General features: G+C 50.7%; 57 protein-coding genes (1 of these 57 cut by a window edge). 10 read left to right on the top strand and 47 right to left on the bottom strand.

Annotated features, from left to right (window positions below):
• From DEP07_RS03460 to DEP07_RS03450, 3 genes are all read right to left on the bottom strand, one after another.
• On the bottom strand, window positions 1-222 hold the beginning of the coding sequence (locus DEP07_RS03460) for an IucA/IucC family C-terminal-domain containing protein (protein ID WP_287102110.1). The gene continues 564 nt to the left of window position 1, outside the view; 222 of the gene's 786 nt are visible here — the first part of the coding sequence; the start codon lies at window positions 220-222; the stop codon falls past the left edge of the window.
• Between the two features lie 91 nt (window positions 223-313).
• Window positions 314-2,062 (bottom strand): ABC transporter ATP-binding protein, encoded by a 1,749-nt coding sequence (locus tag DEP07_RS03455; RefSeq protein ID WP_122963410.1) that lies wholly within the window; start codon window positions 2,060-2,062, stop codon window positions 314-316.
• 197 nt (window positions 2,063-2,259) lie between these two features.
• Window positions 2,260-3,009, bottom strand: a complete 750-nt coding sequence (locus DEP07_RS03450) for a YheC/YheD family protein (RefSeq protein WP_122963411.1) — start codon at window positions 3,007-3,009, stop codon at window positions 2,260-2,262.
• A gap of 414 nt (window positions 3,010-3,423) precedes the next feature.
• Here DEP07_RS03450 and DEP07_RS03445 point away from each other — a divergent pair, with 414 nt between their 5' ends.
• Window positions 3,424-4,878 carry a SulP family inorganic anion transporter gene (locus tag DEP07_RS03445; RefSeq protein WP_287102109.1) on the top strand — a complete coding sequence of 485 codons (1,455 nt, stop codon included), beginning with the start codon at window positions 3,424-3,426 and terminating at the stop codon, window positions 4,876-4,878.
• 227 nt (window positions 4,879-5,105) lie between these two features.
• Window positions 5,106-6,335 carry an MFS transporter gene (locus DEP07_RS03440; protein WP_122963413.1) on the top strand — a complete coding sequence of 410 codons (1,230 nt, stop codon included), beginning with the start codon at window positions 5,106-5,108 and terminating at the stop codon, window positions 6,333-6,335.
• A gap of 153 nt (window positions 6,336-6,488) precedes the next feature.
• On the opposite strand, the gene DEP07_RS03435 is transcribed toward DEP07_RS03440, so the two are convergent.
• From DEP07_RS03435 to DEP07_RS03385, 11 genes are all read right to left on the bottom strand, one after another.
• Complete coding sequence (locus DEP07_RS03435) at window positions 6,489-7,115, bottom strand: LysE family translocator (protein ID WP_122963414.1); 627 nt, start codon at window positions 7,113-7,115, stop codon at window positions 6,489-6,491.
• 96 nt (window positions 7,116-7,211) lie between these two features.
• Window positions 7,212-8,549 (bottom strand): sensor histidine kinase, encoded by a 1,338-nt coding sequence (locus DEP07_RS03430; protein ID WP_173598727.1) that lies wholly within the window; start codon window positions 8,547-8,549, stop codon window positions 7,212-7,214.
• 7 nt (window positions 8,550-8,556) lie between these two features.
• Entirely contained in the window at window positions 8,557-9,246 is a 690-nt protein-coding gene (locus tag DEP07_RS03425; RefSeq protein ID WP_122963416.1) for a response regulator transcription factor, read from the bottom strand.
• A gap of 23 nt (window positions 9,247-9,269) precedes the next feature.
• Complete coding sequence (locus tag DEP07_RS03420) at window positions 9,270-9,872, bottom strand: TVP38/TMEM64 family protein (RefSeq protein ID WP_173595887.1); 603 nt, start codon at window positions 9,870-9,872, stop codon at window positions 9,270-9,272.
• A 131-nt stretch (window positions 9,873-10,003) separates the two neighbouring features.
• Entirely contained in the window at window positions 10,004-10,495 is a 492-nt protein-coding gene (locus DEP07_RS03415) for a GyrI-like domain-containing protein (RefSeq protein WP_173595886.1), read from the bottom strand.
• 74 nt (window positions 10,496-10,569) lie between these two features.
• Complete coding sequence (locus DEP07_RS03410) at window positions 10,570-11,514, bottom strand: helix-turn-helix transcriptional regulator (RefSeq protein ID WP_173595885.1); 945 nt, start codon at window positions 11,512-11,514, stop codon at window positions 10,570-10,572.
• Window positions 11,515-11,626: 112 nt separating this feature from the next.
• Window positions 11,627-11,836, bottom strand: coding sequence for a hypothetical protein (locus tag DEP07_RS03405; protein WP_122963420.1), 210 nt, complete (start codon window positions 11,834-11,836; stop codon window positions 11,627-11,629).
• Between the two features lie 76 nt (window positions 11,837-11,912).
• Entirely contained in the window at window positions 11,913-12,746 is an 834-nt protein-coding gene (eutC, locus tag DEP07_RS03400; RefSeq protein ID WP_173598725.1) for an ethanolamine ammonia-lyase subunit EutC, read from the bottom strand.
• Between the two features lie 22 nt (window positions 12,747-12,768).
• A complete protein-coding gene (locus DEP07_RS03395) occupies window positions 12,769-14,130 on the bottom strand; it encodes an ethanolamine ammonia-lyase subunit EutB (RefSeq protein ID WP_122963422.1) in 1,362 nt (453 codons plus the stop codon).
• A 298-nt stretch (window positions 14,131-14,428) separates the two neighbouring features.
• Window positions 14,429-14,818, bottom strand: coding sequence for a response regulator (locus DEP07_RS03390; RefSeq protein WP_122963423.1), 390 nt, complete (start codon window positions 14,816-14,818; stop codon window positions 14,429-14,431).
• 265 nt (window positions 14,819-15,083) lie between these two features.
• On the bottom strand, window positions 15,084-15,524 hold the full coding sequence (locus DEP07_RS03385; protein WP_274875263.1) for an Rrf2 family transcriptional regulator: 441 nt from the start codon (window positions 15,522-15,524) through the stop codon (window positions 15,084-15,086).
• Window positions 15,525-15,679: 155 nt separating this feature from the next.
• Here DEP07_RS03385 and DEP07_RS03380 point away from each other — a divergent pair, with 155 nt between their 5' ends.
• Entirely contained in the window at window positions 15,680-16,966 is a 1,287-nt protein-coding gene (locus DEP07_RS03380) for an acyl-CoA thioesterase/bile acid-CoA:amino acid N-acyltransferase family protein (RefSeq protein WP_287102108.1), read from the top strand.
• A 433-nt stretch (window positions 16,967-17,399) separates the two neighbouring features.
• Entirely contained in the window at window positions 17,400-17,738 is a 339-nt protein-coding gene (locus DEP07_RS03375; RefSeq protein ID WP_287102107.1) for a histidine triad nucleotide-binding protein, read from the top strand.
• A gap of 17 nt (window positions 17,739-17,755) precedes the next feature.
• Here DEP07_RS03375 and DEP07_RS03370 read toward each other — a convergent pair whose 3' ends face one another.
• Window positions 17,756-18,733, bottom strand: coding sequence for a YpdA family putative bacillithiol disulfide reductase (locus DEP07_RS03370; protein WP_122963427.1), 978 nt, complete (start codon window positions 18,731-18,733; stop codon window positions 17,756-17,758).
• A 151-nt stretch (window positions 18,734-18,884) separates the two neighbouring features.
• Here DEP07_RS03370 and DEP07_RS03365 point away from each other — a divergent pair, with 151 nt between their 5' ends.
• Entirely contained in the window at window positions 18,885-20,489 is a 1,605-nt protein-coding gene (locus DEP07_RS03365; protein ID WP_229049905.1) for an S-layer homology domain-containing protein, read from the top strand.
• 105 nt (window positions 20,490-20,594) lie between these two features.
• Here the strand turns inward: DEP07_RS03365 and DEP07_RS03360 are convergent, their stop codons facing one another.
• The 5 genes from DEP07_RS03360 to DEP07_RS03340 form a co-directional block, all read right to left on the bottom strand.
• Window positions 20,595-21,068: a GNAT family N-acetyltransferase gene (locus DEP07_RS03360; protein WP_287102106.1), complete on the bottom strand. Its 474-nt coding sequence runs from the start codon at window positions 21,066-21,068 to the stop codon at window positions 20,595-20,597.
• A gap of 57 nt (window positions 21,069-21,125) precedes the next feature.
• Entirely contained in the window at window positions 21,126-21,932 is an 807-nt protein-coding gene (locus DEP07_RS03355; protein WP_287102105.1) for a TrmB family transcriptional regulator, read from the bottom strand.
• 153 nt (window positions 21,933-22,085) lie between these two features.
• A complete protein-coding gene (locus DEP07_RS03350) occupies window positions 22,086-23,048 on the bottom strand; it encodes an L-threonine 3-dehydrogenase (RefSeq protein ID WP_122963430.1) in 963 nt (320 codons plus the stop codon).
• Entirely contained in the window at window positions 23,045-24,238 is a 1,194-nt protein-coding gene (locus DEP07_RS03345) for a glycine C-acetyltransferase (protein ID WP_173595882.1), read from the bottom strand. The genes DEP07_RS03350 and DEP07_RS03345 overlap by 4 nt, the downstream gene beginning before the upstream one ends.
• A 311-nt stretch (window positions 24,239-24,549) precedes the next feature.
• The gene (locus DEP07_RS03340) at window positions 24,550-24,927 is read right to left on the bottom strand and encodes a (2Fe-2S) ferredoxin domain-containing protein (protein WP_122963431.1); all 378 of its coding nucleotides are present in this window, start codon (window positions 24,925-24,927) and stop codon (window positions 24,550-24,552) included.
• A gap of 173 nt (window positions 24,928-25,100) precedes the next feature.
• On the opposite strand from DEP07_RS03340, the gene xerS reads away from it, so the two are divergent.
• Window positions 25,101-26,213: a tyrosine recombinase XerS gene (gene xerS / locus DEP07_RS03335; RefSeq protein WP_287102104.1), complete on the top strand. Its 1,113-nt coding sequence runs from the start codon at window positions 25,101-25,103 to the stop codon at window positions 26,211-26,213.
• A gap of 100 nt (window positions 26,214-26,313) precedes the next feature.
• Here the strand turns inward: xerS and DEP07_RS03330 are convergent, their stop codons facing one another.
• The 16 genes from DEP07_RS03330 to DEP07_RS03255 all read right to left on the bottom strand — a co-directional run bounded on the left by DEP07_RS03330 (window position 26,314) and on the right by DEP07_RS03255 (window position 41,595).
• A complete protein-coding gene (locus DEP07_RS03330; RefSeq protein ID WP_063227078.1) occupies window positions 26,314-27,207 on the bottom strand; it encodes a manganese catalase family protein in 894 nt (297 codons plus the stop codon).
• Between the two features lie 68 nt (window positions 27,208-27,275).
• On the bottom strand, window positions 27,276-27,524 hold the full coding sequence (locus tag DEP07_RS03325; protein WP_122963433.1) for a YuzF family protein: 249 nt from the start codon (window positions 27,522-27,524) through the stop codon (window positions 27,276-27,278).
• Window positions 27,525-27,832: 308 nt separating this feature from the next.
• The gene (locus tag DEP07_RS03320) at window positions 27,833-28,666 is read right to left on the bottom strand and encodes a transglycosylase domain-containing protein (protein ID WP_287102102.1); all 834 of its coding nucleotides are present in this window, start codon (window positions 28,664-28,666) and stop codon (window positions 27,833-27,835) included.
• A gap of 109 nt (window positions 28,667-28,775) precedes the next feature.
• Entirely contained in the window at window positions 28,776-30,356 is a 1,581-nt protein-coding gene (locus DEP07_RS03315) for an acyl-CoA synthetase (RefSeq protein WP_122963435.1), read from the bottom strand.
• A gap of 222 nt (window positions 30,357-30,578) precedes the next feature.
• Window positions 30,579-31,484, bottom strand: a complete 906-nt coding sequence (locus tag DEP07_RS03310; protein ID WP_122963436.1) for a C40 family peptidase — start codon at window positions 31,482-31,484, stop codon at window positions 30,579-30,581.
• A 280-nt stretch (window positions 31,485-31,764) separates the two neighbouring features.
• Window positions 31,765-32,394 (bottom strand): fumarylacetoacetate hydrolase family protein, encoded by a 630-nt coding sequence (locus DEP07_RS03305; RefSeq protein WP_122963437.1) that lies wholly within the window; start codon window positions 32,392-32,394, stop codon window positions 31,765-31,767.
• Window positions 32,395-32,466: 72 nt separating this feature from the next.
• Window positions 32,467-33,000 carry a hypothetical protein gene (locus tag DEP07_RS03300; protein ID WP_122963438.1) on the bottom strand — a complete coding sequence of 178 codons (534 nt, stop codon included), beginning with the start codon at window positions 32,998-33,000 and terminating at the stop codon, window positions 32,467-32,469.
• A gap of 157 nt (window positions 33,001-33,157) precedes the next feature.
• Window positions 33,158-33,769 (bottom strand): VanW family protein, encoded by a 612-nt coding sequence (locus tag DEP07_RS03295; protein WP_122963439.1) that lies wholly within the window; start codon window positions 33,767-33,769, stop codon window positions 33,158-33,160.
• A 216-nt stretch (window positions 33,770-33,985) separates the two neighbouring features.
• Window positions 33,986-34,297: an ABC transporter substrate-binding protein gene (locus tag DEP07_RS03290; RefSeq protein ID WP_141254141.1), complete on the bottom strand. Its 312-nt coding sequence runs from the start codon at window positions 34,295-34,297 to the stop codon at window positions 33,986-33,988.
• Window positions 34,287-34,757, bottom strand: a complete 471-nt coding sequence (locus DEP07_RS03285) for a helix-turn-helix domain-containing protein (RefSeq protein ID WP_287102101.1) — start codon at window positions 34,755-34,757, stop codon at window positions 34,287-34,289. Before DEP07_RS03285 ends, DEP07_RS03290 begins: the two co-directional genes overlap by 11 nt.
• Window positions 34,758-34,989: 232 nt before the next feature.
• Complete coding sequence (locus tag DEP07_RS03280; protein ID WP_287102100.1) at window positions 34,990-35,340, bottom strand: hypothetical protein; 351 nt, start codon at window positions 35,338-35,340, stop codon at window positions 34,990-34,992.
• Between the two features lie 235 nt (window positions 35,341-35,575).
• Entirely contained in the window at window positions 35,576-36,508 is a 933-nt protein-coding gene (locus DEP07_RS03275; protein ID WP_287102099.1) for a VanZ family protein, read from the bottom strand.
• A gap of 28 nt (window positions 36,509-36,536) precedes the next feature.
• Window positions 36,537-39,128, bottom strand: a complete 2,592-nt coding sequence (locus DEP07_RS03270) for an ABC transporter permease (protein WP_287102098.1) — start codon at window positions 39,126-39,128, stop codon at window positions 36,537-36,539.
• A complete protein-coding gene (locus tag DEP07_RS03265; protein WP_122963445.1) occupies window positions 39,125-39,808 on the bottom strand; it encodes an ABC transporter ATP-binding protein in 684 nt (227 codons plus the stop codon). Before DEP07_RS03265 ends, DEP07_RS03270 begins: the two co-directional genes overlap by 4 nt.
• Before the next feature lie 101 nt (window positions 39,809-39,909).
• A complete protein-coding gene (locus DEP07_RS03260; protein WP_122963446.1) occupies window positions 39,910-40,911 on the bottom strand; it encodes a sensor histidine kinase in 1,002 nt (333 codons plus the stop codon).
• The gene (locus tag DEP07_RS03255; protein ID WP_217021801.1) at window positions 40,912-41,595 is read right to left on the bottom strand and encodes a response regulator transcription factor; all 684 of its coding nucleotides are present in this window, start codon (window positions 41,593-41,595) and stop codon (window positions 40,912-40,914) included.
• 259 nt (window positions 41,596-41,854) lie between these two features.
• Between DEP07_RS03255 and DEP07_RS03250 the strand changes: the two genes are divergently transcribed.
• Window positions 41,855-43,174, top strand: a complete 1,320-nt coding sequence (locus tag DEP07_RS03250; protein WP_122963448.1) for a serine hydrolase domain-containing protein — start codon at window positions 41,855-41,857, stop codon at window positions 43,172-43,174.
• A gap of 132 nt (window positions 43,175-43,306) precedes the next feature.
• Here DEP07_RS03250 and DEP07_RS03245 read toward each other — a convergent pair whose 3' ends face one another.
• Both DEP07_RS03245 and DEP07_RS03240 read right to left on the bottom strand, forming a co-directional pair.
• Window positions 43,307-44,143 (bottom strand): hypothetical protein, encoded by an 837-nt coding sequence (locus DEP07_RS03245; RefSeq protein ID WP_063227064.1) that lies wholly within the window; start codon window positions 44,141-44,143, stop codon window positions 43,307-43,309.
• A 422-nt stretch (window positions 44,144-44,565) separates the two neighbouring features.
• The gene (locus DEP07_RS03240) at window positions 44,566-45,732 is read right to left on the bottom strand and encodes an SMP-30/gluconolactonase/LRE family protein (RefSeq protein ID WP_063227063.1); all 1,167 of its coding nucleotides are present in this window, start codon (window positions 45,730-45,732) and stop codon (window positions 44,566-44,568) included.
• Window positions 45,733-46,275: 543 nt separating this feature from the next.
• Here DEP07_RS03240 and DEP07_RS03235 point away from each other — a divergent pair.
• Window positions 46,276-46,932, top strand: coding sequence for a TetR/AcrR family transcriptional regulator (locus DEP07_RS03235; RefSeq protein ID WP_429827534.1), 657 nt, complete (start codon window positions 46,276-46,278; stop codon window positions 46,930-46,932).
• A 481-nt stretch (window positions 46,933-47,413) separates the two neighbouring features.
• On the opposite strand, the gene DEP07_RS03230 is transcribed toward DEP07_RS03235, so the two are convergent.
• From DEP07_RS03230 to DEP07_RS03200, 7 genes are all read right to left on the bottom strand, one after another.
• Window positions 47,414-47,917 carry a DinB family protein gene (locus DEP07_RS03230; protein WP_063227062.1) on the bottom strand — a complete coding sequence of 168 codons (504 nt, stop codon included), beginning with the start codon at window positions 47,915-47,917 and terminating at the stop codon, window positions 47,414-47,416.
• Between the two features lie 181 nt (window positions 47,918-48,098).
• Window positions 48,099-48,521 carry a hypothetical protein gene (locus DEP07_RS03225; protein WP_063227061.1) on the bottom strand — a complete coding sequence of 141 codons (423 nt, stop codon included), beginning with the start codon at window positions 48,519-48,521 and terminating at the stop codon, window positions 48,099-48,101.
• 43 nt (window positions 48,522-48,564) lie between these two features.
• The gene (locus DEP07_RS03220; RefSeq protein WP_122963449.1) at window positions 48,565-49,626 is read right to left on the bottom strand and encodes a methyl-accepting chemotaxis protein; all 1,062 of its coding nucleotides are present in this window, start codon (window positions 49,624-49,626) and stop codon (window positions 48,565-48,567) included.
• A 602-nt stretch (window positions 49,627-50,228) separates the two neighbouring features.
• Window positions 50,229-52,052 carry a glycerophosphoryl diester phosphodiesterase membrane domain-containing protein gene (locus DEP07_RS03215; protein WP_173595874.1) on the bottom strand — a complete coding sequence of 608 codons (1,824 nt, stop codon included), beginning with the start codon at window positions 52,050-52,052 and terminating at the stop codon, window positions 50,229-50,231.
• 260 nt (window positions 52,053-52,312) lie between these two features.
• Window positions 52,313-53,695, bottom strand: a complete 1,383-nt coding sequence (locus tag DEP07_RS03210) for an MATE family efflux transporter (RefSeq protein WP_063227058.1) — start codon at window positions 53,693-53,695, stop codon at window positions 52,313-52,315.
• Window positions 53,696-53,733: 38 nt separating this feature from the next.
• Window positions 53,734-54,321: a TetR/AcrR family transcriptional regulator gene (locus tag DEP07_RS03205; protein WP_167470251.1), complete on the bottom strand. Its 588-nt coding sequence runs from the start codon at window positions 54,319-54,321 to the stop codon at window positions 53,734-53,736.
• Between the two features lie 219 nt (window positions 54,322-54,540).
• A complete protein-coding gene (locus DEP07_RS03200) occupies window positions 54,541-54,996 on the bottom strand; it encodes a hypothetical protein (RefSeq protein ID WP_287102095.1) in 456 nt (151 codons plus the stop codon).
• Between the two features lie 218 nt (window positions 54,997-55,214).
• Here DEP07_RS03200 and DEP07_RS03195 point away from each other — a divergent pair, with 218 nt between their 5' ends.
• A complete protein-coding gene (locus DEP07_RS03195) occupies window positions 55,215-55,877 on the top strand; it encodes a hypothetical protein (protein ID WP_122963460.1) in 663 nt (220 codons plus the stop codon).
• A gap of 160 nt (window positions 55,878-56,037) precedes the next feature.
• Window positions 56,038-56,538, top strand: coding sequence for a hypothetical protein (locus DEP07_RS03190; RefSeq protein WP_173598825.1), 501 nt, complete (start codon window positions 56,038-56,040; stop codon window positions 56,536-56,538).
• A gap of 396 nt (window positions 56,539-56,934) precedes the next feature.
• Here DEP07_RS03190 and DEP07_RS03185 read toward each other — a convergent pair whose 3' ends face one another.
• Window positions 56,935-57,300: an imm11 family protein gene (locus tag DEP07_RS03185; protein WP_287102094.1), complete on the bottom strand. Its 366-nt coding sequence runs from the start codon at window positions 57,298-57,300 to the stop codon at window positions 56,935-56,937.
• 13 nt (window positions 57,301-57,313) lie between these two features.
• Window positions 57,314-57,454, bottom strand: a complete 141-nt coding sequence (locus tag DEP07_RS03180) for a hypothetical protein (protein WP_173595868.1) — start codon at window positions 57,452-57,454, stop codon at window positions 57,314-57,316.
• Between the last annotated feature and the right edge of the window lie 217 nt (window positions 57,455-57,671).

Genomic DNA, 57,671 nt, shown 5'->3' with positions numbered 1-57,671 from the left:
GTACTGCAATCCGAGCGCCACGCCGCCCAGCCAGCCCCCGATGTACGTGCCGACAGGTTTGCTGTCGTTGGCCTTGATGAGCGGAGCGTACAGGCTAACCAGCTGATCCATGTTTTCCGGCTTCACCAGGTCGCTCGCTTTCATGGAAAGCAACGTATCCGCTCTCAGCTCTGACGTCAGGCGAAAATGCTCTGCTAAAAAATATTCGTTCCAGCTTAACAAGCATGATCTTCCTTTCTTTTTTCGGTTGGGGAAAACGGCAGGGGCGACACCCATGAAGGTGCCCCCTTCACCGCAGTACACGAAAAATGGCTTATCTGGAAAAAGCGCTCTGCGTCTGCTCCAGGTACGAACCGAACTGCGCGTGGTACAACCGGCTGTAAATGCCGTCCTGGGCCAGCAGCTGCTCATGGTTCCCCTGCTCTGTGATGCCTTGCTCTGTCACGACAACGATGCGATCGGCATTTTTGATCGTCGCCAAGCGGTGGGCAATCACCAGTGTCGTCCGGCCTTGCGACAATTCCGCAAGCGATTGCTGGATCGCTGCTTCCGTCTCCGTGTCCAGCGCCGAGGTCGCTTCGTCCAGGATGAGAATCGGCGGGTTTTTCAAGAACATGCGGGCAATCGCGAGCCGTTGTTTTTGCCCCCCGGACAGCTTCACGCCGCGCTCGCCGATAACAGTATCCAGGCCAGTCGGCTGCGAGCGGATAAAATCTTCCAGCTTGGCTCGCCGTGCTGCCTGCCAAATCTCTTCTTCCGATGCCTGCTGCTTGCCGTAGGCGATATTTTCCCGGATCGTGCCAGAGAACAAGAACACGTCCTGCTGTACGATCCCGATCTGGCTGCGCAGCGAAGCCAGTGTCATTTTGCGGATATCCAGCCCGTCGATCGTAATGCTGCCATCCTGCACCTCGTAAAAGCGTGGCAGCAAGCTGCACAATGTCGTCTTCCCAGCGCCAGACGGGCCGACAAAAGCTACCGTTTCCCCTGCGCGAATCTGCAAATCGATCTTTTGCAACACATTCGCTTCGTGCTCGTAACCGAACGAAACACCCTTGTATTCGATATCGCCCGCAAGTGCCTCGACCTTGACGGCATCGGGAGCATCGGCAATATCAGGCGCCGTATCCATGATTTCTATGTAACGCTTGAAACCGGCAATGCCTTTCGGGTAACTTTCGATGATCGCGTTGATTTTCTCCAACGGGCGGAAAAAGACGTTCGTCAACAGCAAAAACGCGACAAACTCCCCGTAGGAGAGCGAACCTTCGATGACGAACCAGCTTCCGCAAATCAGCACGAACAAAATGACCAGACGCATCAAAATGTAGCTGACCGAAGCGTTTTGCGCCATGATTTTGTAGGACAACAGCTTGGTCAGGCGAAAGCGCAGGTTGTTTTCCGCAAAGCGCTCCTTTTCAAAGCTTTCGTTGGCGAATGCCTGAATCACGCGCATACCGCCCACATTGTCTTCGACGCGGGCATTGAAATCAGCCATGTCGCCATACAAGCGGTGGAAAGCTTTCGTCATTTTGCGGTTGAAGTACACGACAAAAAACGTCATGATGGGGATCACCACAAACGTAAGCAACGCCATTTCTTCATTGATGCTGAACATCAAAATAAAGGCTCCAACCAGCGTCATGATTGCAATGAACAAGTCCTCCGGCCCGTGGTGGGCAACCTCGCCAATTTCCATCAAGTCATTGGTCAGGCGAGACAACAGATGTCCTGTCTTCGTATTGTCGAAAAAGCGGAAGGACAGCTTCTGGATATGGTCATACAACTGTTTGCGCATATCCGTCTCGATGTTTATGCCTAGCATGTGCCCCCAATACGTCACGACGTAGTTCATCCCGGCATTGATTGCGTACAGGACGAGCAGCCCGAGACAGGCCCACATGATCAGCTCCCAGTCTTTGCTTGGCAAAAGCTGATCGACAACCATGTTCACAGCAAGCGGAAATCCCAGCTCCAGAAGAGCGACGAAAATCGCGCACGTAAAATCGAGCACAAACAATCCGCGATAAGGCCGGTAATAAGAAAAAAATCTGCGAAGCATCGCAGCCACTCCTCTCTCGTTGACAAGCTACATAAACACAGCTCCCCAATGTTTTTGAAAATCATTTTCATTATAGCTGGATTTCTTTTGAAGATCGATCAGGAATTTGCCAGTGATTTGCTGAAAGTGCAGTTTGCCAGGTGGGCTTGTCTGCTTTGGAAAAGCAAAAGACCGGACGGCCTTTTGCGCTCGCTGTCTCATTTCTTCCTGTTTCGATAGGCGCGTGCCAATCGTCTTATATTGCGATAAGGCGCTTTGTCCTTCAAGCGCAAAAACAGGACATGCGAAGGAACCTCATGATTCACTTCGATCAAATAAATTCGCCCTGAACGATCCACGGCGAAGTCGATGCCCAGCTCAGAGCGGCGCTTGAACTGGTTAAAATGTGCGCTGATCTCGTATCCAAGCTGGATCAGCCGCTTCGTGACACGCTCGATTTGTGCCTTGGACAGTGTCGGAGCCAAAGCCGTGCTGACTTTCAGCGCATAACCGCCCCCGCGGCGCACATTCGTAATGATGCTGTCCTTCCCTGCCACTTTTGCCAGCATCGCGGCAAATTCCCACTTCCCGGCGGCATTGCGCATCATCATGACCCGGATATCAAACCGCCTGCCGTGCACTTTGGCGAGCGGAATGGTTTTTTGGATAATATGCCGGGTGCTGCCGCTTTTTTGGCGAACCTTTTTGTACAGTTGATCAATCGAGCTGGCGTGCTTTTGGGAACCCTTTTCTTTCACGAATGTGTAGCGGCCCTTTTCCTTCCACGCCTTGATTACGCCCCTGCCCATGTGCTCGTTGTCCGGCTTGATGAATACGGAGGAATAACGGGACATGTAATCGCGCAGCGTTTTGCGGCTGAATATCGCAGTGGGCGGCAAATACCTTCTCAAACTTGCGGAACGGGAGTAATAGTTGTGCAATGCCCACTTGGAGGAGTGAAACGGCATAAGCGTTAATCCCCTTTCCTGTACAAAGTAGCCTTGCCAGTGTCTCTTTTGCCAATATATCTTTCCGGCGGCAAAGCGGCACGGCACTTCGCCAAAGACGGGACGATCGCCCCTATCCAAAGAAAGCCCGAAAAAGCATCCGCTTCGAACAAGAAGAAACGGCCAGCCATTTCGAGCCGTTTCGTTTCTGGCCATTGTACGCTTTCCCGGTTGGACGCGAGCTTCCTTCTGCTAGGCGCGACAGATCGCGATAAGCAGGAACCCCTCCGGCTGCTTCTGCTGCCCTTGTCTGCACCTGAACAAAAAAGGCTGGATATCGTGAGGGGTTTTTCTTATAATAGTGACTTGTGAAAAACGGCCCCGACTTTTCTGAAAGGGGAAAGTCACCATACTGAACAGAAAAGAGGTACCGTTTTGAATCTTACCCAATGGAAACTGGACTGGTTTGCAAACGTCCGCGCTGACGTGCTGGCCGGCGTTACCGTCGCGCTCGCTTTGATTCCCGAAGCGATTGCCTTCTCGATTATTGCCGGGGTCAATCCGATGGTCGGCTTGTACGCGTCTTTTTGCATTGCCGTGACGATTGCGTTTGTCGGCGGGCGTCCCGGGATGATCTCGGCTGCGACGGGTGCCATGGCCCTGCTGATGATTACGCTCGTCAAGGAACACGGGATCGAGTATTTGTTTGCAGCCACTATCCTGACCGGACTTTTGCAAATCGTATTCGGCGCCTGTAAAATCGGTCGCCTGATGACTTTTGTCCCGCACACCGTTGTGATCGGGTTTGTCAACGCGCTTGCGATTCTCATTTTCATGGCGCAACTGCCGCATTTTGTCGGGGCATCATGGACGATGTACGCCATGCTGGCAGGGACGCTCGCGATTATTTATTTGTTGCCGCGCCTGACCAAAGCAGTACCGTCTGCTCTCGTCGCGATTGTCTTCATGACTGCCCTGACCATCCTCTGTGGACTGGATATGCGCACAGTCGGCGACATGGGCGAGATCACGCGCCAGCTCCCGCTGTTTCACGCCCCTGTGGTGCCGCTCGACATGGAAACGCTTTTGATCATTTTGCCGTACTCGCTTCCGCTCGCACTGGTCGGGATTTTGGAATCGCTCATGACTGCGGCGATTCTCGATGAGATGACGGATACGCGCAGCGATAAAAACAAGGAAGTCAAAGGGCAAGGAATCGCCAACATTGTCACCGGATTTTTCGGCGGGATGGCGGGTTGTGCCATGATCGGCCAGTCTGTGATCAACGTCAAATCTGGCGGGCGAGGCCGCTTGTCCACATTGGTAGCCGGCGTGTTTCTGCTGTTTTTGATTCTCGTCTTGGGCGATGTCGTGAAACAAATCCCGATGGCCGCGCTCGTCGGCGTCATGGTGATGGTTTCCATCGGCACTTTCAACTGGAAGTCTGTGCTCGACCTGCGAAAAATGCCGCTCGGCGATGCTGTCGTCATGGTCGCAACGGTTCTCGTCGTCGTAGCCACACACGATTTGGCAAAAGGCGTCCTCTCTGGCGTCGTGCTCAGCGCCCTGATTTTTGGCTGGAAAATGGCCCGGCTGCATTCCACTTCGTACAAGAGTGAGCTGGGCGAAAAAGTGTACGTCATTTCCGGACAATTGTTCTTCGGTACGATGACGCATTTTATCGAGCAATTTGATTTTCAGGATGATCCAGGGCAAATTGTCATCGATTTTTCCCGCTCGCATGTCTGGGATATGTCAGCTGTAACCGCTATCTCCAAGGTCGTCGCCAAATACCGCGAGCTGGATAAATTCGTCGTGATCACAGGTTTGAACGATGAAAGCAAACAGCTCGTGGATCAGCTCGGAATCAGCGTTCCGGCTGGACATTAACTACGAACAGCTCCCCTCTTTTTGCAGGAAAAAGCGCACAGCTCGCTTGCGAAAAGAGGGGCTTTTTATGCGACTTTTTCATGCTTGTCGAACGTCAAGGTTTTTTGCTTATTTCAATTTTGCAATAGTCCGATCACAATTCTTGATTGGTCAGTACGGAAAACCAGTGCTAGAATGATCAATATTAAATTCCCCTGCTTCTATGCGGCAAAGGTTGTGACAGAAAGATGGAATTTTCATGGAAGCGCAATTTGTTTGTACTATGGGTCGGCGTCTTTTTTTGCAGCACGGCCTACTCGATCTCCATACCATTCTTGCCCATCTTCCTCCATACATCTTTGGGTGTTCACGAGCATTTGGAAGCCTGGTCTGGTATCTCGTTCGGCATTACGTTTTTGGCCAGCGCCCTGATCTCGCCGTACTGGGGCTCGCTGGCAGACAAATACGGGCGAAAACCGATGTTGATCCGCTCCGGTTTTAGCCTGGCTTTGCTGTATTTCCTGACTTACTTTATTACAGATCCTTACCTTTTCCTGGTACTGCGTGTGTTTCAGGGCCTTCTGGCTGGATATGTTCCGGCAGCAATTGCCCTTGTAGCCACCAATACTCCGGAAAAAAACGTCGGCTACGCGCTCGGCGTCATGGCTACCTCCGGCGCAACAGGCGGGATTGTCGGGCCGCTGGTCGGCGGAGTCGTCAGCCATGCGTGGGGCAATGCGGAAGCGTTCCTTTTCTCCGGCTGCGTGGTGCTCGTAGCGGCGCTCATCGCTACCTTCCTCGTCAAGGAGACGAATATGAACCGCTCAGGCAGCCGTTCCAATGTGCGGGAAGATTTGCGCTCGGCCATCGCCAACCGCTCGCTGATGACGATTCTCGGGCTTAGCCTGATGGTGACGATCTCCGTCATGCTGCTGGAGCCGCTGTTGACGGTGTACGTCTTGCAGCTTGGCGCATCGCAGCAGGAAGCATCGCTCAGCGCCGGAATCATTTTCGCCGCGGTCGGAATCGCTACCGTCATTGCTGCGCCGCAGTGGGGTAAGCTCGGCGGCAAAGTCGGCTACACGAAAATTTTGTTCATCGGCTTGCTTGGCGGCGCGGTCGGCAACCTGCTGCAGTTTTTCTTCACCAGTCTGTCCGGCTTCGGGATTTTGCGCTTCGCGTACGGCTTGTTTTTTGCCGCGGTGTACCCTTCGATCAACGCGATGATTGTCAAGGTGACCGACCCTGAGTTCCGCGGCAGAGCGTTCAGTTTGAACCAATCCGTCAACCAGCTGGCGACCATGCTCGGCCCTGTGCTGGGCGGCGTGCTCGGCGGAATCATCCCGATCCGCTACGTGTTCATCATCAACGGGGTCGCTTTGCTCGCTACGGCTATCGTCATTCGCACGAAAAGGCCGGGCCAGCTCGGAAAGCAAGCGTCACCACAATCCTCCGACCCGCAGCTTGCAGCCAAATAGCGCAAAAAACTCCCTTCCGCTTTCGTCCGGCGAGATTGTCCGGTGTCAGCAGGAGGGAGTTTTTCGTGCTTTTTCGTGCTGTCGCACTGTGCAGTTGCCTTGCCAGCGGCTGTGATGGCTCTAGCGACCGCGAACATGCGGCTGCGGCCAACCTCACTTTTGTTGCAGAGCTACTTTCAAGCCAAGCAAAATGTAGACGGAGCCGATGATTTTTCCGCTCCAACGGCCGAGCCAGGAGATGCGCTTGACCAAGTGCCCCAGCGGACGAACCGACAGAGCGATCAGCGTCGTGTAAAAAAATCCGAGAATCGCAAAAATCAGTCCCAGGATCAAAAACTGCACCACAGATGCTCCCCGCTCGGGATGGACGAACTGCGGCAAAAACGCGAGGAAAAACAGGGCTGTCTTCGGATTCAACAGCTCAGCCACGATTGCTTGCATATACGCCTTGCCCGGCGGCAAAGGCGACACTTTCGGCAGCTGCGGATCGCTCGGCTTTTCCATGATCGCCTTGATGCCCAAATAGACGAGGTACACAGCCCCGGCGATTTTCACGATGTTGAACGCCCATGCCGATGTCATCAAGATCGCCGACAAACCAACCGCGGCAAAAATCGTGTGAATGAAATCGCCCGTCGCGATCCCGAGTCCCGCCATGATGCCCGCCCGACGGCCGCCCTGAACAGTCCGTGTAGCCGTCAGCAGCACCGCAGGGCCGGGAATTAAAAAAAGGCCGATCACGACCGCCAAAAACGTGCTCATTGTCGCCAGATCAAACAAACAGCTCCCCTCCTCTTTCTCTCTCGTTGTCTATGGATGCTCTCATTATATCGCGCTGCGAGATTCGTGGCGACAGGATCATGTGCTTACAACCGCCTAGCGCACCGGAAACAGCAGCGTAAACACAGTTCCTGCACCGAGGTTGCTTTCCAGCGTAATCGTCCCGCCGTGCGCCTCCATGATCCCTTTGGCAATCGTCAGCCCCAGACCGGCTCCTCCCCGCTCTCGCGCACGCGAGCGATCTCCCCGGTAAAACCGTTCAAAGACGTGCGGCAGATCAGCCGGAGCGATTCCAGAGCCGTTGTCCCGTACGTCCAGCCTGACGGAATCCGCTGATTTTGCAATCGTCACGGCTATGCGGCCGTTCGGCGCTGTATGCTTGCAAGCGTTCGTCAACAGGTTGGTGATGACTTGCGCGATTCGTTGCCTGTCGCCCGTAATCCACGCGTCCTGTCCGCCTTCCAGTTGAAACTGAATCGCGGAACGGGCAAAAGCGACATGCATCGCTTCGCTGACCTCCTCCACGATGGCCCGCAGCAAGACTGGTTCGCGGCGGATCGGCAACGCTCCCGCTTCTACCTGGATCACCTGATCCAAATCGTTCACCAGCCGAATCAACCGCAAAACTTCCGCGCGCGTACGCTCCAGATGCTTCGGGCTCGCTTCCCAGATTCCGTCGATCATCCCTTCCGTTTGCGCAAGCAGCGTATTGAGCGGAGTGCGCAGCTCGTGGGCGATGTCCGAAGTAAGCCTTTTGCGCAGCTCTTCCTGCTCGTTCAGACTCGCCACCAAATGGTTGAACGCCAGCACGAGGGAAGCCATCTCGTCTTTTTGTTCAGGCGCAGGCACGCGAACCTGCAAGTTCCCTCTCGCTACTTGCTGCGCGGCCGCGCTCACCTGCTCAACCGGACGGACCATGGAGCGAGCCAGCGGGATACAGAGCAGCACAACGAGCACAAGCAAGACTGCCGTCGTCCAAATCGCCGTATTTTTATGAGCCCATTGGAAATGTCCTTCCAGCGCCTTGTACGCATTTTGATCTTTGTGGCTGATGCCGATGCGCCCCACAACTGTCTGCTTGTCATCGTACAGCGTAATCGATTCGGTCGCACGATCGAAGTCCGCTCCGGCACCCGTAACTTGCCCCCATTCCCCCAGCTTGCTTCCCTGCGGATCGTACAGGACGAGATGCAAACCCAGCACAGATGAGATCGCTTCCAGCTGCCAAAAGGCTTGCCTGTCCCAGCCTTTGCTGTCCCGGTAGGCTGTCAAAGCTGCCTGGACAATCTCCTCGCTCTGTTGGCTCTTTACTTCATCCGTGTACATCAAAAAATGATCGTCCATCTCTTTGACGGCAAGCAGCGTCGTGATCAGGACGGCCCCCACGCCTACTGCCATGAAGGCGAGTGCCAGCTTCAGCCAAATCCGTTTCATCCGAACCTCATTTCTTCACCGGAACGTCAAACCGATAGCCCAGCCCGTATATCGTTTTAATGTAGACAGGCTGCTTCGGGTCGTCCTCGATTTTTTGCCGCAAATTTTTCACATGCGTGTCAATCGTGCGATCGTACCCTTCAAAATCGTAGCCAAGCACCTCGCGCACAAGCTCGTCCCTGCTCCACGTACGCCCAGGATGGCGAGCCAGCGTCGTGAGCAAGCGATACTCGTTCGGAGTGACATCCAGCGCGATGTTGTTTTTGCGAATCGTTTTGTCGCGAATGGAAATGATGAGCTGCCCTGCCGCAAACTCATCGCTCAGGGCTGAATAATCACCCGCTCGCCGCATGACAGCACGCACACGAGCAACCAGCTCGCGCGGACTGAACGGCTTAATCAAGTAGTCGTCCGCACCGATCTCCAAGCCATGAATCCGGTCTGCCTCCTGACTTTTTGCGGTCAGCATCAAAATCGGGACGCGGGAATGCTTGCGAATCCGCCGACAAACCTCTTCCCCGCTGACATCGGGAAGCATCAAATCGAGAATGATGCAATCGACCGCAGCCGAATCGGCGATCTGAATCGCGGTTTCGCCTGTCATCGCGGTCAACACGTGGTAGCCGTCTTTTTGCAAATACGATGTTAAAATTTCCAGGATTTGCGTCTCGTCATCGACCAGCAAAATGGTTGACATGCCCTGTCCTCCTTTCCTCTCTTTTACGGCTGCTCAGATTGCCCGGTTTGCTCGGATTGCGCTGGTTTTCGCCGCCAGAAAAGCAGCAGGACAAGGGCGCCCGCCACGAGAGCAAGCAAAAGCCGCAGCTTGTTTTCCCCAAAGTAGATGAGATCGTGTCCGACGAACGTCTCAAACACCATCGAAGGCACTTTTCCGAGCAATGTCGCCAGAAGAAAGTCAGCGAACGACATATTCGTCATGGCTGCGCCGAGATTGATCACACCCGAGGGGATCAGCGGATTGAGCCGCAACAAAACGACAGCGAGTGTCTTCTTGCCTCTCGTCGCGCCGTTGATAGCCGACACCCATTGGAATGACGCCAGTTTCTGTTTTTTGTCAGCTTTTTTGATCACATAGCGGTAGAAGAAAAAGGCGATCCCCGCGCCCAGCACCTCCCCAGTCAAAGAGATGAAAAAACCGCCGTACAGGCCGAAGACAACCGCATTTGCCCCGGACAAAAAAATCGATGGCAGCACGCCTGCCACGCTGATCACGATATTCAGCGCGACGCTGCCGACGATCGCAAGCACGCCCCAGGAGCGAATCCATTCGGCCAAGCCTTCTATATTCATCAACCAATCCATCTACGCATACAGACTCCTCTCACATCCTGTTCCTATAAGCGTATACGAAACTTGTGAAGAAATCATGGAAAAAAACAAACAATCGCTTCCGACGGGGGAAGCGACTGAGCGAAGAAACCATGTGCAAAAAACTACTCGTCGGCGATGCCGATGTAAATATCGATCTGCGCCTGATTCATGTCCGCGCAGCGCACGCCATCGTACAGCTCAAAATCAGCGGCAAACGTCCGTGTTACACCCGGCTGCTGGGACCATTCCCATATATGCTTCCACGCTTCCGTGATCACTTCCACCGTCGGGCCGACTCTTGTCGTAAAGACGGCATACGTGGAAGCAGGAATCTCCTTCACAGTCAGTTCAGCAGGCAACGGCGCTTCTGCCTCGACTTCTTTTCCGACGAGCAGGGAGTAAGCCCCGTTCTCGTCGCTCTCGTAGTCAGCGTAGACGCCAAGCACGACAGCAGAGTCCTTTTGTCCTGGCGTACTCGCCGGATAGCCTTCCTGGTAATAGCGATTCCATAGCGCTCCAATTTTCGCGTTTGGCCCGCACTCCGCTTCATTGGTTGTCCGTATTTGCAATCCTGCTACACGCATGTGGCCCAGTTTGACGATTTTGGGGTTCATATTGTTGCACGCTCCTGTCCGGAAAAAGTAGCTTACATCGTCCAGTATAACTGCCCTACCTTGACAACTGTTTGTCAACGTTCCGGCTCATCCCCATAAAATGCCGCTATTTTTTTGGCGCTATCCGCGATTCTTTGCCGGATGTGAGCTGGCTCCAGCACCTTCAGACTATCCCCGTAGCTGAGCAGCATGCCTGCCAGCCATTCATCGTCTGTCATCGTCGTGCGAACCGTCATTTCCCCATCAGGAGCCGTCTCGATCGATTGCGGATCAAACATGTCTCTTACCCGGACGTGAGCGCGCGGGGCAAATTGCAGAACCAGCGCGATTCGTTCCCCGCAATTCCACTGCTCTTCCCATTGCAGCTTTTCCAGCTGGCAATCACGGGCGGCAAACTCCTCCGGCAAAAGCGCCAGATCAGCGATGCGCGACAGCCGAAACAGCCGAAACTCTTGCTTGCTTTGGCAAAAGGCGTACACGTACCAGACGTAGCCTTTGATGATCAGCCTCACTGGCTCGATGACCCGTTCGCTCGACTCGCCCTGCATTTTCGTATAGACGATTTTGACTCGCTTGCGGCACAGGATCGCCTCGCGCAAGCTGCTCACTTTTTGCTCGATGGCCGGAGTGCTGCCCCACGGATTGAAGTCGTACACCACCGGATGCTCCCCGCCCTGAAAGGCAGACGGAGCCGTTGCGAGCAATGCCTTGATTTTTTCCAGCAGTTGACCGATTTGCTTGTCGTCTGTGGAAGAATGCACGCCTTTCAAAGCGGCAATCACGGCAACCAGCTCGTCGGCCGAAAGGTATTGCCGATCGATCGTAAAGTTTTCCATGATTTCGTAGCCTCCGCTTGTGCCCGGATAGGCAACAATCGGGATGCCCGCCGCATTGATCGTCTCCAAATCACGGTATACGGTGCGCAGCGACACTTCAAAATGGTCGGCAAGCTCGCGAGCGCTCATTCGCCTTTTGTTCAGGAGCATCATGACGATCGCCAGCAATCGTTCTACTTTCAAATCTCGTTCCACCTTTTTTCGCTTCCAGAGGAGCCTATTTAAAAAGGAGAACCCGCAGCAAATTGCCCTGCTGCAAATTCTCCTTTGTTCGTTCTTTCGTTTGGAGGAAAAACTAGACACCCATACGTCTGCGCTGATTGTTTGGCTTCTTGGTCAGCTGGCTTTTCATCGATTGGTTTTTCGCTTTTTGGTTCACAGGACTGTTTGCTTGCGCCTGTGCCTGTTTCTTTTCCGCCAATTTGCGTTTCATCGCTTCCTGGAGACTGATTTTTCCCGGTTTTTCTTCTTTCGTTTCCAGTTCGTTTTGGTTTGGCTCGGTCATGCGTAGCAACTCCTCATAGAAATTGGTTATCTTCTATGTATTCTAGTGCAAGACCGGAGGATTCGCCAGTAGTAATCTAGCCGTTTTTGGCGCGAAGCTGCATATATTTTACGCCGCTCGCCTGATACTTCAAAATTTCCTCCAAAAGCTCTGCAAGATAAGCTCCTGCTTCAATCGGCAGAGTCCCGCCCCGGTGAATATTAGAAATAACCGTACGATCCGATTCTACCGTATTCGCATCCGGTTTGTAAATCATGTAAGCGCTGAGACTTTCTGCCGTCGCGAGTCCCGGTCTTTCCCCGATCAGGGAGATGACGACTTTGCAGCCGACGATTTTGGCGACCTGATCCTGAATCCAGACGCGGCCTTTGTTGATGAAGATCGGCTTGCCCACGCTGATGTTGCGCATCGCCAAGCCTTGTTGCAGAGCGGGCAGCAAATCGGGAATGGTCGCTTCGCAGGCAGACGTGCTAAGCCCGTCGGAAATGACGATCTGCACGTCTTTTCCTTTGTCGCCATGCTGTTCCAGCCACTTCGCCGATTCATCGGACAGCATTCGCCCCGAATCGAGGTTCATCAGGTACTCCTGCATGCTTGTCGCCCTGGAATGCAGCTCAGGAAGTTGCAGACGCGCAAGCCATTCCGGGCTGATTGCTTTCATCACCGCGTCATGTGCTGCCGCCTGGTCGATGCGGAACTGCAAGTAGCTGGTCGTTTTCATCCGCGTGCCTGTCCGGCCGATCCCGATCCGCGCCGGAGTTCTGTTCATCGCCCGCTCCAGCGCTTCCGGATTGTGCGGATTGTCTACCCCGCGCACTTTTTGCTCCGGGAAGTGAATGACTTCCTGCGTCTTTTTGGAAAGCTCATCCATGACCCGCTGGACAAGGTCATCCATGTTGATCTGTCTCATCGTGTTTGCCCTCCCCCAATCGTTAGTCGAACACCGATAGATCGCCCGCACGCTCTGTCAGCCGCCCGTTTTCCATCAGTCCCATTTTTTCCATCCATTTTTCAAACTCGCGCAACGGACGCAAGCCCAAAAGCTCGCGGTAGCTGGCATCGTCGTGATAGCTCGTATCCTGATAGCTCAGCATGACGTCGTCTCCGCCCGGCACACCCATGTAAAAATTCGCTCCGCCAAGCGTGGTGAGCATTCCGGCGATCTCCTGGTCGTTTTGGTCCGCGTACATGTGGTTGGTATAGGTAGGGGCAATTCCCATCGGCAGGCCGTGCAGCTTGCCCATGAACAAATCTTCCAGATCGGCGCGAATCATTTGTCTGCCGTCGTACAGCGTTTCCGGCCCGATGAAGCCCGAGACGTTGTTGACCATGAACGGCTTCCAGTGACGGCAAAAACCGTATGTGCGCGCCTCCAGCGTCTGCATGTCCACTCCTTCGTGCGAGTCCAGCGACACTTCCGAGCCTTGCCCGGTTTCAAAATACATCACGTTCGGTCCCGACGCCGTACCTTTGCGCAGCATCAATTCCATTGCTTCATCCAGCAAATCTTTGGAGACGCCAAATGCGTCATTCGCCCGCTGCGAGCCAGCCAGACTCTGGAACATCAAAGAGATAGGAGCGCCGCCGCGCAGCGCCTGCATCTGGGTCGTGATGTGGGCGAGCACGCAGTTTTGCGTCGGGATCTCCCATTTTTGCATAAAATCGTGGGACATTTTCAGCAGCTTGATAACGCTTTCAACGGAATCGTTATTCGGATTGATTCCGATAACAGCATCCCCGGAGCCGTAAGACAAGCCCTCTTTCATCGAGGCGAGAATGCCTTCCGGATCGTCAATCGGGTGGTTGGGCTGACAACGGAACGCCAGTCTGCCCGGCTCGCCGATCAGCGTGTTGCAATACGCCTGGTGCTTCATTTTTTGCGAAGCCATCACCAGGTCAATGCTGGACATCAGCTTGGCTGTAGCAGCAATCATCTCGCTCGTCAGACCGCGACTGATGCGGGTAAGCTCCGGCATGCCCGTCGAGAAGGACAAAACGTACTCGCGCAGCTCGCCCACTGTCCAGTTTTTAATTTCCTCGTAGATCGACAAGTTCAAATCGTCGTAAATAATCCGGGTGACCTCATCCTTTTCGTACGGAATCACCGGATTTTCGTAAATGTCCTTGAGTTGGAGCTCGCTCAGTACGACTTTGGCTGCCATCCGCTCCAGTGCGGAATTTGCAGCAAGTTTGCTCATGTGGTCGCCTGACTTCTCCTCGCTCGCTTTGGCCAATACATCGCGAACGGATGTGAACTGGTAATGTTCTTTACGGATGACGCATGCCAATTTCATCTCGCTTCACTCGCTTTCTTTGGTGGAACTTTTTGTCCGCCCGACATTCTTTGAGTGAAAACGGCCATCCTGCATACTTTCGCGTTTCTCCCCGGAAAAATTCGTGTGAGACCAGCTCATCATTGAGCAACCGCGTTCGTGCGGATGATATTACCCAAAATATGCCTGGCGGGGATATGCTTGCTGCTTTTCGAGCGCGTCGTTGCGCTTGTTTCTTTCGTCCATATACGTCAAAAAGACGCCTGGAAAAGGAGACGGTCATCCGTCTTCATTCAAGCGCCATTGCTTTTGTTGCGATTCACTTTTCAAGCGTATGCTGTTTTTCCAAAAGGAGCGTTTCCACCGCCGGGAGAAATTCCTCCTCCATGACCGGCTTGACCAAAAACGCGCAAACTCCTTTTGTTTTCGCTTTTGCTACCACGTCTTTGTGACTGTATGCCGTTAACAGGAGGATGGATGCATCCGATTGTCCTCTGATGATCCCTGTTGCCGTCAATCCATCCATAACAGGCATTTTTACATCCATGATGATGAGGTGCGGGTCCCACAGTTGCGTCAGAGCAACGGCTTCCTCGCCGTTCTTCCCGTCAGCCACAACGTTGTAGCCTTGTTCCTGCAACATCTCGACCAGGTCCATTCGCGTGATGGGGTCGTCGTCTATGATTATGATTCGGTAACGCTGACGCAATACTCCACCTCCCGCTAAGAGAATGGACGTGCCAACTGCTCATCATACGGTCAAACCTGCAACCGACGCCGTTGTCGGGTTTTTTTGCAGCTTTTTGAATACTCTCATTATATCTTATTACCGTTGGCTATTTCTACCCTTAATCCCGTCCTTTGCCGCCTGCTGTCCCGTTTTTTCAAAGCGGCTTGCTGACTTTCTATCGATCCTCGCGACCGCAGAAACGATCTGGGCATTCCTTCCGTTCACCGTCGCACTAGCAGACTTTCTACCTGGCCTGCTCCGTAATCTTTTGCCGCAAATCCGAGACTAGCTCCTGCATCGTCACGCTTTGCAAAATCGCTTCCATCGCATGCTCGGCACGAAGCAGGATCAATTCCAGGACGAACTGGATGTTCGCCCCCACCGGACAGGCTGGATTCGGCTGGTCATGAATGTGAAAAAGCTGGCCTTCTTCCACGACCTCAACCGCCCGGTAAATGTCGAGCAAGGTAATGCTCGCAAGCTCTTTGGCGAGTGATGCGCCGCCTGCTCCGGCCCGGACGTTCACCAAGCCCGCCTTTTTCAATTGGCCGAGTACCCGGCGGATAATGACCGGATTCGTATTCACGCTTCCGGCGATCCACTCGGACGTATGATGGGAGTTTGCATCGATAGAGAGAAGTGATAGTATATGAACCGCAATGGAAAAACGGCTGCTGATTTTCATGTCGGTCACCCTTTCGTTGTAATGATTATAGTTACACCTTCATTTGGAAGTCAAGTTAACCGTTCCGTCACATTTGCTGCTGTGGCGCATTTGTGAATTCTACTATAATTACGGTGTCATAAAATCCCATATTGTTGATGAGGAGTGTTGACTGTATGATGCATCCACAGATCGATGTTTCACCAGCAACGGCCTTGCTCGATGTTCCTGTCCATATTACACTAAGCGGTTTTCAGCCGCATCAGTTAATCACGCTCAACGCTACCCTGACGAACGGATTGCCAGGAGGAGAACTGACAGCGTCTTCCCATGCGATTTTTCAGGCGGACGAGAACGGCTCTGTTGATCTCGTCTCCCAGGCTCCCTTGTTCGGAACGTACGAAGGAATCGATCCGATGGGGCTTTTCTGGTCGATGAACGTGCAAACACTGCGCTTTTACAGTGCCTATTCACTCGATGACTTCCAGTTTACTCCCCGCTCTACCGAGATTCACCTGACGGCAGAAGTCAATCAAAAACCAGTCGCCAAGGCTGTTGTCAAACGCGTTTTCGTTTCCCGCGACGTCTCGATTACAAAAGTCAAGGAGGACGGCCTGGTCGGTCTGTTTTTCAGCAAGCCTCACCCTGAGCCGAAGCCTGCCGTGCTCGTCCTGGGAGGCAGCGAGGGCGGGATCGGCTCCTGTTCCCAATTTGCCGCCTTGTTCGCCTCTCACGGCTATCCGGCGCTTGCTCTCGCCTATTTTCAATGCGACGACTTGCCGACGGACATTCAGCAAATTCCGATTGAATACGTCCAGCGCGCCGTACATTGGCTCAAGCAGCAGCCAACCGTGCATCCTGACAAAATAACTGTGTTTGGCCGCTCCAAAGGCGCCGAGCTTGCTTTGGTCACCGCGTCGCTCGAACCGGATATCCACGCCGTCATCGCATCCAGCCCCAGCTCAACCGTCAACATCGGGACAGACAGGGCTTTTGCCGATTCCGAGATATTTTCACCGCAATCGTCCTGGTCGTTTCGCGGCGAACCTCTGCCATTCGTTCCATGGACAGAGGAGCAATCCCGCCAATTCCGCGAGCTGCTCGATGCCGGACAACGCATCGATCAAATTCACAAAGACGCGTGGCGCGCCTGCGAGTGGCTTGCGGACGCCGAAATTCCTGTGGAACAGATCAACGGCCCGATTTTGCTGCTTTCCGCTGACGACGATCACTGGTGGCCTGCTGCCGAACATTGCGAGCGCATGGTAGCACGGCTGAAGGCCAAGCAGTTTGCCCATCCGGTCCTGCATTTGCGCTACGCCGACACGGGTCATGGCATTCGGTTTCCGTACATTCCTACGACGCGAATCGCACAGAACGGAGGAACGCCGAAAAACAATGCGCAGGCGTCCGAGCATTCGTGGAAAGAAGTGCTCGCGTTTTTGGAAGAAACGTTTGCATAACCGCATAAGCACATGCTTTTTCTTGCCCGCTTACATAAGCTGTAGAGAACAGCTAGTCATGACTTTTCAAAAACGGCGGTGAAGCCATGTGAACTGGAGAAGGCAAGGACAGCTCAGGCGATTCACAGCAAGAATCGGGCAAACTTTTCGCATGACGCGCTGGAAGTTGACACGCTCATGGAGCAGCTTCCGGCATCCTGGCAAAGTTTTGCTGCAAAAATGCTATGCGCTCCTCAGAAGAATGTATAAATAGATTTCCCCTCTTCCCGCAATGGGTGGAGGGTTTTGTTTTTTCGCAAGCAAGATCGCAGCATAAGCGTCGGAAGCTTCCCTCCCAAAAACTTCCGCCTCTCCAACAGGTAAAGCCTACTCCCGTGACGAAGTAGGCTTTAGACATGTGACTATTCAAATTTCAGAGAGGATGAAAAAACAAATGGATTGCCTTTTTTGCAAAATCGTCAACGGTGACATTCCCTCCAAGAAAGTGTACGAGGACGAGCATGTTCTCGCTTTTCATGACATCAACCCTGTCGCGCCAGTCCACGTGCTGGTCATCCCGAAAAAACATATCCAGTCCGTAATGGCGATTGAACCGGAGGACAAAGAGCTGATCGGCGACCTGCACCTCTCCTTGCAAAAGGTAGCCGAGACCATGGAGGTAACCGAGTCCGGCTTCCGCGTCGTGACGAACATCGGAAAACACGGACAGCAAACGGTGTTCCACCTGCACTACCACCTCATTGGCGGCAGACAGCTGGAGTGGCAGTTCTAGCACGAATACATTTTTCGTCAGGCGTTGTTTTGCGAGACGATGTGGCGGGCGATCCCTTCGCCGTGAAATCTGCCGTTTTCGATGAAAATGGCATTGGCGTGGTGGCCCGCCGCAATCACGCCCGCTATGTACAGACCCGGAACGTTCGTTTCCATCGTTTCGGGATCATGGGCTGGCACGCCTGTCTCCTCATCCGTCTGCACGCCGAGCGACCGCAGGAACGTCCGGTCGGGACGATAGCCGATCAGCGCGAAAACGTGATCGTTGGCAAGCGTAATCTCACCGTCAGCCGTATTGACGTGAATCGCCCGTTCCTCGATAGCAGAAACCGTCGCTCCGAAAAACATTTGGATGCGGCCTTTTTTTATGAGACTTTCAAACACCGGACGAGTCCACGCCTTGACTTTGTCTGACAGCTCGGTTCTGCGGCAGATGACGGTGACATGCGCCCCTGCCCGTTCCAGTTCCATCGCGGCGTCTACAGCGGAGTTGTTGCCGCCCACAATCGCCACTTGCAAGCCGGCGTACGGGTGCGCTTCCTTGTAAAAAGAAGAAACTTTCGGCAAGTCTTCCCCCGGCACGTTCAACCGATTCGGATTGTCGAAGTAGCCAGTAGCGATGACCAGCTTTTTCGCTTCGTAGTGATGTGTCTTGGAAAAACGGTCCGTCGTCGTAACGTGAAAACCTTCTCCCACGCGCTTCGCTTCTGTCACGGTTTCGTATACGTGCACGCGCAAGTCCTCGCGGGAGGCTACCAGCCGATAGTAATTGAGCGCTTCTTGCCTGGTCGGTTTATCGTTGGCTGTGGCAAAAGGAATGCCGCCAATCTCCAGCAAGTCCGGCGTGCTGTGAAAAACCATGTACGTCGGATAGCGATAAATGGAATGCACAAGCGACCCTTTTTCAATAATGAGCGGATCAAGTCCGGCTTTTTTGCAAGCGATGGCTGCTGCCAGACCGCAAGGCCCGCCGCCAATAATCAGTACGTCTTCCATTTCTCTTCCGCCTCACTTCTTCATTTCTCTCTCTTCTCTTTCCAATCCTTATCATACCATATCGGAATTTCCGCAAAAGAGTTCCCGGCTGTTCTCTTACCAATAAATGACCAATGAAAGATTGGTTATGTCTCCTTATACTGGATGTATGATGAAAAAACAAAACATACATATTTGGTTGGTTTCTCTGGCATTTCTGACATACTGCCTGACTCTGGCTGTCGGCGTCCCTGCCTCCACCGCTTCCACAAAAGCGTTGAAGGACATTGCCAACAGCTACGCCAAAGAGCAAATCCGCTCCTTGCACGAGGCAGGTGTAATCGCAGGAGATGAAAAAGGCTATTTCCATCCGACTCGTTCGGTCACTCGTGCCGAGTTCGTCGCGATGCTGACACGCACGCTGGGCATCCAGCCTGTTGCGAGCAACATCCCCGCTTACACCGATGTCGCGAAAAATTCCTGGGCGTACGGCTCGGTGCAGGCAGCGGCTGCGGCAGGCATCTCAAGCGGGATCAGCGCTACTGCCTTCGGGCCGAAACGCACGATCTCGCGCGAAGAAGCAGCGACTTTTCTCGTGCGGGCTCTCGTGCAAAATGTTCCGGCACAAGCCAATCCAGCCGTCAGCGACGCCGCTTCCATCTCCAGCTGGGCAAAAGCTGCGGTCGCCAAGGCGCTCCAGAACAAGTGGCTCGTCGGCTACGAAGGCAACTTCCGTCCGAACGATGCCTTGTCGCGTGAAGAGACAGCCGTCATTTTGCAGCGTATTTTGACCGAGCTGAACAAAAAACCTGGTACGTCAGCGCCACTGGTTTCACTTGGCTGGCAATACCAGTCCACTACGGACGAGTTTATTGCCCAAGTCAAGAAAAGCGGTGTCAACACGCTGTCGCCACGCTGGTACTTCCTGCAAAAAGACGGTACGGTCAGCGACTTTTCCGACGCTGCCCTCGTTCACTGGGCACACGCAAACGGCAAACAGATCTGGCCTTTGTTCGGAAATCGCTTTGATTCCGCCGCCACACATGCAGCGCTGTCCAGTGCGGACAAGCGCAAGGCAATCGTGCAAAAGCTCGCTGCCTTTGTGGACAAGTACGAGCTGGATGGCATCAACGTTGATTTTGAAGGCTTTTCACCTGCTGACCGCAACAACTTCACGCTGTTCATCCAGGAGCTGTCAACTGCGCTGCAAACCAAAGGAGCTGTCGTCTCCGTCGATATTCCACCTGATACCAAAACCGATTGGAGTGAACCTTACGACTTTGCCAAACTGGCAAAAGCCGCAGACTATTTGATCGTCATGGCTTACGAGGAGCATTGGGTGGGTGGCCCGAAAGCCGGCTCCGTCGCTTCGCTTCCGTGGTTGAAAAAAGTGACGGAAGATTTGTTGGATGATATTCCGGTGCAAAAATTGATCGTCGGTTTGCCGCTTTACACCAGAGACTGGTATCAGGCAAAAGGCGGCGTGCAATCGACCGATATCAGCATCCCCGAGTCGTATCAGCTGCTCTCGCAATACAGAGCGAGCACCAAATGGGATGCGAGCCTCGGACAGTACCGCTCTGCGTATAGCAAACAAGGGGTGACCCATTCGATTTGGCTGGAAGAAAGCCGTTCGCTGGGCCTCAAGGTTCAAGCAAGCCTGCAATGGCAAATCGGCGGTCTGGCTTACTGGTATGTAGGCTCCGAGTCTACCGATGTGTGGCCGGCCATCGCCAATGCGATCAAGCTGAAACAGGTGCGAGCCAAACTTTCCTGACGGACAACAGCAAAACCGCCTCCGCTGACGATACGTGCAGCGGAGGCGGTTTATTTTGTGAGAGCGGGGGTGACCACGATCCTACGCAACCTCTAGCCTAGCGCACTAACGCAATTTTCGCTCCATGAACATGGCGCCTTCCAGCGGGTTGTAGATGTAAGGCGTCGTCTCGGAAAACCCGAACTCCCGATACAACGCCTGCGCGCTCGTCATCGTCGCCAGCGTATCGAGCCGCATGAAATCGTACGGAAGCTGTTCCGCTGCCTCAATCACTTTTTGCACGAGCGCCCTGCCGATTTTCAACCCGCGATATCGGTCGCGCACATACAGTCTTTTCATCTCGCAAATCCGTTCCTCGCTTTTGCGCAGGGCGATGCAGCCCGCTGCTTCTCCGTCTACCAGCGCGAGGATCAGCACCCCATCTGGAACCGCATACTTCCCAGGCAACGATTCGCATTCTGCTTCGAAGTCCTGAAAGCCCAGGTCAAGCCCGAGCGACTCGGTGTATTCGCGGAAAAGCTGCTTCACGCTCTCCAGCTCTGCCTCGTGTTCTTCTGTCACATAACGAAATTCGATCATCTGTTCTTTCCTCTCCTGCCTGTCTGCTTTGTCTGTCTCGATGTGAAAAATCGCTGCTTATTTTCTTGCGCTGTGAACGATATACGCCAACCGTTCATCGCTTTGGCAAAAGTCTGCCAAGTTGCCAACGCCCCATTTCGCACTCACTGCTTTTAGCGTCATATCGTGGCGAATGTACTCCTTGGCAAGCAAAATCAGCATCGGATCTGTCGTCTGAATCGCTTGCGGCACGCGGCCATCGAGGAAGCTGGCGATCAACACCTGCTGGTCGTCCTGGATCACGATGGTCAGTCGCTGGCCCATGCGCCGTTTTTCGATCGCGGAAGTTTCTTCGTGATAGAAGGCGTTGCCGAAAGAAGCCGTTTTTTGATCGGCAAACAACAGGGAGAACAGCCTGATTCCTTGCGCTTGTGCCGCCTCGGCCGCCCCCTTCAATTCATCCAGCTCCTCGTCCCACGCCGACAGCCACACTTCCTCTTTTGCTTGTGTGAGCAAGCTTTGCATGGCGGACAAAATTTTCGCCCGCTCCTCCATGTGCCTGATCACGTGAACCTCCACGGGCTTTTCCATCGCTTGCAGCTCTTGCTCCAAATAGTCAATCGTCTCGACATGCTGCTTTTTCAGATTCGCCATCAGTTCCTTGATCGGCACAGGCCGATACGTTGGCGGCTCTGTCCGCAGTTCGATGACAGCCTGCTTGCTCACCAGCTTGGCAATAACCGCGTACACCATCGACCTAGGAACCCCGCTCTTTTTGCTGATTTCGTACCCGTTTTGCAGCGGTTCTTTCAGCAATGTCACGTATACTTTTGCTTCATTTTTGGAAAAACCGATTTCCTCAAACTTGTCCAGTAGCAGCTCCATAACAACACCCTTTTTAGTTGTAATAGATATGACTACTATAACTCAATCCGTTTGACGAAGCAACCTGATTCGCGCTGCTCCGGCCAATGCCATAAAAAAACCGCCGCTTTGCCTGTTACGCAAAGCGACGGTTTCCTCTTTGATGCTATTCGTTTAGCCAACCTGCTGCAGCAGCTTTCCCCGCAGTTTGGTCAGCATGTCTTCGGTCATTTTTTCGAGATCAAATTCGGCTTTGAAGCCCCACTCATTCATCGCTGCTGTCGCGTCAATCGAGTTAGGCCAGCTGTCGGCGATCGCCTGACGCACCGGGTCTACGTCGTACGAGAGCGCAAACGTCGGGATGTGCTTGCGGATCGCTGCCGCTACATCTTCCGGCTCGATGCTCATCGCCGTTACGTTGAACGCGTTGCGGTGAATGAGCTTGGATGGGTCTGCTTCCATCAACGCGATGATCGCGTTCAAAGCATCGGGCATGTACATCATGTCCATGTACGTGCCTTTGCCGATGTAGGAAGTGTAAGCCCCGTCGAGAATCGCTTTGTAGTAAATATCTACCGCGTAATCGGTCGTTCCCCCGCCTGGAGGCGCCACGTAGGAGATCAGTCCCGGAAAACGAACGCCGCGCGTATCGACGCCGAACTTTTGGTAGTAGTAATCGCACAGCAGCTCTCCGGACACTTTGTTGACCCCGTACATCGTCGTCGGGCGTTGGATCGTATCCTGTGGCGTGTTGTCTTTTGGCGTGGACGGCCCGAATGCGCCGATGGAACTAGGGGTGAAAAACTGGCAGTTCAGCTCGCGAGCTGCTTCCAGTGCGTTGACCAGTCCGCCCATGTTCAGGTTCCAGGCAAGCAGCGGTTTCGCTTCAGCGGTAGCCGAAAGCAGTGCAGCCAAATGCATGATCGTATCGACCTGATGGGTTTTCGCCAGCTCGAACATGCGATTTCCGTCCGTTACATCCAAAATCTCGAATGGCCCGGAATCCACCACAGGGTCAGCTTCTTTTTTGCGGATATCTGTCGCGACAACCTGATCGGCTCCGTAAACTTCGCGCAGCTTCATGATCAGCTCAGAACCGATTTGCCCCAATGCTCCCGTAACTAATATCTTTTTCATGACAGGATCCCCATTTCTTTCCCAACTTTTTCATAGATGCCAAGGGCGCGATCCAGCATTTCCTTGGTGTGAGCGGCAGTCGGCATGTTGCGTACACGTCCTGTTCCTTTTGGCACGGTCGGGAACACGATCGCCTTGGCGTACACGCCCGCTTCGTACAGGCGTTTGCTGAACTCCTGTGTCTGTTGTTCGTCGCCAATGATGCAAGGCGTGATCGGTGTTTCGCTCGCTCCGATGTTGAAGCCAAGCTCTTTCAAGCCTTTTTTCAAATAGTGGCCGTTATCCCACAGCTTGTCGTGAAGCTCTGTGCTGCTTTGCAAAATTTCAATAGCGGCGATGCTTGCAGCCACGTCGGCTGGCGTCAATGCAGTGGAGAACAGGAACGGTCTGCTGCGTACTTTGAGCCAGTCAATCAGCTCCTGGCGTCCAGCGACATAACCGCCGACTACCCCGATCGCTTTCGAGAGCGTACCGATCTGGAAGTCAATTTTATCGGACAAGCCAAAATGCTTGACTGTTCCAGCGCCTTTTCCGAGCACGCCGGAACCGTGAGCATCATCTACATACGTAATGAGGTCAAATTCTTCGGCCACCTCGACGATTTCCGGCAGCTTGGCAATATCGCCATCCATCGAGAAGACGCCATCGGTGATGACCATCAGTTTTTTATATTTACCGGACTCTTTCGCTTCTCTCGCCTTGGCGCGAAGGTCGTCGATGTCGGAGTGGTTAACGCGAATGATTTGCGCGCGCGACAGACGGCAGCCGTCGATGATCGACGCATGGTTCAGCTCGTCTGACAAAATCGCATCGTCCTTGTCCATCACGGCAGAAATAGCTGCCATGTTGCAGTTAAAGCCGGACTGATAAGCGATGGCTGCTTCTGTATGCTTGAAGGCAGCGAGTTTTTCTTCGAGTTTGACATGCAGATCAAGCGTACCATTGATGGTGCGAACCGCCCCTGCTCCAACTCCGTATTTTTGCGCAGCAGCAGTCGCCGCTTCGATCAGGCGCTGGTCTGTTGCCAGTCCCAAATAGTTGTTGGAAGACAGGTTAACCAGTTCTTTTCCCGCAATGGTGATGACAGGGCCGTTTGCGCTTTGCAAAGGATCGATGACGTTGTACAGACCTTTGCTTTTCAAATCAGCCAGATTTTCGTGTAAAAAATGCTCCAATGTTTTGCTCGCCAACGAGAATCCCTCCAGCATCCAGCCATCGGGCCTTACATCTGACCATCGTGGAAGTAATTCCCACGAAAACAAATGTGCACCCTACGCGGACATATTTTTCTTATGAAAATCCCTTTAAATCAACCTTATTTACTAATAGGTTACCACCATTTTCTTTAAATGTCCATATCACAAAGACATATTTGATGACGCTTTCAGGCAAATCGCAGAAAAACCTATTCCTACATAAGTTCTCCTTTTGTTGGAATCTTAGACAAAAGCCGCGCAACAAAAAACCACCCTCCTCTTTTCCAGTGGAGCGTGGCTCTTGCTTACTTTTTCGCTTTGGCCGATTTCAACATCCCCGGTTTGGCATCGGACGTGCGGGCAAATCCATCCCCTGCAAAGCGATGCGTCATCAAAGCTTCGATCGGTTGACCCAGGCGAAAATGCTGATCGACCATCTGCTTGGCGTCTTCCGGGGTCACGTTCTGATACCAGATGCCTTCCGGATAGACGACTACGACACAGGCATCCTCACAGCGCCCGTTGCAGCGCGTGCGGCTCGTATGTACATAGTCGTCCAGACCAGCCTCGGTGATCGCTTCCCGGAGCGCTACCGTCACTTCCTCGCCCCCGTTGCGCATACAGCTCCCGCCATTGCAGAGCAACACATGGTGACGCGTTTGAGACAAATCCCACGTTGCCAATGAACATTCCTCCCGCGAAATAATCGTAACGATTACGTTTTATTTACTTTTCTACTTTACTTTTTCTCATCATGACTGTAAATAGCGCAATTTGCAATTCCCAGAACGTTTCCTTTTTGCTAGAATATATGTTCGTATACAACTATTCCAATCTTTGGAGGGCGGTGGATCACATGTCCGTAACCAAGCAGCGAGATGCCTTGCAACTGCTCCAGACAATCGGGTCTTTTCCCTGGTATGTAGAAAAATTTATCGACCATAAAAAGACGAAAAAAAGCTCCCCTTCCACCTTGCTCGGGTATTTGCGCGACATCGCCTTTTTCTTTCGCTGGATGATGACAGAAGGTTTGACGCAGGCGACAGAGCTCAAGGACATGCCCCTCTCTGACCTGAACGAGCTGAAAAAGGAGACGATCGAAAGCTACGTCTTGTACTTGCAAGAATCGCATTTGTACGAACGCGCCGCCCTGCTGACCAACCCGACGCGCAGCGCGAAAAAAGAGTACAGCGACCGGACGATCAGCCGAAAAATTTCCAGCCTGAAGTCGTTGTTTCATTATTTGGCTGCGCTGGCGGAAGACGAGCATGGCGAGGCGTATTTGAAGCGCAATGTCCTGGCCAAAATCGAGCTGGACGCAACAGAGATGACACCGCTCGCCCGCGCCCACGCCATCCGGGCCAAAATTTTGATCGACGATGAAATTTATCAGTTCGTCGATTTTGTTTACAACGGCTACCTCGCCCACTGTGACACGGAAAAAAAGCGGCAGTACCACCTGCAAAATCGCGACCGGGATACGGCAATGATCGCGCTGATTCTCTCTGGCGGGTTTCGCGTCTCGGAGATCGTCAGCCTGGACTTGTCCGACATCGTCATGGAAAAAAATCAGTTGAAAATGATCAGAAAAGGCAAGAGGGAAGACGCTCCTTTTTTCAGCGACTGGGGCAAGGAGTATCTCGGTCGTTACCTGGCTCTGCGCGACAAGTATCATCCTGGCTCCCAGGAGGACGCTGTTTTCCTCGCGGTATCGCCAACGAAGCCGCACGGCCACCGAATCGAAGTGCGCTCGGTACAAAAGCTGGTCAAAAAATACGCGAAAGCATTCGGGATCCCTGATCTGTCCGTCCACAAGCTGCGGCACAGCTTTGCCACCCAGTTTTTGCGGCTGAATCCCGACCCTCACCAGCTGCAAGCGCAGTTGGGACACTCGAAAATCGAGACGACGATGCAATACGCCCACGTCCTCGAAGATGCGCTGGAGAAAGCGGTCAATCGCACAACCTGACCTGACTCCCCTAAAAAAGCAATCGACCAATCAGCCCTCGCCCTGGCGAACTCAAGCTGATTGGTCTTTGTTTTGCCTTTGCGTTCATCCTCTTTTTCCCCTACAGCCCGGCTGATCGCTGCAACCGTTTGGCAATTTCCAAAAAGTCTTCCCGCGACACCCCTGGCGCAAACTCCTCCGGCAATTCATCCAGATCGGGAACAGGCCCGCCATCCGGGACGCCTTGAATGACCTCCGCGGTTGATCCGTCCGGCAAAGGTCCGCGCCAGATCATCGCGATATCCTGATAGTCCTGGTAGCTGAACGTAAACAGCTTGCGGTTTAGCCCCATGGCAATATACGGATGAGTCGCGTCAAACTGCTCGTTGTCCAAGTCCGGGACAGGAAGCATTTTCGTCAAATCGACTCCCGTAGCAATTTCCAGCGCCTTGGCGTAGGCCACTACATGCACGCCGCCTCTGACGAGCAAATAGCCAATCATCGCTCGTGCCGTCGGGTGATCGGTCATCTGGTACACGCGCATTTTGTGGGTGCGCGCCCCGCATTCGAGAAAAAAGTTGTGCAACAGATCGAGCACGAGATTGCCGCTGGTGAACACGTAGTCGCCCGTCCACGATTTGCCCATCGAATCACCGGGCAGCGCGGTCTGTGCCGAGGCAATGAAATGGTATGTGTTGCGCTTGTTCAAGCCGTTTGCGAGCGGTGTAGTGTCGGGATCGCCAGGCCGCGTAATGCCTTTCATGCACAAGTTTATCGCATTGGATACCAGTTCGACGTGTCCTACCTCTTCTGCCGTGATGCTCGCGACGAGGTCGTAAAACGGCTTCAGCTTTCTTTTCCCGCGAAAATTGAACGATTGATACAAATAGTTGTTCAAAGTCGACATCTCGCCAAAACGGCCGCCCAATAGCTCCTGGACGGCCGCAGCGGCGTTGGCGTCTCCGTATTCCGGCTCCGGAAGCTCGATAGCCAATCGGTTAATCCGTGTAAACAACGCGATTCCCTCCCCCGTCATCCTCCTGTCTTTACTGTTTTATGAGGGGGAAAGGTTGTATCATGTCACTAACTCGGCATGACCCAGACGATTTGCTGTATGCGCACGAAAAACGTAGAGCCGCCGACTCGCAAAACGACGTGGTCGGGCAGGACGTTGACTACGTTTCCTCGGAGGTTTCCTTGCGTCGTTTGGATGGTAACATCACGCTGCACAACGCCTAGCAACGTTTGATACACGAACGGGTCAATCAACGACGTCATCGACGGGGTGTTTGATCCCGGCTGGGACTGGGGCTGATACGGATACGCACTCATGACACTCGTGGCTCCTTCCTGTAGTTCCTCCCCTTACTTTATGCAGCGTTCGGGATATGGGTGAGAGCACAGCTCATCCATGCCGCACGCTCTGCGACAGATGAGTGAACAGCTACAACCCCTACTGCTTGCCCTGTGACTGATGAGCAAACAGCTACAACCCTACTGCCTGCCCTTCGACAGATGAGTGAACAGCAACCCTGCCGCCTCCTCTGTAACTGACGAGTGCCCCCCGCAAAAAAAAGCCCGGCCCCCTGCCTTTCAGACAGAAGACCGAGCCTCGCTTCATTAATCGTGTAAGGATGGAGTTACAGCGAAGACTTGCCCTTGCTGTTCTTCGCTCCCGTAACCACTACGCTTTCCAGCTTGGCCGCTTTGAGCGTCTCTTGATCGATGACGTTCAGCTCCGCCATTCTGTTCAGGACAACCGCCTGACGGGACTTGGCCTTTTCCCAATGCTTCACAGGCGAATACGCTTCCGGCGCCTTTGGCAAAGACGCGAGGATCGCTGTTTCCCCGATCGTCAGCGGAACTTTTCCCCCTGCTGTTGCCGCAGATTTGTTGAAGTAAAACTCGGCAGCTTCGCCGATGCCGTAGTGCCCGTGTCCGAAGTAAATCACGTTCAGGTACATTTCCAGCAACTCTTTTTTGCTGTAGCGCTGTTCCAGTTGCAAGGCAATCGCCATTTCCTTGACTTTTCTGCCCATCGTTTTGTCATGGGTCAAAAACAGATTGCGGGCGAGCTGCATCGTGATCGTGCTGCCCCCCTGCACGTAGGCGCCTTCGCGAACATCGATCCAGATCGCCCGGGCAAGCCCGTACGGATCGACTCCCGGATGCTGCATGTACCGATGATCTTCAATCGCCACGAACGACTTCCAGACATAATCGGGCATCTCGTCGAGCTTGACGTAGGCACCGTGAGCCGGGTGCTGCACGGCCGCCAGCTTTTGGTCATCGATCCACCAGTTGCCGGCCCAGGTCAAGACAACCGGAGTCAAAATCGTGACAATCAACATGAAAACGAGCAAAATGCCCGCTCTTTTTTTCCACGACCATGCCCGCTTTCGCGCTGGCTGGTTTACGGTTGCTGCTGCATATGGATTCGCGTTTCCCCCTACCGGGACGGAAAGCTGGTTCATGCTACATTCCCCCTTGCCTTGCAGTACACCTTCATTGTAAGGAAGGGGGATGTTTTCTCCCATCGAATCCACTTACAGCAAGCTTACAATTTCGTAAGGCTTGCCCCGATCAATAGCGGTGCGTTCCGGCCTCCTGCTGGCGCAGCTCGATCCGTCTGATCTTGCCCGATGTCGTTTTCGGCAGCTCCTGGACAAATTCGATCTTGCGCGGATATTTGTACGGCGCGGTCAATGTTTTGACATGATCCTGAAGCTCGGCAACCAGCCCGTCAGACGGCGTCTGGCCTTTTTTCAGAATCACAAACGCCTTCACCACATGTCCGCGCTCCGGATCGGGACTGGCAACCGCCGCGCACTCGGCCACTGCCGGATGCTTGACCAGCGCATCTTCCACTTCGAATGGCCCGATCGTATAGCCGCCAGAGATGATGATGTCATCCGAGCGGCCTTCGAACCAGATGTAGCCGTCCTCATCCATCTGCCCCTGATCGCCCGTAACGTACCAGTCGCCACGGAAAGCTCTCGCCGTGCGCTCGGGATCGTCCAGGTACCCTTTGAACAGCGCCACCAGATTGCGGTCAATGGCAATATCGCCGACTTTGCCGACGGGCAGCTCGTGCCCTTCCTCGTCAATAATCGCGATCCGCACGACTGGCGAAGGCTTGCCCATCGAGCCAGGCTTCGGCTCCATGCCGACAAAGGTGCCGACCAAAAGCGTGCTTTCCGTCTGTCCATAGCCGTCGCGCACCGTCAACGCAAATTCGCGGCGGAACGTGTCAATCACTTCCCGATTCAACGGCTCGCCTGCCGAACATGCCGAGCGCAGCGCTTGCAGCTTGTACTGCGACAGATCGGATACTTTTGCCATCAGCCTGTATTCGGTTGGCGTGGCACACAGCACGGAAACGGGGTAATTTTGCAAAATAGTCAAATAGTTTTCGGCAACGAACCGCCCTTTGTAGACGAACGCCGTCGCTCCCATCCCCAACGTGGATACGAACGGACTCCAGATCCACTTCGCCCACCCAGGTCCTGCTGTCGCCCAGACCAGGTCGCCTTCGCGCACATCGAGCCACTGCTTGGCTGCTACCGCCAGATGGGCGAACGGCCAGCCGTGGACGTGCATGACGCCTTTTGGCCCGCCTGTCGTCCCGGACGTGTAGGACAAAAACGCAAGCTCGTCAGCGTCCGTATCTGCTGCGGTACATTCTTCACTCTGCCCTTCCATCAGTCCGGCAAGCGATACCCAGCCGTCTTTGCCTGCTCCTGTTGTGATGTAATGCGTCAAGCTTGGGCAGTTGCCGCGAGTCGGCTCCACCTCGTCCATCACCCCGTCAAAGCTGATGACTGCTTTCGCTCTGGCGTGGTTCACCCGATATTCGATGTCTTTGTAGCGCAGCATTTCCGATCCGGGCATGATGACGGCGCCCAGCTTCAGCAAGGCGAGGTACAGTCCGTAGGCAAGTGTGCCGCGAGAGACGAGCACCAGCACCCGATCCTTTTCGCCAATCCCGATGGAGCCAAGTGCATTGGCGATGCGATTGGAATAGCGGCGCAACTCCTCATAGGTCAAAATGTGTTCGTTTCCTTGCTCGTCCAACTCCCAGACAGCGCGTCTTTCCGGGTTCTTTTTCGCCCACTCATCGACTTGCGCCGCGAAGTTGTATTTGACTGGCATGTTCAATTTCAAATGACACACCCCCACTTTGTTTACGTATGTAAAAAGACACTTCGACGTTTTTTTAATTTTTCCTCTTTACACTCTATTCAAACAAAAGAAAAACAGCGTCATGATACAAAAATTGGCACGCCATACGGGCGAAACGATTATGGCACTTCCTACGTCATACATAACAAAGGCTCCCATGCAGATGCACGAGAGCCGACTCGAACTGATGACACTGTATGAAGGTTACAGAACGCGCTTGACTTTGACAACACGCTTTTCCCAGTTCGTCCCATCGTACTTGGAGTATGTCACACCAGGACTGCCGTACGTGTGCAAGATTTTGCCGTTTCCAGCATAGATCGCCACGTGCGTGATCCGGTCGGAGGAGCTGTTGGCGGAAGCCTTCATGAAGAGCAGGTCACCTTTTTGCAGGTTCTTCTTGGACACAGTCGTACCTACTGTGGATTGCTGGCGGGAGTCGCGCGGCAACGTGATTCCCGCTTCCTTGAAGACGCGCTGCGTGAAGGAAGAGCAGTCAAACGTTTTGGTGCTGCTGCTGGAAGAACCGTACTTGTATTTCGTTCCCATATACTTTTCACCGATCTTGATTACTTTGTTGGCAAGATCGCTTGGAGCTTGTTGTGTATCGTCTCCGGAATTATCCGAAGAGCTTGTCTCTTCCAAAATGCGGCGAGCCCCTACGAATTTGTCGCTGTACTCGGAATAGCTTTTCACGACAACGGCATCCTCGCCTTGGGAGGAATAGACGAATTGATCATTGCCTATGTATATTCCCATAAAAGATGCGCTTCCGCTTCCTGTCGATGAGAAGAATACCAGGTCTCCCGGCTCAACGCTGTCTTGGGAGACTTTTTTGCCTGCCTTGGACAAGCTTGAGATCGTGCTGCCGATTGTGATGCCGACTTGTTTGTACGTATACGTAGCCAGCTCTGCGGAACCGAATTGTTTTGGACCTTTTGCTTTATATTCATAATCTTTCCCAATCAGCGATGTGGCAATATTGACTACATCAGATTGTTTTGAATCTTGCGTCTTAGCGGCCGCCTGTCCAACTTGACCACCCATTAACAGGGACGTACTCAGTAGGACTGCTATTGTTGACTTCATTACCCAATCTCGTTTCGTCACTTTCTTTTCCTCCTTGTTATGTTGTGGCACCCGTCTTGGGTACATGGACAGATTACCGCAGGAGGAAACAGGAGGATAAGACCGTAAAATTTACCAATTCAGGAATTAGTAGCATCGGACTACTCAGAAAACAAGCGGCAAAGTAGGCTGTTCTTGCCTTTTAGTTCCATAGCACCAGAAGCCATTGAGAAACGATTTCAATGGCGCGATGCACGAAAAAAACCCATCTTCTGCCTGATCATGTCAGAAGATGGGTTTTCTCTTGGCGGAGTAAGGCTCGTTATCCTTTCAATCTGGCGGTAAACTGGCCCCGCTCTTCGTCGCCCCATTTGAGTGTCAGCACATCGCCGTCTGCCACTGGCCCGACACCCGCTGGTGTTCCCGTGTAAATGATGTCGCCAGCTCCCAGACCGAAATGTTCTTCTACATAAGCCAAAATCGTTTCCAGATCAAAGATGACGTCGCTAATATTGCCTCGCTGAACTTGCTCGCCGTTTTTATGCAGCGAAAAGTCGGCTTGCTGCAAGGCAGACAGCCCCGAGAACGGCTGAAACGGCGTCAAGATTGCGGAATTTTTAAACCCTTTGGCAAGCAGCCACGGATGGCCGGCGCTTTTCAGCTCGCTTTGCACATCGCGCAACGTAAAATCAATGCCCAAGGCGACTTTGTCAATCACCTGCTCAAGCGCACAGCCTGGCTCATACGGTCTTGCGATATGCACGACAATCTCCGCTTCATAATGAAGCTCGCCGCGCGTGCCAGGCAGCGCGATTTCCTGTCCGTTCGTCATGGCCAAAGCGTGTGTCGGCTTGGCAAATATCATCGGCTTTTTCGGTACGTCATTCCCCAGCTCAGCCGCGTGCAGTCGGTAGTTGCGGCCCACACAGTATATATTGCGGATTTGTTCCATTTTTGTCCTCTCCTTATGAAAGCTTGTCGCTCCCATTTACTATATCATGGCAGAGAGGACGGCAAAAGCCGCTCAATACTCGTCAAAGCAGTTGTCATAGCCCGGCCACAGCCTTGCGTTTCCTCTGGCCTCCACTTCAAATACGGTATCGCAAATCGCTTCCAGCGCGCTCTCCAAATCCGTTGCTTCATCAGAAGCCCACATGAACCCGTAGCGGAGTCTGACCATTTGTTCGTTCTTTTCATACAGGACGAACTCCAGCTGCTGGTGCTGCTCAATGACCGCTTTGCGCGCCAGAACGGTTGCGTCGAGCGAAAACAATCCATCCCACTCCGAGATGACATAAGTGGAAGTCACCTCGATCCAGAGAGCGCAAGCATCGTTTTTCCGGCGAAAGACAACAGAGTCTTCGCGATAAAATCCGTATCCAGAAGGAAGGGCGCCTTGAAGCTTGAATGCAATTCCTACAGGCAAGTCTTCCGGCTTCAGTGCTCCGACAAACCTTCCCGGCAAAAGATAGTATTCATCTTGCTGGCAAGAGCTGAGAGGCTCCCCCATCACGAGCACGCGCTGGTTCTTTTTCTCGCCTGTCACCTGTACGTACATTGCGGCACCTCCTTTTCACACAGTATGGTCACGAATGCCTGCCTCAAAACCAAATTGTGTGTGGCTCTATCCATTATTTTACTTTTCCTGAAGACAAAAAAACAGAGAGGTACATCCCAATTTGATGTCCTCCCCGGATTTGCCTGGCTATTCGCGATTAGGCACGCACGATGGCGATCACTACATCGCTGTCTTTGTATGTTTTGGCTTTCACTTTAACGGGAAAATCGTACGGATTTTGAAATTGAAAATCAAGCACACCGAAGGCAACGGTCGCATCCTGGCCCGCTGGCACGTAGCCCACAGACTTGCTGTGATTGTGGCGCTCGACGATCGTCATTCCCGCCTCCGCTGTCGCGTTGTACAAGGTGCTGGAGACTTGGCAAATCCCGCCGCCGAAATCGTCTGTAAGCTGTCCGTTCAAGATGACGCCAGCCTGCTTCCAGCCGTCTTCCTCCAGATTGGAGTTTCCGACTTCTTTATTATAAGAAAAGACAGCTTGTGGCGCGATCTTCTCGTTGTTGATTTTTTTCATCGCCTTTTTGATGTTGTGCTTGCGTGCATCTGTGCTGTCTTTCATCGTCGTATGGTAAAAGCCGAGGACGTCTTTGTCTTTGATGTCCATTTTGTCCAAAAAGGCTTCGCGCTGCTCAGTCAAGGAAAGCTCAGCCGTATCCAAGGCAAAGGCAGGAACGGACAAAGCATGCGTCCATCCGGAAAACAATAAAGCCGTCATCACACCTACTCGCCAAAGCCGAAGTTTGTTCATGCTCCTCTTCTCCCTCGCTTCCATTCATGCTGTCTGTGTATCAGTCGGGCTTGCAAGAACCAAGCCACAACCTCGCTATCCTACTGTAGCCCATGCATGAATGAGCGAGCAACCTGCAAATCTTGGACCGCTTTCCTAGAAAAAGGAAGACCGCTCCCATCCGGGCGGTCTGTCCTGGCTATGTGGCTTTTCTTTTGCACAAACGGGAATGATCGCTCAGCCCAATGCCTGGACGACCTGCTCCAGCTTCTTGGTGTTGGCAATCATTCCGTTGTTCATCCACGTCAAAAAGTCGACCTCGTAAACGTGCTGGTTGCGAACGGCTGGAAGTGCGCTCCACACAGGATCAGCGAGTATGTCACGCTCCGCTCCGGGCGCTTGCGTATGCCACTTGTCAAAGGTCACAAACAGATGGTCAGCTTGCAGATGCGCTAGTTGCTCCCTGGTCAGGCTGACCATCGGTGCATGCTCCGTCTCGGTAAAACCAGGGTATTGCCGATACGGATGCAGCCCCAAATCACGATACAATACAGAGCCGCTGAACCCTTTTTCTGCATTTGCGTACAGAAAAATATGGTCGGCGGAAATGCGCAGCGATATCTTGCAAACGGTCGTCGGTTTGCGCCAGCATTTTTTTCGTGCGCTCAATCCGCACGTCGTTCAAAAAATCGAGCGGCAGCTGCCCTGTCGCCTGTTTAAACAATCGTGTAAACCGCCAACGATCCACCTGGACGATACGCGCCAACTCTTCTACGGTCAACATCTCCTGGCAATAATGAAGCATGTGCTGGATCGAGCGCTCCACGGCTCCGCGCTTGTCGGGCACGCTTGCGGAATCGGCAGACAGCCGCTTGTTTTGGAACAGTAACAAAAGCAATTGCTGAAACCGAACCTGACAGGCAAACGCCGCTGTCTCCTTCTGCGCGAAACGACAGCGCATCATTTCATCCAGCCATTCCAGACAGAGCGAAAACGGAACACCTTGCACCGCTCCCCAGCAAGGAAAGTGCTTGTACGGCTCCCCTGGCTCATCGGCGCTGTTCGGCTTCTACCTGTGCATCGAAAAAGCGAGCCAGTAAACTGATTGCTAGGTATCTACCATGAGCTTTTTCACTTTTTGAAAATGAAATTCATTATCATCAACTCCGATTGTAGCGAAAAAAAGAAAGCTCTTCAACCTATGTTGAAAAACTTTCTTCTGCGTCAATCGCGCTATTGTTTTAGCTGGCAAACAGCTTCAGCAGCTCGTCCATTTTTTTGTGGTTCGCCATAATCGCGCCCGTCTGCCAGTAAGAACGCTCCACCGGATAGACGTTGCCTTTTTTCACCGCAGGGACCGTCTGCCAGACCGGATTTTTCAACAGCTCCTGCAATGCCTGCTCGTTGCCCGCTTCTGCCCACGTTCCATTCGACGGCAAAATAATCAGATGATCAGCGTCAAGCTGCGGCAACGAGTCGCTTTGCACTGCCTGTCCGCTCGCCCCTTCTTTTGCCGCGCAGCCTGTCAGCGCAATCGCCGTTGACAATGCGAACGCCAGCAGACCCGTTTTTCTGGAACTCAACCGCTTCACATCAACCACTCCTACAATATAAATGATTCTCATTATCACTAATTCACAAGCATTGTATCCCATTCCCCCCATTCTCTCAATGCACTTTCTCGACAGTGGCGTTTATACAAATTTGTCTGTTGCTGGTTTCCATAAAAGAAACAGCGGCAAGCCAAGACCTGAAACGAAGTCCTGGACTGCCGCTGTCGTGAGGAATTGGCCAAGGAAATAGTTTCCCCGTTGCGTAATGCCTGGCTCAATTCCAGAAATATTTCATCTCTCTAAATCCCACATCCCATAATTGTTCATTTCCCTCAATGGTGATCGTCAGCTCATTTGCTTGTTCGAGGAAAATTTCAAACACTCCCGGCTCATGGAGTTGGTCTTCTGCAGCCGCGAACAGAAACTCATGTCCATCGACGGCAACCCTTATGCTTCCAATAAAATCCTTTTGGTCGGGAATCCCATAATACAAGGAGAGAAAAAGCTCCTTGTTGCCCAACGTATACGTGTACGTTTCCCTGTTTTTGCCTTCGGCGCTGTACACATTGTATGTGGGTTCTACCTGTTGACCGCCGATTTTAAAGCTGTATGGTTTGCTTCCCGTTGCTGGATTTCCGGTGCTATCTGTCAGTTCATGTAACGCCACAAAAGGTCCTGCTTCTTTGGTGAACACTTTGTCAACAATCGCGCAAAATCCCCACACCCCGATCATCAGGACGACAATGGAAATGCCTGTCGCAGCTATATTTCTCCAGACGTTTTTGGTCCGCATGCCCAGTTTGTACGCCCCGAATCCGATTGCTGCCCCTGATGAGTTTTGAATGACGTCGTTCACATCGAAGCTGCCGAGCAAAGTGAGCGCCTGAATGGTTTCCAGCACAAGAATGGACAGCAAAAACCATGCGATGAATCGAACAAAGCTGGTCCGGTATAGCAACGGAATCAACACGCCAAAAGGGATGAAAGCGGCAATGTTGCCAAAATCCACAAAATCCATCAGTGTAGGATGAAGCAAATCTGCTATACTTGGCAGCTTGAAAAAACTGTCCGGTACAAAAAGAAAGGTGTAGTCGGTCATTTGCCCGATCGTATCTAACCTGCCGAAAGCGAGAAAGATAAAATACAGAATCACCATGGTATAAAGTATCGTTATGGCAAGAATGATCTTGCGCTGCTGGGTAGTCATGGTTTGCTCCTCCAAAGACGATTGCCTATCATGCATGCTCTTGCTTCAACGCATCGATAATGTTTTCTCCTTTTACTTTCGCGCCGGCATACAGCATGGCGGAGCCGACGATGACAAATACGGCGACAATGACAGACAAAATACTCATCCAGGGCAGGGCGAATCCATAGCTGAATTTGTTCGCCAATGCTCGATAGATCAGATACATCACGACGAAGCTGACGGGAAGCCCAAACAGCAGCGCCTTGACCCCGTAAAAAATACTTTCGTAGTTCAGCATCTTCGCAAAGCCTTTTGGCGTCATTCCAACAGATTTCAGCATCGCAAATTCTCGCTTGCGAAGGGCTACACCCGTCGAGATCGTGTTAAAAATGTTCGCAATGGAAATCGCTGAAATTAATACGATAAAGCCATAGGAAAAGACGGACATCAACAAAATCCGTTGTTCTTTGCTTTTTCTGGATTGATACAAATTGTAGACGTGCAGATTGGTCTCATGCAGCTCTTCGATTTCTTGCTGCGTTTTCAACGGTTCCGTACTTTTCAAATGGAGAAAGGTCTGAACGTGAGCCAGCTCCTCGGCATCAGCGAGTCGATTCATGACGCGTTCCGAAACGACGATGTTTAACCAGCCTATTTCTGGCGTGTTCATCCCCATAGGAGCTTGATCCGTCAACGCAGCAACGGTCACTTTGTTTCCCTTCGTTTTTTCTCCCGTTTCTTTATCGCTTTTCGCAAACTCGATACTTTCACCGACTTGTGTATAGATCGCTTTCGCTTGGACATATTTTCCCGTAGCCATCTCTTTGTAATGAATCGTATCCAGCACAATCGCGGCAGGCTGATCCGGATTCGTAAGCTGTTCGTAATCTGCGCCGACCGCTTTGGCATAAGCTTGCAGACTCGAATCGTCTAAGGCGTGAATTATTATATCGTAAGCATATTTTCCGTTCCGGAGCAAACTCCTATCCTGCTTAACCTTCTCTCGCAATTCATCGGCGATGAGCGCTTCGTCGACCCAAGCGTTTCGGTACAACGCGTGAATCACGTTGTACTCCGTTACGTTATCAAGGGAGGCAATGGATTGAACCAGCCTGTCGTCGATTCTTTTTCCATCGCCGTACGATACTTCCATATCGTAATTGACGCCTTCCTGCGACAGTTCGATGGATTGCTTCAGACTGGCGGTAAAAAACGATACCGATAAAAACAAAACGATGCTGACGACGAGCGAAAAAACGATGGCATGGTATCTCCGTTTGTTCCTTTTCAAGTTTTTCAAGCCGATCTCCGCTTCGATGCCAAACAGCTTGCGAACGAGCTTTGACGTTTTCACCGCTTTGGCCGTAAGCTTTACATCGGTAGTTTGGCGAATCGCGTCCATGGCGGAAATCTTGGATGCTTTGACTGCCGGGAGATACGTCGAAATGAAAATCGTCAACATCGAAACAACACAGGTAATCAGGATCGATAACGGTGTGACGACGAGCGTCAGCTTTTCCGCCGTCCATAATGCCCCTTGAATCATGGAGTTTATGAACCAAATCGTAATCCCAATCCCGGCAAGACCGCACAGGATGCCAACGGGAATGCTGATCAAGCCGATGACGACACCTTCAAAAAGCACTGAATTTCTCTTCTGCCTTTTCGTAGCCCCCACGCTCGCAAGCATCCCTAAATGGCGGGAACGTTCCGAGACGGATATGGCAAAAGCATTGTAGATGAGCGACACCGAGCCGATCATAATGACCGCCATCAGAATCGCCGTTAATGAAAACATCATGCTGTACGACGCTTCGCTTTTGGACAAGCCGTAATAATGAAGCAAGTCGTTATTATAGTGAACGGTTTCGATCTGGTTGCTCTCAGCCAAATTTTCCGCATGAGCGAACAAGGTCGGATTGACTTTCTGCAAAGCTACCGCTGCATTAACCCGATCGTTTGCCCCCATGATGGTTTCATCGACATAGCTAATGACCGTATACCCCGGTGCCCACGCCGTTTCCCATTGTGGACGCTTGATGAAGCCTACCACCGTGTACTCTCTTGTCTTTAGATGCTGCAACGTTTCGGTCAACTGGTTTTCTGCCCTGCGCAGCGGTTCGGTTTGATCCAGGGGATGATCGCCCCCGTTCTCGAAGCGTTCGCCGACGTGAAGGGTGAGACGATCGCCGATTTCGTACTTCACTTTGGCGTTCGTGGCAACGGCTTCGGAAATAACGACTTCCTTGTCCGTTTGCGGAAGACGCCCCTTGCTCAATTCAACCGGAAATTGCGCGAAGCCTTGCGCATCATATTGCTTGATGAACAAATACGGCTTGTTTGCATTTTGGCTCCCTGCCAATCGGGAATAGCCGAGATCTCGTGTGATCGCAACGGTTTTGGTTGCCTCATCGTCGCGGATCGCCGCAAGCTGTTCTTTGTTTACATCTTGATATTGGACGTGCCACTCCCCATTATCTGCGATGGCTTGCCTGATCATTAAATCCGCAAAGGAAAAAACGAGCGTAGCAACAGCGGTCACCATCGCGACGGAAATGATGACGCCGATGATCGTTACGAGCGTTCGTCTCTTGTTTTGCTGCAAATGCCGGATGGTTAGCGTATGGACAATGTTCATCGCCGGATCACCTCGTCTTTGGCAATCCTTCCGTCTTCAATCGAAATGATCCTGTCGGCTTGCAAGGCGATGCGTTCGTCGTGCGTGATGACGATCAGCGTCTGATGATAAGTTTTATTCAACATTTTTAACAAGTCGACGATCTCGCTGCTGTTTTTGCTGTCCAGATTCCCGGTCGGTTCGTCTGCCAGCATGATCGCAGGATTGCTGATCAGCGCGCGGCCGATCGAAACCCGCTGCTGCTGCCCGCCGGATAATTGATTGGGCAAGTGGTTTAAGCGATGCTGCAAATTCAACGTATTCACAAGACTATCCAGCTGCTTTTTATCTACCTTTTGTTGATCCAGCAAGAGCGGCAGCGTCATGTTCTCTTCCACCGTCAGGACGGGAATCAGATTGAAAAACTGGTAGATCAGACCGATTTGTCTGCGCCGAAAGATGGCGAGCTGCGTTTCGTTCAAGGCATACATGTCCGTCTCTTCCACAAAAACGTTGCCGCCAGTCGGACGATCTACGCCGCCCAGCATATGCAGGAGCGTTGATTTTCCCGAGCCGGACGGTCCGATAATCGCGACAAATTCGCCTTTTTGGACCGAAAAAGAAACATCGTCAAGCGCCTTCACCGCCGACTCGCCTTTGCCGTATGTTTTGGACAAATGCTCAATCTTTAAAATTTCCATTGTCAAACCTCCATAGCTGTGCTGATGGCTATCATTTTAATGGGCTAAAATGACTTTCAAGTGACGATGAAGGTGACAATTTAGTCACTTACGGACTGCCGCTAAATCACTTGCTTATAAAATTTAATCCGAAACTCGGTCCCCTTCTCGCTGCTGCTCGTCACATCGATCACGCCGTTCTGGCTGGCAACGATGCTGTGCGCCATCGCAAGCCCGATGCCGATGCTCCCTTCACTGGCGTTCTTGCCTTTGTAAAAACGTTTAAAAATATACGGCAAATCTTCTTTCGGAATGCCTTTTCCGTTGTCGGCAATGATTATTTCGGTAAACAACGCGTTTTCAAAAAAGGTGATCGCGATTGCTCCGCCTTCATGCGTGTGCTCCACAGCATTTTTCAAAATGTTGATGATTGCTTCGGCTGTCCAATTGAAATCGCCGACAAAAGAGACGTCGGCATCGCCTGCGATGGAAACCGTTTGTCGCTTGATGTCCAGCGGAATCATCACCGGCTCCAGCGCCTTTTCGATCAGTCTGTTCACCGGGATTCGATCTTTTTTGAATGGGACGGTCTTCGCGTCGATTTTCGACAGCTTTAATAAGGAAGAAACAAGCCAATCGATGCGTTCCAGCTGGATGCGAATATTGTGGGTGAACTCCGTTCTTTTGGCCGGAGGGAGGTCGGGGTCGCTTACTAAATCCGCCATGACGGTCATGGAGGTGAGCGGCGTTTTGAGCTGATGCGAAATATCGGAAATCGCATCCGTCAGTTGCCTTTTATCCCGTTGCAAAAGCGAGCGGTGCTCCGAGAGCATGAGCGTCACTTTGTATATATTGTTTTTTAAAATGCTCAGCTCGCCTTCTTGATTATCGCGAACGTCAAGGGAGTCATTGCCGTTGCTAATTTCCCGCAAATAGACGGACAGCTTGTCAAGCTCGCGATATCTCCATCTGGTAAATAACAAACTGCTGCCCATGAGCAAAATCGATAAAATGAACACGAGCGCTGCGGCGACAGGCGAAATAAAAGCAGCGGCAACGAGCGCCGTTACACTGATCAAGCCCATGACGAACAATAACATTTGAATTTCCCGATTTCGCAGCATCTACTCACCAACCTTATAGCCGAAACCGCGGACCGTTTTGATCAATGTCGGATGTTGCGGATCATCCTCCAGCTTTTCCCGCAGCCTTTTGATATAAACGGTTAACGTATTATCGTTCACGAAGTCGCCAGCCACGTCCCAGATTTGCTCCAACAACTGATTTCTTGTGAGCACTTGTCCAATATGGTTTCCAAAAATCAGCAACAGGCGATACTCCAAGGCGGTCAACGGAATTTCAGTGCCGTTTTTATGCACTTTGCCCTCCAACGTATTGATGCGGACATGGTCGATGTCTATGATCGTTTTCGTTTGAGACAGCTTCTGGTATCTGCGCAAGACAGACTTGATTCGGGAGAGAAGCTCGCGAATCCGAAAAGGTTTGGTAATATAATCGTCGGCCCCCATGTCAAGCCCCATCACGACATTGACTTCATCGTCGATCACCGTCAAAAAGATAACCGGGATGTCTCGGCGGTCTTTCACCATTTTGCACAGTTCATAGCCATTTCCGTCCGGAAGCGATAAATCAAACAAGCATAAAGCAAATTGATCGATGTCTTCGGCGAGCACCTTTTTCGCTGAGGCGACATCATGGCAAAGCACGGTGGAAAAACGATCTTGTTGCAGCGAATATTCCAGACCGGACGCGATCGTTTTATCATCTTCGACTACTAAAATTTTCATCCGCAGATCATCCTTACGATAGAATCACATTCATTTTCCGACTTAATTTCGGCATTATAACAAATTTTTTCAGCAACAGGCAAAAAAATGGCCGTTTCGGCGCGCGTGAATGGCGAAACGGCTGTTTTGGTTGCTTGATTCTGATTGCGGAATGAGTTATCCGACCTTCCACCAGAAAATTCCTAATTCCTAAGTTATTTGTTATCATGTTGATAGTTAGCATGTTGCGTTGTGTAACTTCATAGGCAGGGGGAAACTCATGACAGTAGAGGAACGGATTCATCATTGGTTCGAGTCATACGAGAGAAATGGTTACCTGAACGGGTCAATATTGGTTGCTTCCAATGGAAAAATTCTCCTAAACAAAGGATTTGGTATGGCGAATCGGGAACATCAGGTACCGAATACGCCTAACACGAAATTTCGCATCGGTTCCATTACGAAGGCTTTTACAGCTATGTGCATTTTTCAATTACACGAGAAACAAAAATTGAACATAACGGATTATGTCAGCAAGTATCTCCCCTATTATCCCAATAGGAACGGCGTCACGATTTATCATTGCTTAACAAATACATCTGGCATTCCCAATTATACAAGTCATCCAGACTTTTGGTTGCGTACCATGAGACTTCCCTCCTCGTTGCATCAACTTATCGATTCATTTAAAGAGCAAGATTTGGACTTTGAGCCTGGAAGTAACTACGGTTACTCAAACTCTGGCTATGCGTTATTGACTGCCATCATTGAAGCTGTTTCAGGCATGTCCTATGCTGAATATTTACAGCAGCATATTTGTCTTCCGTTGGGTATGTATCATACGGGATGTGATGATGGCGTAAAAGTTATACCTGGTTTGGCTTCCGGATATTCATTTTGGGAAGAACCGATTCATCCCGCCCATCCAGATATGTCTTTTCCGTTAGGAGCATATGGCATGTACTCTACTACGGAAGATTTGCTTATTTGGGATCAAGCCTTACAATCAGCGAAGCTTCTTAACCAAGAACTATCGGAGAAAATGTTTACTCCGAATCTCGGCTCCTATGCTTGTGGTTGGATGATCACTGAATTATTCGGTAGAAAATGTATGCACCACTTTGGAGATATTAGCGGATTCTTTAGTGATTTCCTCAGATTTTTGGAGAATCAAGTTACGATCATCTTTTTGAGCAATTTAAATGTTACCCCTGTCACACATTTAAGTAGAGAAATAGCAAAAACCATATTTGAGGAACATGTCACTTTCCCACCCCCCGCTGACCGTATTGAGTTCACAAAGCTGGACTTTCTAACGGGAAGCTATTTCATTGAAAACAAGATCAATATATCCCTGGAAGTTTCTGCGAAAAATCAGGAACTTTATTTAACGGTTCCGAAAATGTATGGCGTGTTATATAAATTCAAGCTTACTCCGGTCAGTCATGACTCTACCAAGACAACTTTTATCACGGAAACCATTTATGAACAGCTTACGTTTTATCATTCAGCGTCCGGCGAAATAACACAGCTGGAGTACACCGACTATTACGGCGATATTCATAAGGCGTGTAAGGTAGAATCGTTGGGCCATACATGACCGGATAAAGCACTCCCTTTCCGGTCAAGCCTCCCCTTAACACCTCGGCTGGCTTATCCAGCGAAAAATAAAAAGGAGCTTGTCACAACATGACAGCTCCTAGAAATCCAATAGGTTCATACGACTTGTGCTCTAGCCGACAAACGTGCCAAGCAAAGACGGCCATACAGAAATGTTCTCGCGGCAGTGTGGACATACTGTTTCCCCCGCTAAATAATGCAGCTGCCTCACCAATGTTTGCTCCCCGATCGCTTCCGCCTGCTCCGCTAATGTTCGAATTTCTTCCTCTGCAAAAGACGGGGCCGGAACGATTTCATGGGGTGTCTGCTCCGTGTGAAAGACGGGATCTTGTTGAAACACTTGCAGGATTTTTGCCGGATGATCTTCCTGAGGCCATATGTATACATCTTCTGTGCAGGCCGGGCACACGGCCACATACTCGTCGCCGTTCATAAAAGTCATCAACATATTGGCAACAGCATGCGAACCTCGATAAGCGGCATCCGCCACCAAAATATAACGCTTCTCCGTCTCATCCAGGGAAGAATCGGCTGCATAGGAGAATACTTCTTTTGTTAGCGCCTTGAGCTTCGCAATGGCCTCTTCATATTCACGATACAATTCCATACAGACAGAGCTGCCTGCATCTTCAGCCAACTCCGCCCAAGATTCGGGAAATGGGTCCTCGTCGCGCTCATCGCGGCTTGCCTCGATGACACCGCAATTGATAAACAGCTCTTTGCGCACTTCCGCATCAGATGTAGAGCAGGCTATTTGTGCCAAAAACGGCATCGCCGCATATGTAGCCGTATAGATCGTATTTTGGTGGAACAAGTGTTCCTGAAAAAGTTCGTCAAAAATGCCCTGGTCATATTCCTGTATCAATTGCTGTAATAACACAGGTACGTTGTCTGCGGTACTGTAAGGTCCTGTCAGCTTTCCCCATATATCGCTATCCCACTTTAGCAAGTTTTTCCTCCGTTGGTGAGCAGGCTCAAGCCTCTTCCTTTTCTCCCATGAGCCTGCCTCTATCGTTTATTGGCTGACGAGCAAATCCAATCGCCCTTTCCATTGTTGTTCCAGCGCAGTTTCTCGTTTTCTCGCAAAAGCAGTGCGTTTCAGCCGGAATGGTCTGCAAATCAATCTGGTAGAGCTTTCCTCTTACCCGTTCAGCTTATTGTATCACATGAAAAGATTGGCAACAGGGTCAAACATCCCAACTCTTGGAAATCATACAGGATGCTTCTTTGCTTAATGGATTAATCGGGTGATACTGATACTGCTACGGCACGGCACAGCGCGCCCCACTGCTCTCACTTCCGCCCGCGCAGTATCGTGATCGTGCGAATCGCCGTCTTTTGGGAGCTGTGGATCGTGCCAAGATCCAAACATTATTTTGTTAAAAGCACGCGATGAACACCCTTGCTGCCTCCCGGTGCCGTTCCTATATATAAATATCCGTTATGGCTTACAGCCGTAGTTACGCCATACAGTTTGCCTTCCGGATCATGCCAGCTTCCGATCAGCTCCCCCTGCGGGCTGAGCTCTACAGCAAGCCCATGCTTTGCCGGTGCGCTAGCCCCGCTAAGCAGCGACTCCGGCAATTTGGCCATGGTACTGGCTAGCCAAGGATTGCTATGCATCTGATCTACAAAAGAAATGCGAGTCGTGTAAATACCTACCCAGAAATGACCTTGATCATCACGCGTAATGTTGTCTGGAAAGCCTGCGAGATTATCTGCGAAAATATCAGATGTACCCTTCTTCGGTCCTTTAATCCAGTATCTGGTTAATTGATAACGATACGATTCGGCCACTAACACAAAATCTTCATCCGCAGACAAGGCAACTCCGTTTGCAAAATAAAGGTTTTCTAACAAGACGGTCGTTTGCTTGGTTTTTGGATCGTACTTCAGCAAACGACCATGCGGCTTGTTCTCGGCAATTTCTTTGAAAGTTACACTACCATAATTCGAAGTATCCGAAAAATAAATGGAGCCGTCCTTGGCAATATCAAGCTCGTTAGCTAGATAGATCGGCTTACCATCCACTTGATCAGCCAATACCTCTATGTTCCCGGATGGATTAATGGAAAGTAGTCCTCTCTTGATGTCAGTAACGATCAAATCGCCTTTGGCATCGAATATAAGCCCATTAGGGGTTCCTTTGGTGTCTGCAAAAAGTTGGGCTTTTTGCGGATTCCCCTCTGCATCGAAAGGAACCTTGTAAATTTTCCCATCCGAATCTCCTGTATATAGCTGACCTGCTTTATCGAATGTAATAAATTCAGGGAATTGCGGAGCATCAGTCACAAGCTGAGCCGAGCTGAGTTTCCTGTTTTGTTTCCACGGACCCGTTTCCTCAAAAGACGGAGCCGTCGGTGCTAACCATTTTGCAGGCTGGATCGGTGAAGGTACAAGCAAGAAAACGAGTATTCCTAGAACGAGCACTGCGAGCAGCGATAGCCCCCATCTGTATATCCTCGCACGTAATCGTGAGCGTTTAGGGCGATTCACTTCTCCAGCAGATGTAACGGATCGAACTTGTGTATTAGGCATTAGCGTGACTCCTTTTTTCATTTAAGCGTGATTTTAGATTTTGACTTCCAAAATATTGCTTTTATCAAGCTAAGAGCGTGAATGCTTCTCCAGTTTCGGCTAAAGCTGGGTTCCCTCTCTCGCAAGATCCATAACTATAGCCTCGGCTTTGATGCTAAACGTTTTTCTTGTTTGGCCAGTTGCCTCGCGAATGGCTCTCCAATACCGAAGAAGCTCCCATGATGCGCGTCCATTTACCTTAAATCTTCATAACGCCACTCTCCCTTTAGATACTTCGTTTTATTTTGGAAACACCGTTACCGAATGAGCAAAAGTTACTATTGCCGATGCTCAAGGGACGCAACAACAATCTTTTCATTTGGTAACAGTGTTTCTGTTCGATCTCATTGTATCCGTGCTTTATTAGAAAGTCAACATGCTCTTTGAATATCGTTGAACATCTGCCGTCTCATTGACAATCGCTTAACAACTGTATAAAATTCCTTGCAAGAGCGTCAGAAACTTTGTTTCCTGACGAAAACCTGATAACCGAAGGTGATGATTATTAGCGATCAAGATCTCTCCTCCACTGCGAACTCACGAGTGTTGAAAACTTACCAAGAAGCCCGCTTGCAAAATATTGAAAATCTCCGCAAGCTCGTTGTTGACGCTGCTGCAATGCTCTTGCAAGAAGAAGGTCCGGAAGCCGTTACGGTACGTAAAGTAGCGCAGCAAATGGGTTGCTCGACAAAAATCATTTATAACTTGTTTGTCAATAAAGAGGGATTGGCTCAGCAGTTGTATCTGGACGGTTGTAAACTTCTCGCTAACGAATTAGACGGAACGCCGCAAGCTGCTGATCCTGCACAGCATTTGCAGAATTTAGGCGAAGCCTTTTGGCAGTTCGGGCAGCGTTACTCAAGTTATTATAAATTGATGTTCGGAGGCGCATTCGCGGATTTCAAACCGGATGAGGAAAGCCTAAATGGTACCAAAACGGCCATGCAGCAATTATTGACAGTGATCAACAATGCACAAAAGCAAGGTCTCATCGCTGGCCAGTATGCCCCTGAATTAGTTATACGCGTATTCTGGGCTTCGCTCCATGGTGTCATTCATCTTTACATGGGGGGACATTTGGGAGATGTACAGTCTGCACATGCGGTATATAGGCAAACATTGTCTTTCATTGTAAACTCGTTAATTCCGAATAAAACTTAAAAAACGGCAAGAGGCTTTTTAAAAAAGGCAGATTAGCTAACATTAAGCAAGCGGAAACATTGATTTATCAACGTTTTTGAAATGAATAAGGGGCGTCCCTCAGCCGAAAATCGACTTTTTGGGACAGCCTCTTGTCTTTTAAGCGTACATTCCATGATAATTTCAACTTCCATTCTTTGCTTTACCACTATTTGTGATACGGTTCACCTCAGCGGGCTGCTGTATCAGCTCTGCAAGATGGTCAAGCTCACTCCGAGAATAGTTCCTGTGGACAAATCTGCTTGTGGATTTGAACTTTTCCGCTGGCAGACAGGTTGCCTCTACCTTTTTCACGGCTTCAAGAAACGGCTTCAAGAAAAGAGGATTGCTCCACCTCGATTTGGAACCCTTTCACCTCTCTCTGCACACATAAAAAAGCAGCAGTGCAAGACCTTGCGCATAAAGTCTTAGACTACTGCGATTATATGCCGTTTTACTCACGTTACATTTTCGGGGCTTCCATCCCGAAAATCGCCCATTCTTCTTTTGCCGGGCCGTAAATCCCTGGAACGGTTAAACCTGCCTGTCGCATCAAAACGGTCATTTGTCCGCGATGATGGCTTTGGTGCAAAATCAAAAACATCAAGAGCGCTCCATTGGGCATTTTTTGACCGAGAAAATCTATCCGTTCTTGCAAAGCATCGTCGCTCCATTGCGTTTGTACAGCCTGCACAAAGGCATGACTGGCTTGCTGGTAACGCTCTGCTATGAATGACGCCGAAGTAGGAACAGGCCAATCTTTTTCTGTAGCTTCAAATGTTAAGTCGGTATTGGAAGTAATGATGCGAATGGCCGCTACCGTATGCCAGGCCGTGCGTCCCAAATTCCAGTTCTCCGGAGTGATTTCCTGTTTCAGCGACTCATCCGTCAGATGATTGAGCACTCTTTGTGTTGCTGCGGCTTCGTACTCCCACGATTTTACAAAATGGTCCAAGGTTTGGAACATAGCCAACCTCCACCTCCCTGATCGTTATTGATGATCAGTTCGCCGCACAAATGGATAATCCTCCCAAACACGAAAGCGAACAGATTGGCGATCATTTCAAACTTGTACGTATCTCCCATTGTTGCCTCCCAATCCGCTTATGCTCTCGATTATGAAGCGAAAGTCGTCACGAAACCAACGTCTACTTTCTCCACAAAGTTTTGTTAATATCCGCTAGCCTACTTAACGCTTCTTCTCTGGTATTGACAAACATCAGCTTACGGTCAAAATCGGGAATTTGCTTCGTCAGTCTCGCAATTTGAGATTGGGCGATTGCAGAGGTTAATTTGGTCATAAATCTATGTTTGAACGAAAAGTCGTCCGACACATAAAGAGTCAAGGCGTTGACGAGAGCGGTTTGTACCTCTGTAGAGGATGGTTTGACGTCCTTGACATCCACAATCAGTGCGTATTCGCTTTGGTTCGGAATTTGATTGGCCGTATTCATAAACTCCATGCAGAAAGCCCCGCCCTGCTCCAAATCAAAAAGCCCCTCGGCAAAAGCAATAAAGATACGAGTCTCTTTGTCCACAATCATCCGATACGTCCCTGAACCTTCTTTCATTTGTTCTTCCTCCTTGGTTTGTGAACAACGCTGGTTCACCTATTTAGATTTCTTTGAACTCTTCTACAACTCGGCGCATCTCTTCTGCCATATTGTTCAGTTCTTGAATTTTGATACTAGCACTTTTGATATACCCAGACTGCTCCGCTATGGTACTTGACACTTGTTCCGTAGAAGCAGCCGTTTCCTGAGAAACTGCCCCAATATTTTCGAATAAAGCTTGCACATGCTGCATATTTTCATTCAAGCTTCTCATTTCGCGCATCGTGTTATGGATATCTTCATCGATATGAATAACGGAGTGACCAATGGTAGCAAAAGAAGCAGTAACGTTAGCCACTACTTCATTCTGATCATGTACAATCTCATTAATGGTTTCAAACTCCGAATACGTAATGCCAATTGCTTCATTAATGTCGAAAATGATCTTATTAATCCCAGTCGCTTGCTTCTTAGAATCATCCGACAGCTTGCGGATTTCACTGGCTACCACAGCAAACCCGCTCCCGTTCTTCCCAACTCGTGCAGCCTCAATCGAAGCATTAATGGAGAGAAGATTGGTTTGCTGAGCAATCTCATCGATTAGTTTGGTAATTTTTTCGATTTGACTGGCTTTTTGCTTCACATTACTCATGGAAGCGACCAGATTTTCAATGACCATCATGTTTATTCTCATGGTTTCTTTTTGCTTCTCAATCATCAAGTTGCCTTCCTCAATCGCTTGATTCACTTGCCTGACCATGATGGCAGACGTTGTCAAATCGCCTGAAATCTTTTCAATAATATCCAGAATACTCTTGCCGGAAACAGCAGCCCGCTCAATGGAATTGCAATTATTGACAGCTCCTTTGGCAAGCTCCGAGGTAGCCAAAAAGATTTGATCGATTCCATTTCGAACGCCCTTGATTTCCTCCAGTAGTTCCGAGGAAGAGGCAAACACAAATTCGTTAATTTCCTCTGTACACGCCACAAACTTTTCGATTCTTTCATCAAAAGCGGAACTGGCCAATTGTGTTGAGAAAGGAACTATTTCCGTCTCTGCAACGATGCTCTTTTTCGAGCTCATTGAAACTTTGCTCCACAGGCTTCTTGTTGTCTTTAACAAGGCGCTTTCCCTCCTGATCTTCTAAGCCTGATACTTCTTAATCTCTTACTTACGCAAAGCCGCTATTACGTTGCATCATCTTCTGCCTTAACCGCAGACATAACTAGGAATAATTACTCATTGTTTCTCAAATGATTGCGTTATATGGGTATTTTATACCAGTATCGTTAAGCTTCTTGGCATTTTGTGTTAAAATTTGTCGAAAAAATAGACGCCCCTCACTAAACAAGGGGTGTCCCTCAGCCGAAAATCGACTTGTGGGACAGCCCCTTTTTATTTTGTACAGATGCATTTTTGTGAAAAACCCATAAAAAAACCTGGACCGCGTCCAGGCAATCTGTTAGAGAATGCGAAAGTTGGTGTGATCAAGACTGTTTCCGTCTCAATCGCCTTTGTTATTGTAACACAAATCGTTTTCGAGTCAAAGAAAATTATCGGACAAGCGCCACAATGTAGATGCACTCGTCTTTTCTACGAGTTCTACAAACTCCACCTCCGTCCAACAACAAAAGATAGAACGGCACATAGAAGCAGATATATCCGATTATTGGAAATAATCGTTATCAAATCAGACTGCATCTGCGCGGACTGTCCTTTGCTCGCTAAATCCGCAGGAAAGTCAGCCAATTGGTGAACGAAACCACAGATCCACTTCTCAGCTCTTCCACAACGGACAACGCTTCCTCCGGCTCATCCGTGATAATCCCATCCACGCCCATACTGAAAAAAAGCTCCATATTGTCCCTGTCGTTCACCGTCCATACGTAGAGAGGTTTGTTATGTTGTTTGGCAGAAGCGACGATGGATTCGTTGACCATATATTCTTCCATGACGACAAAATCGGCATGGAGCTGTTCCAGATCAGGGACCCCGGCGAACATGATGAACCCGACCTGAAGCTCTGGAGCCGCCTCTTTTAACTCCTGAACGATTCCATAATCCAGCGACTGGACGACGCATTCGTTCTGAAAATCATTGGCGCGGATGGTCTTGATAAATGTGTTGACCAGGTCGCGTTCTTCCCCGTGTGTTTTCACTTCTATATTCAGCTTGATTTTTCCGCGAGCGACCTGCATGACTTCTTCGAGGGTGCTGATCCGGCTTGTGAAAGTGCCTTGCTTGACCTCAAGCTGCCTTAGCTCATCCATCGTCAACTCATACACTTCTGCGTTGCGCCCCGTCAGTCTTTTCAGATTGGTGTCGTGAATGACAGCCAGTTGCCCGTCTTTCGTTTCCAGGATGTCTATTTCTGCATAATCCGCGCGAGCATTTATCCCGCCTTGAATCGCTTCGATCGTATTCTCGGGGCCTTCCGCAACATAGCCGCGATGGGCCATCACCGTCAACTTTTGCTCGCCAGGGGCCACTTCGCTGAGGGCGGGAGCCAGCACCATTGCCGTTCCGAAGGCGATGATCGACCCGAACGCAATCAGCTTTTTTCCATGCCTGTGAAACAGCTGATAGCTCTGGGGTGAACGGTTTTCAACGGCGCTTCCTTCCGGCATTTGCAAGACGGCATGCCGCGGGTCCGCTTTCGCCATGTATATACGGGTCAGCGTGGTGATGTAAATCGGCGATACAAACAAAATCGCCAGGTACAACGCAATGACAACGCCCTTCGATACGACAGATCGCGCCGTTTCGGCAAAAGCTTCCCCTTGCGGCAACATGACGTAGAGGAAAATCACTACGGCCAGGATCAAGACTACGACGATGATAAACAACAGAAAAACGGACAGCAGCACCACAAACATTTTCAGGTAGCTCTTTCTCAGGATCGCTGCGCTTCTTTTGGCGGCCTGCCGGAAGCTGCTCGTTCCCTCGATGACGATCATATGCAACAGGAAAGTCCACCTGATATTGAAAAAGGTCAGGACGGCAAACACCCCTGCATAAAGCAGCGTTCCCCAGCCCGTTTTCAACAGCTCTCCCGAAATAAAGTTCGGAATTTGCAAGGAAGGCAGCAAGGTGGAGCCTCCTCCCGCGCTCAACAGGGGCAAAAACAGCAGCAAGTAAACGGCCCAGCCAACAAAACCGTACTTGAAAAGCGAAGGGATATACGAAACAGATTGCAAAAATGCCGGAATCAGTCCGATTCTCTGTCTCTTTTGCCCATAATACGAGATTATAATCTGCACCGAGAATTCCAAAAAGATCAATATCGTAGCGGCAGGAATTAATATCAGCATGCATAAAAAACCGTACCTGCTCATAACGAAAGACAGCAGCTCGTAATTCGTCGCACCAGCGTATCCACCCAACCGAAGCAGACTGTGGAAGACGAACGAAATCGCCGGAATGAATATGAATATCGTGATGACCTTGTACAGCAGCTCGAAAAGGAAAATCTCCCGGTACGTAAAAGCCAACGTTTTGAAAATATCGGCAATCAGACTATGTACAGGGGCTTTCTTGGTAGTGCTCATGTTTTGGTTCCTGCTTTCAAAAAAGATATCAGGTCGCTTCATTTTAGCATAAAAGCCTTGGCTCCGCCGCATGACGGCTTGCTCCCGCACTTCTACGCCGCCAAATCCCCGATCTTTTTGACCAATTGACAGAAATGGTAGAAGGATGGAAAGAAAAAATTTGTATTAGTAGGAAATATTAGCTTCAAGTAACCCTGCGTAGCAGCGCGTGTATTGCCAAGCTTCCTGTAAGTTGTTCGTTCTTTCAGCCTTGGCACCAGTCACCCTTCCAATGTTCCGCGTATGGACGAGCCAGTTGCTGGCAAGCTTCTGGAACGTCGACGCACGTAAGCGTAGACCGTCAGCAAGACGATCAGCTCCGAAAGCGGAATCGCCAGCCATATCCCCGATGTGCCGAGCCAATGAGGCAACGTGAGCAAAATGGCGACCATCAACAGCATTTCACGGGCTACTGTAATCCATGTTGCCATCCGCACCTGATTAGTCGCCTGGAAATATGTCATCATGACAAAATTGATGCCCATGAACAAATACCCTGCGAAAAACAGGCGAATGCCCGTAACAGCCAGCTCTTGCACTTCTGCGGCGAACGAACCGAATGCTGCGACGATGCCGTGCGCGGCGACCAGCCCGATCAGAAATACAACAAGCCCGGTTCCAAAAGCGGTGCGAACGGCGATCCTCATTGTCGCCTTTTGCCGCTCCACCAGCTTCGCTCCCCGATAATAACTGATCAACGGCTGGATGGCCGAGCCCATCCCGAGAAACGTCATCAGCATGACGCTATGTATGTAATTCAAGATCGAGAACGCAGATACGCCAACGGTTCCTGCCCAGCGTACCATCGCCATGTTATAGCCTGCGGTAAAGACGGCGATGCCGATTTCCGCCACAAAACTGGGAAAGCCAATCGTAAACGTTTCTTTCGAAAGTTCCCGGGAAAAACGGGGAACGGCGAAGCGCAATGCACTATCCTTGCGTAAAAAATGCAGCGACAACACGACAGCTCCCAAAGTCGCGGCAATGACGAGGGCAAGTGCTGAGCCCGCTACTCCGTAATCGAGCACAAACAGAAACACATAGTTCAAAAGAATATTGAAAAATGCGGTGACGAGTAGCGATATCATCGCCAGATTCGGGTTTCCGTCGTTGCGGACGAAGACACTGAACGTGTTTTGCACAGTAATGGCGAACCCGCCGACCAGCAGTACGTTCATATATTCCTTCACATAAGGCAACGTATCGTCGTTCGCCCCGAGAAAGACGGCCAACGGCTCGCGAAACAGGAAAGCGAGCGCTGCCAGCAGCAACGTCAAGCCGAAAATCAGCGTCAACGAATGGGTAAATACGGAGCGTGCCTCCTTGATTTGCTTGGCTCCCAAATGACGCGAGCAGATCGTCGCCCCTCCGATGCCGATCCACAACGATAAGGCAAAATAGATGGAGAACAGCGGAAATGTAACGTTGACACCGGCAAGCGCCACTTCACCAAGCCGTTGCCCGACAAAAATGCCGTCCACGACAACGTTCACTGACATCATGAGCATACCGATGACAGAAGGAACCAAGTAACGGACAAATACTTTCCCCACAGAATCGTTTTCCAAAGACAACAATTGGTTATGATCTTGATTGGTATTCATGCCTGCACCTCTATTCGATTAGCTGAAACTGGACAGACTCACTCTTCCCGCTCGTCGCTGCCCGGAACAATTCCTCGCCACAGCAAGGAAAAGGTCGTATTTGTCACATGGAGAAAATAATCCGGATTTTCGAAAATGAGCTTGGCCGTCGCCCCTTCGTAAATGGTATGCACAGCCAAAGCGCTCGCCTTGGCGTCGGCCTGAATAGTCGAATCTCTCCGGAAAGCAAGCTCCAACAAATGAAGCAAGTGATACGAGTACAATTCATACATTGTAATGAACAGCTCCCGCAATTGCTCCGGGGGCATAAAAGCCATCAGAAACATCAGCTTGACATTTTGATTGTCCAGATAGCGGTCTTTCATTTCGATCACAAACCGATCAAGCAGCGGGCGCATCGGCTCCCCCTTGTGCTCATCGAAGAAAGAGGTCAGAAAAGCCATCTCCTGCTTGGTCGCTTCCTCGTGAATCTCTATGACAAGCTCTTTTTTGCTGGCAAAATGCGCGTACATCGACTGCTTCTTAATCCCGACCGCATCGGCAATATCCGCAAGCTTCGTTCCCTCGAACCCGTACTGCAGAAGATGACTGACCGCGACTTTTTTAATCTCTTCTCTTCGGCTCACAAACGTCCCACCTTTCGAATGACTTCTCTCAATACCTGACCACAGTCAGTTTTTGGAACAAAAACATAATACCATGCGAAAATGTAAGCAGCAACAAAAAACTAACCGCAGTCAGTTTGAGGTTATTACTCTTTTTGTTGTACGAATCATCTGACCATTTTGCTGAGCTTGCTGTCTTCCCATCATGAAGATCCGCTCTATCGTAAAAATCCTTCGTCTCTAGCCTTGCTTGTTGATGAGAAAATCCAGCCACCAGCCATCTTGCGGATGCAGGAAAGCAGGGCTATTGCCGACGTTTACAGCCGAAATCACAAGCTCCACTGCTCGCGCTTCCTCCGATTCAACAAACAGCACTTTGTTCGGTCCCGGAAAATCCTGTTTGCTGGACGTTGACTGAAAAAAGGCTTGCGCTCCCCGCACTTGCACTCTCAGTCGTATATTCCGGTTTTGGAAATGAAAACGTGCAGCGTTCAGCACGAGAAAAGCCGAAGAAATGATCCCGACTGTGATCACTTGAATGTTCCTTCGTTGCTTCGGGGCGATTTGAAAGGACTTGGCCCCACCTACATTGCCGCTCAAGGAGAATCTTTCGAGACGAATCACTCGCGCGCGGATTCTCTTAGGTTTATGCTTCAGTTTCAGTTTCTTGACAGGGGAAGATTTTTTTACTGCCATCGCTTGTCACCTCCTCTATCAACAAATGCTGGAAACAAAAAGTCGGCAACGGACAAGTGTACCCTGGAACAAAAATAGCTTCCTGCCCATCGATCATCTCGCTCCTTTTCTTCCCTTTGCCCCGCGAATGGGGAACAGACCAATTACGATTCATTCGTTTTTTTGTCCAATCCCCCATCTGCATTTTCGAATAGATTATCGCATGGAGGTGAAATAAATTGAGCAAAGACAAACTAAAGGTAAAATATACCGATAGCTCTTTAAAGGAACCTTTATCCAACGAAGAGTATAGACAGACTTACGCTGATATGAATGATTTAAATGAAGCGGCAAGCGCGTTTTTTCGAATCCCTGTTTTTTTTAGCCACCAAAACCTGTTTACTCTTGGACCATCGCAGCCACCGTTATCACCGGAGCAAAAATTCATCATTCGGATGTTTAAGGAAATCAAAAAAGTTCTGCTTTTTCCTAGGACGATACCGAACACCGACCAATATCCGAATACAACCTTGGAAAATATCCGGACAATGATCAACTCCAGTTACGGTGCGGCAGCTGCTTTATTAAAGCCAACAAGTGCAACAGGTCAAGGAGAACCTTATACCCCCTTCTTGCAGATTGAACCTTCCATGGCACTGCAATACGGACTCCCTTTGCTCCTTGTGAAACAAGATACGATTTCAGCAGGAGGAATTTGGGGTGATGCCGGTCCGCTTGCTCCCTACACGCCACTGACCTGGCACTCTTCAACCGGTGTAACCGTGAATGAGTTTTTTGATAGTGTTCAGTGGAAGGAGGCTTTGCAAAACTGGGCAGGGCAAGTGCGCAGCGGTTACTTTATTCAAACAGGCCCTGAATTTAAATATACTTGCCGTAACTAAATGAAAGATTGCAGGGGACTACAAATGGCGGTTACATTCCCCGTTACAAGTCCCCCTATTTAAACTTGCCTGCCTATTGTTGAATTTTCCGTAACAGGATCAGGTCTGTTGCCCCACCCTTTGACGTGTATTGGATACTAGAAAGGAAGCGATCCAAACGATGGCAAATCCAAACCTCAATCTGAAAAAAGGAGAATGCGTCGGAGTCGTGTACAAACAAGCGGGCGTTTGGAAAGTGCATGACGGAGTTTTGACTGCACCGATTGCGGATGGCAACAAGCCGCCGAATACCGTTACAATCATTCATTTCGTCGTGAATCAAAAGACTGGCAAACTCGTACGGCAAACACGCAAATTGCAAAATGTGAACCAGGTGCTGCGGACCATCAATAACCCGACGTTCGCCTTAAAATGTCCCTCTACTACCAATCCGAATCTGCGTGTAGGCGATTGTGTCGTTGTCAAAATAAATAAAGTGAACACGCCATCAGGCTTGGATGCCAAAAATGGTCTATTAGTCTGTTCTCTACAAAACCGCCTCGCCCCAAAAGGGAGAGTTTGGATTAATCATTGGAAGATCATCACGAAGACTCGACCTCGCGTTTTCCTGGAAACCAAACAATATCCGAACGCGCTTTTTGTGCGAAAAGTAATGGTCTAAACACACAACACTTCGATCCGTGACACTGGCAAGCAAATTCAATGGTTTGCAATGATCAAGTTGTACATCATTATTGTTAATTACGTACAACACTTATGTTCATACACACGATACGCAAAGTTGTGAAGTGAAAAAGATCCCGGCCAATGACAAACTTTGGCCGGGATCTTTCCATTTTAAAAACGATAAGCACGTTGAATTTTTCAAGCATACAGGTCATGAGCGGTCACATCCACTTTCCTAAAAACGCCGAGACGTTTTTCACAGAAAAAATCCCGTAGTCACCTGTTGGTAACGTACGACATTGACCTCATACCAAGCAACGTCGAGCTGTCCGTCTCAGAAATTAACCTGCGGGATGAAGAAACGTCTGTAACGCATGCGGATGACCCGGTTTTATTGGATGACAAGCTCTTCCAGGTGCACCTTCAAGCGCTCGTTTAACATCGACTTGGCAAGCGTCTCCGACACGATCGGGTCAACCAGAACAACGTTCTTGAGAAAAAAGAAATCGGCGTCTGCCGCGCACTTCTCATCAATAACTACGGACCGGACTCCTTTGACTAAGAAGCTATCGGGATGCTCGCCCTGCGCCAGCCGCTCCAGAACCAGAGCCTTGCCCGCGTATTCCGACTGCTGATAGTCAAAGCAGGACAAGCGTTGCTCTGCATGAACGAGAAAATATGTTTTCTCGGTATTTTTGCCGTTGAAGTAGCGCGTATCTGCCTGTATGATCTGTACGTCACATTTATGAAGCTTCAAGAGCGCAGCCAATTCAGCCGATGCAAAAAAAGCCCCTGAGGTCGTTACTGCATGCCCCGACTTGGTAGTATGTTTCAAGCGGAGGGTCAAATACGACATCGACATCGATGTAGCCGCCGTCCGGATAGGTATGTCCGAGCAGAAAATATTTCATCCCTTCCCCCCCTCATAGAATAAGCCAGCATGTCTATTTTAACTCTAATTGCTCATAGGTTCACCAGTATTCTCCAAAAGAGTACAGGCAGCAACGGAATCGCCGAGGAATCTCGCCCAAGCGGTGACGATAAATAAAAGACCCTTAAATTACGAAACTAAGCAATTTAAGGGTCTTTTATTATGTTCGCAGTTGATGCGGTCGAGAGGACTTGAAC

Source organism: Brevibacillus sp., from assembly GCF_003521185.1.
In the GTDB taxonomy this organism is placed as follows: domain Bacteria; phylum Bacillota; class Bacilli; order Brevibacillales; family Brevibacillaceae; genus Brevibacillus; species Brevibacillus parabrevis.
The sequence above is the reverse complement of the archived record's forward strand: the minus strand, read 5'-3'. Positions and strand labels throughout refer to the sequence as shown.

What these genes read in the sequence shown, in the direction of transcription:
- DEP07_RS03455 (WP_122963410.1), bottom strand. Translation starts at nt 2,062, where the DNA reads ATGCTTCGCAGATTTTTTTCTTATTACCGGCCTTATCGCGGATTGTTT.
- DEP07_RS03450 (WP_122963411.1), bottom strand. Translation starts at nt 3,009, where the DNA reads ATGCCGTTTCACTCCTCCAAGTGGGCATTGCACAACTATTACTCCCGT.
- DEP07_RS03440 (WP_122963413.1), top strand. Translation starts at nt 5,106, where the DNA reads ATGGAATTTTCATGGAAGCGCAATTTGTTTGTACTATGGGTCGGCGTC.
- DEP07_RS03430 (WP_173598727.1), bottom strand. Translation starts at nt 8,549, where the DNA reads ATGAAACGGATTTGGCTGAAGCTGGCACTCGCCTTCATGGCAGTAGGC.
- DEP07_RS03425 (WP_122963416.1), bottom strand. Translation starts at nt 9,246, where the DNA reads ATGTCAACCATTTTGCTGGTCGATGACGAGACGCAAATCCTGGAAATT.
- DEP07_RS03420 (WP_173595887.1), bottom strand. Translation starts at nt 9,872, where the DNA reads ATGGATTGGTTGATGAATATAGAAGGCTTGGCCGAATGGATTCGCTCC.
- DEP07_RS03415 (WP_173595886.1), bottom strand. Translation starts at nt 10,495, where the DNA reads ATGAACCCCAAAATCGTCAAACTGGGCCACATGCGTGTAGCAGGATTG.
- DEP07_RS03405 (WP_122963420.1), bottom strand. Translation starts at nt 11,836, where the DNA reads ATGACCGAGCCAAACCAAAACGAACTGGAAACGAAAGAAGAAAAACCG.
- eutC (WP_173598725.1), bottom strand. Translation starts at nt 12,746, where the DNA reads ATGAGACAGATCAACATGGATGACCTTGTCCAGCGGGTCATGGATGAG.
- DEP07_RS03395 (WP_122963422.1), bottom strand. Translation starts at nt 14,130, where the DNA reads ATGAAATTGGCATGCGTCATCCGTAAAGAACATTACCAGTTCACATCC.
- DEP07_RS03385 (WP_274875263.1), bottom strand. Translation starts at nt 15,524, where the DNA reads ATGAAAATCAGCAGCCGTTTTTCCATTGCGGTTCATATACTATCACTT.
- DEP07_RS03380 (WP_287102108.1), top strand. Translation starts at nt 15,680, where the DNA reads ATGATGCATCCACAGATCGATGTTTCACCAGCAACGGCCTTGCTCGAT.
- DEP07_RS03375 (WP_287102107.1), top strand. Translation starts at nt 17,400, where the DNA reads ATGGATTGCCTTTTTTGCAAAATCGTCAACGGTGACATTCCCTCCAAG.
- DEP07_RS03370 (WP_122963427.1), bottom strand. Translation starts at nt 18,733, where the DNA reads ATGGAAGACGTACTGATTATTGGCGGCGGGCCTTGCGGTCTGGCAGCA.
- DEP07_RS03365 (WP_229049905.1), top strand. Translation starts at nt 18,885, where the DNA reads ATGAAAAAACAAAACATACATATTTGGTTGGTTTCTCTGGCATTTCTG.
- DEP07_RS03360 (WP_287102106.1), bottom strand. Translation starts at nt 21,068, where the DNA reads ATGATCGAATTTCGTTATGTGACAGAAGAACACGAGGCAGAGCTGGAG.
- DEP07_RS03355 (WP_287102105.1), bottom strand. Translation starts at nt 21,932, where the DNA reads ATGGAGCTGCTACTGGACAAGTTTGAGGAAATCGGTTTTTCCAAAAAT.
- DEP07_RS03350 (WP_122963430.1), bottom strand. Translation starts at nt 23,048, where the DNA reads ATGAAAAAGATATTAGTTACGGGAGCATTGGGGCAAATCGGTTCTGAG.
- xerS (WP_287102104.1), top strand. Translation starts at nt 25,101, where the DNA reads ATGTCCGTAACCAAGCAGCGAGATGCCTTGCAACTGCTCCAGACAATC.
- DEP07_RS03325 (WP_122963433.1), bottom strand. Translation starts at nt 27,524, where the DNA reads ATGAGTGCGTATCCGTATCAGCCCCAGTCCCAGCCGGGATCAAACACC.
- DEP07_RS03320 (WP_287102102.1), bottom strand. Translation starts at nt 28,666, where the DNA reads ATGAACCAGCTTTCCGTCCCGGTAGGGGGAAACGCGAATCCATATGCA.
- DEP07_RS03305 (WP_122963437.1), bottom strand. Translation starts at nt 32,394, where the DNA reads ATGGAACAAATCCGCAATATATACTGTGTGGGCCGCAACTACCGACTG.
- DEP07_RS03300 (WP_122963438.1), bottom strand. Translation starts at nt 33,000, where the DNA reads ATGTACGTACAGGTGACAGGCGAGAAAAAGAACCAGCGCGTGCTCGTG.
- DEP07_RS03295 (WP_122963439.1), bottom strand. Translation starts at nt 33,769, where the DNA reads ATGAACAAACTTCGGCTTTGGCGAGTAGGTGTGATGACGGCTTTATTG.
- DEP07_RS03275 (WP_287102099.1), bottom strand. Translation starts at nt 36,508, where the DNA reads ATGACTACCCAGCAGCGCAAGATCATTCTTGCCATAACGATACTTTAT.
- DEP07_RS03270 (WP_287102098.1), bottom strand. Translation starts at nt 39,128, where the DNA reads ATGAACATTGTCCATACGCTAACCATCCGGCATTTGCAGCAAAACAAG.
- DEP07_RS03265 (WP_122963445.1), bottom strand. Translation starts at nt 39,808, where the DNA reads ATGGAAATTTTAAAGATTGAGCATTTGTCCAAAACATACGGCAAAGGC.
- DEP07_RS03260 (WP_122963446.1), bottom strand. Translation starts at nt 40,911, where the DNA reads ATGCTGCGAAATCGGGAAATTCAAATGTTATTGTTCGTCATGGGCTTG.
- DEP07_RS03255 (WP_217021801.1), bottom strand. Translation starts at nt 41,595, where the DNA reads ATGAAAATTTTAGTAGTCGAAGATGATAAAACGATCGCGTCCGGTCTG.
- DEP07_RS03250 (WP_122963448.1), top strand. Translation starts at nt 41,855, where the DNA reads ATGACAGTAGAGGAACGGATTCATCATTGGTTCGAGTCATACGAGAGA.
- DEP07_RS03240 (WP_063227063.1), bottom strand. Translation starts at nt 45,732, where the DNA reads ATGCCTAATACACAAGTTCGATCCGTTACATCTGCTGGAGAAGTGAAT.
- DEP07_RS03230 (WP_063227062.1), bottom strand. Translation starts at nt 47,917, where the DNA reads ATGTTCCAAACCTTGGACCATTTTGTAAAATCGTGGGAGTACGAAGCC.
- DEP07_RS03225 (WP_063227061.1), bottom strand. Translation starts at nt 48,521, where the DNA reads ATGAAAGAAGGTTCAGGGACGTATCGGATGATTGTGGACAAAGAGACT.
- DEP07_RS03215 (WP_173595874.1), bottom strand. Translation starts at nt 52,052, where the DNA reads ATGAGCACTACCAAGAAAGCCCCTGTACATAGTCTGATTGCCGATATT.
- DEP07_RS03210 (WP_063227058.1), bottom strand. Translation starts at nt 53,695, where the DNA reads ATGAATACCAATCAAGATCATAACCAATTGTTGTCTTTGGAAAACGAT.
- DEP07_RS03200 (WP_287102095.1), bottom strand. Translation starts at nt 54,996, where the DNA reads ATGGCAGTAAAAAAATCTTCCCCTGTCAAGAAACTGAAACTGAAGCAT.
- DEP07_RS03190 (WP_173598825.1), top strand. Translation starts at nt 56,038, where the DNA reads ATGGCAAATCCAAACCTCAATCTGAAAAAAGGAGAATGCGTCGGAGTC.
- DEP07_RS03180 (WP_173595868.1), bottom strand. Translation starts at nt 57,454, where the DNA reads ATGAAATATTTTCTGCTCGGACATACCTATCCGGACGGCGGCTACATC.